We start from the raw sequence: 57,297 nt of genomic DNA on the forward strand, positions 1-57,297 counted from the left end.
CCGTCGAGGGCGGGTTCGGCGAGGTCTGACGCGCGTCCCGTGTGAGGGACGGCACAGAAAGGTGCGTTCACTGCAAAGTTGCAGTGCGTGTAAAGTTGCACCTCGTGCAGAACACTCCGGTCGACCAGCCCGAGGTCCTCGGCCTGCGTGAGCGCAAGAAGCGCGCGCGGCGCGAGGCGCTGATCGACGCGACCCACCGCCTGGTCGGCGAGCACGGCCTCGACGCGGTCACGGTCGACGCGATCTGCGAGGAGGCCGGGGTCTCCGTCCGCACCTTCTTCAACTACTTCGAGACCAAGGACGACGCGGCGCTCGGCCACGCCCCGTGGCAGCTCGAGACGCCCGCCGGCGAGGTCTTCGCGGCCGGCGGGCCCACGGGGCACCTGATGCTCGATCTCCAGGCGCTCGCGGTCTCGTTCCTCACCGACCCGCCGATCGGCCGCGAGCGGCTCGCCCGCGCCATGGAGCTCGCCGCGAAGGAGCCGAGGCTCGTCGCCCGGCACCTGGCCTGGTTCGAGCAGCACAAGGGCCAGCTGTTCGCGCTGGTGGAGCGCCGGCTCGGGCAGGACGGACCCCACACGCCCGAGATGGTCGGCTCGGTGCTGCTCTTCCTCACGCACGCGACGTTCCTGCGCTGGGACGCCGCCGGTGGCCACGGTGCCGCGGACGACCACCTGTCGGCCGTCGTCACCGAGCTCCGCTCGATCCTGTCCGACTGACTTCCGCCTCCCGACCACCCTTTCAGAACGAGGTTCCCCCGCATGGCCATCGCAGCCACCGAGGCACCAGCGGCCGACAAGCCGCTGATCCACCTGACCCCCAAGACCGTCTGGCTCATCTTCGGTGCGCTCATGGCGGGCATGTTCATGTCCTCGCTCGACCAGTCGATCGTCGGCACCGCGATGCCCACGATCGTCGGCGAGCTGAACGGCGTCGAGCACCAGGGCTGGGTGGTCACCGCCTACATCCTGGCGATCGCGATCGTCATGCCGCTCTACGGCAAGTTCGGTGACCTGTGGGGCCGCCGCTGGCCATTCCTCATCGCCATCGGCCTGTTCACCCTCGCCTCGGCAGGTGCCGGGTTCGCCCAGTCGTTCGGTGAGCTCGTGTTCTGGCGCGGTGTGCAAGGCCTCGGCGGCGGCGGGCTGATGATCCTGTCGCAGGCGATCATCGCGGACATCGTGCCCGCCAAGGACCGCGGCAAGTACATGGGCCCGATGGGTGCCCTGTTCGGCATCTCGGCCGTCATCGGCCCGCTCCTGGGTGGCCTGTTCACGCAGCACGCCGACTGGCGCTGGTGCTTCTGGATCAACATCCCGATCGGCCTCGCGGCGTTCGCCGTGGCCTGGTTCACCCTCAAGCTCCCGACGCACCGCTCCGGCAAGAAGATCGACGTCGCGGGCATCTTCTTCATGGTCGTCGCCACGTCCGGCCTCGTCCTGGCCACCAGCTGGGACAGCTGGACGGGCAACCGCGGCTACGACTGGTCCGACCCGGGCCTGCTCGCCCTCGTGATCGGCACGCTCGTCTCGATCGCCGCGTTCATCATGGTCGAGCTGCGCGCCGAGGAGCCCCTGCTGCCGCTGCGCCTCTTCAAGAACCCGACCTTCACCATCGCCACCGCGATCGGCCTCATCCTCGGCATGGGCATGTTCTCCGCCCTGGCGTTCCTGCCGACGTTCCTGCAGATGTCGACCGGCGCGGGCGTCACCGAGTCGGGCTTCCTGCTGCTGCCGATGATGGTCGGTGTCATGATCACCGCCATCGGCTCGGGTATCGCGATCACCAGGACCGGCCGGTACAAGATCTTCCCCGTGGTCGGCCTCGCCATCACCACGGGCGGCGTCGCGTGGCTCACGCAGATCACCGGGGACATGTCGATGTGGCTCTTCGGCGCCATGATCTTCGTGCTCGGTGCGGGCATGGGCCTGGTCATGCAGACGATCGTGCTGGCCGTGCAGAACTCGGTCGACCCGCACGAGATCGGTACCGCGACCAGCACGAACAACTTCTTCCGCGAGATCGGTGCGGCGGTCGGGACGGCGCTGTTCAGCACCATGTTCACCACGAAGCTGGCGGACAACCTGGCCGGGGTCTTCGCCGGGGCGCCCGCGGGTTCGGGCGGCGAGGCCTCCAGCCTCACGCCCGCCGCGGTCCAGGCCCTGCCCGAGCCGCTGAAGACCGGGGTCATCGACGCGTTCACCAACGCGCTCGCGCCCTCGTTCTGGTACCTCGTCCCCGTGATCGCCGTCGGCTTCGTCCTCGCCCTGTTCCTGCGTGAGGTCAAGCTGTCCGACGTGGCCGGCATGGTCGCCCGTGGCGAGGCCCTCGCGGCCGACGGCTCGGGCGTGGCCTCGGCCTCGGGCATCATCGACGAGCTCTCGGCCTCCCCGCACGACGAGCTCCCGACCCAGCGGGACACCGCCTCGGACGACGTCGAGACCTCCGCCCGCCGGTAACCTCGTCGCATGAGCTCCACCGTCCCGGACGGCCAGGCCGTGCGCCGCAAGCGTCCCGCGAAGCCCCAGTTCACCCAGACGATCCTCATCCTCGAGGCCGTCCTGGTGTTCTTCGCGACGCTCGTGGCGTACGGCCTGCGGCTCGCTCCCGCCTCCACCATCTGGTGGGTGGGCGGGAGCCTGTCCGTGGTGCTGGTCCTGCTGTCGGGCCTGGTGTCCCGGCCCGGCGGCTACCTCGCCGGCTCGATCGTCCAGGTGTTCGTCCTGGCGGGCGGGTTCGTGATCCCGATGATGTTCGCGGTGGGCGCGATCTTCGTCGTCCTGTGGGTCGTCGCGCTGCGCCTCGGGGGCAAGATCGACCGGGAGCGGGCGGAGTACGACGCGGCGAACCCGGGAGCGGTCGGTCCGTAGAGTCCGGTTAGGGTTCAGGCCATGACTGACGCACCCACCACGCAGCGCACCCTCGTCCTGGTCAAGCCGGACGGCGTCCGCCGCGGCCTGTCCGGGGAGATCGTCCGCCGCATCGAGGCCAAGGGCTACACCCTCGTCGCCGTCGAGCTCCGTGAGGCCTCCGAGGAGCTGCTGGCCGAGCACTACGCCGAGCACGCGGGCAAGCCCTTCCTCACGCCGCTGATCGAGTTCATGCGCTCCGGCCCGGTCCTCGCGGTCGTCGCCGAGGGCCACCGCGCGATCGAGGGCTTCCGTTCGCTCGCCGGCGCCACCGACCCGACGGTCGCCGCGCCCGGCACCATCCGGGGCGACCTGGGGCGCGACTGGGGCCTCAAGGTCATCCAGAACCTCGTGCACGGGTCGGACTCCGAGGAGTCGGCCGCGCGCGAGATCTCCCTCTGGTTCCCCGCGCTCTGACCTCAGCCTCCCCGGAGCTGAGGTGCGCGCACCTTAGGCTCTGTGCGTGCACCTCAAGACCCTCACCCTGCGGGGGTTCAAGTCGTTCGCCTCGGCGACGACCCTGAACTTCGAGCCGGGCGTCACCTGCGTGGTCGGGCCCAACGGCTCGGGCAAGTCCAACGTCGTCGACGCCTTGGCCTGGGTGATGGGGGAGCAGGGCGCCAAGTCGCTGCGCGGCGGCAAGATGGAGGACGTCATCTTCGCCGGCACCGCCGGGCGTCCGCCGCTGGGCCGCGCCGAGGTGGCGCTCACCATCGACAACGCCGACGGCGCCCTGCCCATCGAGTACTCCGAGGTCACCATCTCGCGGACTCTGTTCCGCAACGGCGGGTCCGAGTACGCGATCAACGGCCAGGGCTGCCGCCTGCTGGACATCCAGGACCTGCTGTCGGACTCCGGCCTGGGCCGGGAGATGCACGTCATCGTCGGCCAGGGCCAGCTCGACGCGGTGCTGCGCGCCACCCCCGAGGAGCGTCGGGGGTTCATCGAGGAGGCCGCGGGGGTCCTCAAGCACCGCAAGCGCAAGGAGAAGGCGCTCCGCAAGCTGGAGTCGATGCAGGCCAACCTCACGCGGCTCGGTGACCTGACCGGGGAGATCCGCCGCCAGCTCGGCCCGCTCGGCCGGCAGGCGGAGGTCGCCCGCAAGGCCGCGGTGGTCCAGGCGGACCTGCGCGACGCCCGCGCCCGGCTGCTCGCCGACGACCTCGCGCAGCTGACCTCCACGCTCGAGCAGGAGATCGCCGACGAGAGCGCCCTGCGCGCCCGCCGCGAGGAGGTCGAGGGTGCGCTCGCCACGACGCGAGCCCGCCTGGCCACCCTCGAGCGCGAGGCCGCCGAGGCCGCGCCCGCCCTGAGCGAGGCGAGCGAGGTCTGGTACCGGCTGTCGTCGCTGCGCGAGCGGCTGCGGGGTACGGCCTCGCTGGCTGCCGACCGCGTGCGCCTGCTCGGCAGCGCGGGGCCCGAGCGCGCCGGAGGGTCAGACCCGGACGACCTCGCCGCCCAGGCCGAGCGCGTCCGCGCGGCCGAGGCCGAGCTCGCGGCCGAGGTCGAGCTCGCCCGGGCCGCTCTCGAGGCTGCCGTCACGGCCCGCCAGGAGGCCGAGGCGGAGGCCACGGGGGCCGAGAAGGAGGTCGCCACCGCGCTGCGGGGCGCTGCCGACCGCCGCGAGGGCGTGGCGCGCCTGGCCGGCCAGGTCGCCGCACGCCGCAGCCGCGTCGAGGCGACGCAGGCCGAGCTCGGGCGCCTGCGCGAGTCCCTGGCGGCCGCCGAGCAGCGGGGGCAGGAGGCGACGACCGAGTTCGCCGTGCTCGAGTCCCAGGTGGCCGGGGTCGAGGAGGGCGAGGAGGGGCTCGACGCCGAGCACGAGGCGGCCGTCGAGGCCCTCGAGCAGGCGACCGAGCGGCTGAGCACGCTCCAGGACCGGCTGGGCGCCGCCGAGCGCGAGCGTGCCGCGCTGGAGTCCCGGGCCGAGACCCTCGAGCTCAGCCTGACGCGTAAGGACGGCGTCGGGGCGTTGCTCGCCGCGGACGGCCAGCCCGGTCTGGTCGGGTCCGTCGCGGCGCTGCTGGCGGTCGACCCGGAGAACGAGGAGGCGATCGTCGCCGCGCTCGGTGCGGTGGCCGACGCCGTCGCGGTCGACTCGGTCGACGCGGCCGTGGACGCCATCCGCTACCTGCGCACCGAGGACGCGGGCCGCGCGACGCTCCTGGTCAGCGGCGCCACGGCGGCCGCGACACCCGTGACCGACGTGCCGGCCGGCGCATCGCGTGCGGTCGACCTCGTGCGCGCCCCGGAGCACGTGCGGGCCGCGGTCGAGACGCTGCTCGCCGACGTGGTGGTCGTCGACGACCTCGCGGCTGCGCGGGCGATCGTCGCCGTCCGGCCCGACCTCGTCGTCGCCACCCGCACCGGCGACGTCCTGTCCCAGCACCGCGCGTCCGGCGGCTCGGCGACGGCCCCGAGCGCGCTGCACCTGCAGGCGGCACTCGACCAGGCACGCTCCGGCGCGTCCCGAGCCACCGCGGACGCCGAGCGCCTCCGGTTCGAGCTCTCCGGCGCCACCGAGGCCCTCTCGGCGGCCCGTGAGGCGCACGAGCGCACCCTCGACCGGCTCAACGAGTCCGACGCCGCGCTGGCCGCCGTCGCCGAGCAGCTGGGCCACCTCGGCTCGACGGCCCGTGCCGCGAACGCCGAGGCGGCGCGGCTGCAGCAGTCGCTCGAGGCGGCGTCGCAGACGCTCCAGGCCGACAGCGCTGAGCTGGCCGAGCTCACCGAGCGCCTCGCGGCGGCCGAGGTCGAGCCGGCCGAGAGCGAGGCGGCGATCGTCGAGGGCAGCGCCCGTCGCGACCGGCTGGCCGAGCTGGCGTCGGGTGCGCGCGCCCGGGAGACCGAGGCGCGGCTGACCCTGCGGACCGGCGAGGAGCGGGCACGGGCGCTCTCCGGCCGGGCCGAGTCCCTCGAGCGGGCCGCCCAGTCCGAGCGGGTGGCCCGCGAGCGCGCCGCCGAGCGCGAGCGCGCCCGGTCGCGCCAGGCGACCGTGGCCCAGTCGGTGCGCGACGGGGCAACGAAGGCGCTGGTGGTGCTGGACGAGTCCCTGCGGCGGGCGTCGGCGGAACGCGACGCGGCCGAGACTGCTCGTGGCGAGCGGGACCGCGAGGTCACCGCCGCGCGCGCCGAGGTCGACGTCCGCGCCGCCGAGCTGGCCCAGCTCACCGACGTCGCCCACCGCGACGAGGTGGCCCGCACCCAGCAGCGGCTGCGGATCGAGGCGCTGCAGGCGCGCGCGATCGACGACCTGGGCCTGGACCCGGCCGTCCTGCTCGACGAGTACGGGCCGCACCAGCCCGTCCCCGTGATCACCGTGCCGGGTGCGGAGGTGGACCCCGACGCACCGACCGAGGTCCCGTACGTGCGCGAGCAGCAGGAGAAGCGGCTGCGTGCCGCCGAGCGCGCGCTCTCGCTGCTCGGCCGCGTCAACCCGCTGGCGCTCGAGGAGTTCGCCGCGCTGGAGGAGCGCCACCAGTTCCTGGTGGAGCAGCTGGCGGACCTGAAGAAGTCCCGCACCGACCTGCTCGAGATCGTCCGCGAGATCGACGAGCGCGTCGAGCAGGTGTTCGCCGAGGCCTACCGCGACACCGCCGCGGCGTTCGACGTCGTCTTCCCGCGGCTGTTCCCGGGGGGCGAGGGCCGGCTCGTGCTCACCGACCCGGACAACATGCTGACCACCGGCATCGAGGTCGAGGCGCGCCCGGCCGGCAAGAAGGTCAAGCGGCTGTCGCTGCTCTCGGGCGGCGAGCGGTCGCTCACCGCGGTCGCCCTGCTCGTGGCCATCTTCAAGGCGCGGCCCAGCCCGTTCTACGTGATGGACGAGGTCGAGGCCGCCCTGGACGACGCCAACCTCGGCCGGTTGCTCGAGCTCTTCCGTGAGCTCCAGGAGGACTCGCAGCTCATCGTGGTCACGCACCAGAAGCGCACGATGGAGATCGCCGACGCCCTGTACGGCGTCACGATGCGCGGCGACGGCGTCACCACCGTCATCAGCCAGCGGATGCGCGAGGACGTCGCCGTCTGACCGGTGCGGGCTCACCCTGCAGCGTGTGGAGATTGTGTGCCGTTTGACGCTCCCTGAGCGTGGGGCGCAGACGGACCGACGATCGGCGCGGACACTGGGGGCATGGCCATCTTCGTCGCGATCTTTCTGGCCCTCCTCGTCGCCGCCGGGGTGCTGCTCGCTGCGAGCGTCGCCAGCTCGGCCAAGGACAAGGGTGAGTCCCCGTTCCGCACCTTCCGCACCGCGTGGTCGGGGCGGAAGAACCCCGACACCGACCAGCGTGCGGCGGCCGACGCCGCCGCGGTGGAGCCGGTCGACCTCTCGCTCGCCCAGTTCCTGCGAGAGACGGTCGACGAGGGTGAGGCGTACCTGCAGGTGGACGACCTCGCGGCAACCCTCCAGCGGGCCCGCGACAAGGCCGCGGGCGTGCTGCCCGGCAACCGCAACCGCTGAGGTCTGCCGTCTGACGCGCCGGTTCGCGTCCTGAGCCTGCCGCCCGACAGACTGTCCCGGTGACCAACGAGACGCTCGAGATCCTCCTGGCCGCCGGAATCCCGACGGTCATCGCCGTCGCGCTGGCGACCGTCTTCGTCCGCCGCCGTCGCGGCTCGACGACCGACGAGGCGCCCCCGACCGTCGACGTGCCGGCCCCGGCGCCGGCTCCGGAGGTCGACGCCCCCGCGGCCACGGCCCCTGCGCCACCCACCGAGGTGCTGCCCGAGGAGGCCGAGGCGCCCCCGGCCCTCGAGGTCCCGGCGCCGGTCGCCGGTCGGCTCTCCCGGCTGCGGGACCGGCTCGCCCGCTCCGGGTCGCCGCTGGGCACCCGCCTGCTCGCCGTCCTGTCCAAGGACCACCTCACCGAGGACGACTGGGACGAGCTCGAGGAGACCCTGCTCCTGGCCGACGTCGGTGCAGGCCCCTCCGCTGAGCTCATCGACGCCCTGCGCACGCGCGTCCGCGTCGAGGGCCTCAAAGACCCGGCGCACGTCCGCGCGCTCCTGCGTGAGCAGCTCCTCGCGCTCGTCGACCCGTCCCTCGACCGCAGCCTGAACACTGCGCACGGGGCGGCCGCCGACGGCTCGCAGGTCCCCGCGGTCGTCCTGGTCGTGGGCGTCAACGGCACCGGCAAGACCACGACGGTCGGCAAGCTCGCGCGCGTGCTCGTCGCCGAGGGGAAGACGGTCGTGCTCGGTGCGGCGGACACGTTCCGCGCGGCCGCCGCCGACCAGCTGCAGACGTGGGGCTCGCGCGTCGGCGTGCACACGGTCCGGTCGGACCGCGACGGCGCCGACCCCGCGGCCGTGGCGTTCGACGCCGTCCGCACGGGCCGCGCCGAGGGGATCGACGTGGTGCTCGTGGACACCGCCGGACGCCTGCAGAACAAGGCCGGGCTGATGGACGAGCTCGGCAAGATCACCCGCGTGATCACGCGCGAGGCGCCCCTGTCCGAGGTGCTCCTGGTGCTCGACGCGACCACCGGGCAGAACGGTCTGAACCAGGCGCGCGTGTTCAGCGAGGTCGCCGGCGTGACGGGCATCGTGCTCACCAAGCTCGACGGCACGGCCAAGGGCGGGATCGTCGTCGCCGTGCAGCGCGAGCTGGGCGTCCCGGTCAAGCTGGTCGGCCTCGGCGAGGGCCCGGACGACCTGGCGCCGTTCGACCCGGAGGCCTTCGTCGACGCCCTGCTCCAGGGCTGAGACGGGGGATCGAGGTCGGCGGCGACCCCGGCGTCTCGAGGGCCGATCAGCGCCGAGGCACAGTGATCGCCACGACGCCCCCTGCGACGACGGCGGCAGAGGCCAGGCCGCCGAGGACAGGTGCCGGGACGACCGTCATCGCGACGGCCACCCCCGTCCCGGTGAGGACCGCCAGCCACCCGACCCGAGGGCCCTGGGTTCCGGCCGACGCGACCGCGAGCGCTGCTGAGACTGCCGTCAGGCTCGCTACGACGGCGATCGGGAGGAGCGCGCCGACGACGAACACGTCCGCCCCGATCTCCTGGCCGGAGACGACGGCCCAGCCCTGGTTCGCGAGGACCGCGAGGGCGGAGACGGGCACCGCGCCGAGGGCGAGCCCGAGGCCGGTCGCGGAACGCGCCGAGCTGGAGCGCGAGACGACCCGCCGGCTGCTCAGGGCGAGCGTCAGCAGGATCGCAGGGCTGAACAGGACGATGCCCACGGGCACGGGGTGGTCCAGGGTGGTCGGCTCACCGGGGAGGGGCACGACGAGCTCGGTCCCCGGTCGGTAGGTGAACCCGATGCGCGTCCAGGTGCCGTCCTCGGCGCGGACCGCGACACCGTCGTCGCCGTTGGCGGCGTAGACACGGAACCCGTCCGCGGTCGGGAGGATCGTGACGCCCACGGTCCGCAGGAACAGGCCTGAAGCCTCGTAGCGCCGCTCCAGCTCGTCCAGGGCGCCGTCCGGAACCGCCCAGTCCTCCTGCCACGACCTCCCCCCGTCATCGCTGCGGTCGACGCCGAGCCCGTGGTCCGCGGCCCGGAAGCACGGGGTGTCGTCGGGCGCGACGCACGCGGACGCGACCGTGCCGCCCATGCGTTGCACGGTGGTCGCGACCAGCGTGGCCTCGTCCGTGTAGGCGTACACGGCCCGCCAGTCGCGCCCGTCCACCGCGAGGTACCAGGAGGCGCTCGCAGGGTCGCTGGAGTCGGAGTCGCCGACGACCACGACGTCCCCGACGACGACGACCTGCTGCGCTCCTACCCGGTGCGTCGCGCTCGTGGCGGCGGTCGCGAGCACCGTCGCGGGGAGAAGGACCATCACGAGGGCTGCGCGTGGGGCGACGCCCCGGCTCGTCCAGCTGACGCGGGCGCGCGCGTACGCGAACGTCAGGGCCACCGGCAGAACGACCAGGTCCCACCGGTCGGCCAGCACGACGCTCGGGCCGGCCAGCGAGCTGAGCACGGACGACGCCGCCTCGGCGGCCGCCGCGTTCGTCTTCACGACGACGAACGCAGCGCCGGTCACGGCGAGCGCGACACCGGAGCCGACACGCGCGGTGAGCCCGCGGTAGCCGGCCACGTGCGCGGCCCCGGCCAGGGCCGTCGCCACCAGCGGGGGCGCCACCACCAACCACGCGAGGTCCGAGAGCTTGCCGGTCCACCAGGTGCCGAACGCTGCTTTGGCCACGTGGTCGTTGACGACCAGCACGACGAGCGCCGCGCACGTGCTCCAGTGCGTCAGCCACGCCAGGGCGGCCGCAGTCGGGCGGGCTGCGGGTACGTCGGGGAGGGCCACCTCGCGAGCATCGACAGGCTCGGTGCGCGACTTGACCGGGGGGTCCCACGAGCGCTCAGCTTCTGGACGGCCGATCACCACGAAACCGAACGTTTACGTGCGGAAGCGGCTTGTCACACCGACGTAACGTCCCTCGCCTCTCACCGAAACTCGCTTCGTCGACTGTGATCCCCGGACCAGCCACCCCCGGCTGGCGAGTGGAGAGGCGATCTCGATGGAATTCGAGCTGGACAGCGGGAACACGGCGTTTATGCTCACCGCCGCGTCGCTCGTGCTGCTGATGACGCCGGGGCTGGCGTTCTTCTACGGCGGCATGGTGCGCGGCAAGAGCGTGCTGAACATGATGATGATGAGCTTCAGCGCCATCGGCGTGGCGGGTCTCATCTGGGTGCTCTACGGCTACTCCGGTGCGTTCGGCCCGGACCTCGGCGGCGGGTGGCTCGGCAACCCGTTCGAGTTCTTCGGCCTGCAGGGCGCCACGGACGACCAGAGCCTGATGGCCGCCTCCGGTGTGCCGTTCCTGGTGGCCGCGGGCTACCAGGCGACCTTCGCGATCATCACGGTCGCGCTCATCTCGGGTGCCGTGGCGGACCGCATCAAGTTCGGTGCGTGGCTCGTCTTCACGGCCGTCTGGGTGACCGTCGTCTACATGCCGCTCGCCCACTGGGTGTGGGGCGGTGGCCTCCTGAGCGCCACGGGCCTCACGGAGGGTCTCTCGACCCCGATCGACTTCGCCGGTGGAACGGTCGTCCACATCAACGCCGGTACCGCCGGCCTGGTGCTGGCGCTCGTGCTCGGCAAGCGCAAGGGCTTCGGCAAGGAGGCCATGCGGCCGCACAACCTGCCCTTCGTCATGCTCGGTGCCGCGCTCCTGTGGTTCGGCTGGTTCGGCTTCAACGCCGGCTCGGAGTTCGCCGCCGACGGCACGGCCGGTCGCGCCTGGCTCAACACCCTCCTGGCCACCGGCGTCGCGATGCTCGCCTGGCTCGCCACGGAGAAGCTGCGTGACGGTCACGCCACGTCGCTCGGTGCCGCGTCCGGCATCGTCGCGGGCCTGGTCGCCATCACGCCGGCCGCCGCGGCGGTCGACACGTGGGGTGCCATCGCCATCGGCATCGTCGCGGGTGTCCTCTGCGCCCTCGCTGTCGGCCTGAAGTTCCGGTTCGGCTACGACGACTCGCTCGACGTCGTCGGTGTCCACCTCGTCGGTGGTCTGGTGGGGACGATCCTCATCGGCCTCTTCGCCACGGACTCGAACAGCACCTGGTACCCGGACGGTGCACTGAACGGTCTGTTCTACGGTGGCGGCGTCACTCAGCTCGCCACCCAGACGATCGTCGCGCTCGCCGCGGTGCTGTTCAGCTTCACGGCGACGTACGTCATCGCACTCATCCTCAAGGCGACCATCGGTCTGCGGGTCTCCGACGAGGCCGAGGCCGGCGGGGTCGACCTGGCGCTGCACGCTGAGACCGCATACGAGACGCTGGGCGTCGGCGCCCGCGTCGTGACGGAGGTGAAGTGATGACGAAGCTCGTGACGGCGGTCATCCAGCCGCACCGGCTGGACGATGTGAAGTCGGCCCTCGAGGCCGCAGGCGTCCGTGGTCTCACCGTGAGCGAGGCCAGCGGCTACGGCCGCCAGCGCGGTCACACCGAGGTCTACCGCGGTGCCGAGTACACGGTCGACCTGGTTCCCAAGGTCAAGATCGACGTGCTCGTCAGCGACGCGGACGTGGTCAGCGTGACGGACGTCATCGTCCGTGCGGCGCAGACCGGCAAGATCGGCGACGGCAAGGTCTGGGTCGTGCCGGTCGAGGACGTGGCTCGCGTCCGCACCGGTGAGCACGGCGACGACGCCCTCTGATCAGGACGGCTGACTGCCACACATGACACAGGAACGGCCGCCCGCGGGGGGCGCGGCCGCGAACGGGTCGCCCGAGGTCCCGCACCCCGCGATCGGGGTGCGGGACCTCCGCACTGAGCGGCTCGAGCTCGCAGCCGGTCTGACCGGACCCGGTGCCGACGGCATCGCCCGTCGTGCCGCCATCGTCGAGCTCGTCGTCGGCCGGCTGCGCGAGCAGTGGGACATCGCCACCGAGGGTGTCGACGTGTCCGGCATCGCGCTGGGGGCGGTCGGCAGCGTCGGGCGCGGCGACGCCAGCCCGGTCTCCGACCTCGACCTGCTCCTCGTGCACGAGGGGCGCGGCCACTCGACCGAGGAGCTCTCGGCCCTCGCGCAGAAGCTCTGGTACCCCATCTGGGACGCCGGCCTCGACCTCGACCACTCCGTCCGCTCCCTCGCGCAGTGCCGCCAGGTCGCGTCGAAGGACCTGCCCGCCGCCGTCGGGCTGCTCGACCTCCAGCCGGTGTCCGGCGACGCGGTCGTCATCGCCCGCGCCAAGTCCGCCCTCCTGGAGGACTGGCGCTCGGCCGCCCGACGACGACTGCCCGAGCTCCTCGCCTCCACGCGCCAGCGCGCTGAGCGCCACGGCGAGCTCGCCTACCTCATCGAGCCGGAGCTCAAAGAGTCTCGCGGCGGCATCCGGGACGCCGTCGTGCTCAGCGCGCTCGCCGCCACGTGGCTCACCGACCGCCCGCACGGCGCGGTGGACATGGCCTACGCCCACCTGCTCGACGTCCGCGACACCGTCCAGGTGGTGACGCGTCGGCACACCAACCGGCTCCTGCTCGCGGACCAGGACGAGGTCGCGGCGCTCGTCGGCTTCGACGACCGCGACGACCTCCTGGCCAGCATCGCGGAGGCGGCTCGCGTGATCTCCTACGCGCTGGACACGACCGTGCGCAACGCCCGGCAGGCCCTCCAGCGGCCGGCGCGGACACCGATGCTGGTGCGCGGTCGGCGCACGGCCCCACGACTGCGCACCATCGCCGAGGACCTGGTCGAGCACGACGGAGAGATCGTGCTGGCCGTCGAGGCCCGGCCCGCGGACGACCCGCTGCTCTCGCTGCGCGCGGCCGCGACCGCCGCTCGGACGGGCCTGAGCCTGTCGCCCGTGACGGTCGCGAGCCTGACGGCCACCCCGCCGCTGCCCGTCCCGTGGCCGAAGGCGGCGCGCACCCACCTCCTGCAGCTGCTGGGCTCCGGCCCGGCGCAGGTGCCGATCTGGGAGGCGCTCGACCTGGCCGGCGTCGTCACGACGTGGATCCCCGAGTGGGCCGGCGTGCGCAACCGCCCCCAGCGGTCGGCGATCCACCGGCACACCGTCGACCGGCACCTGGTGGAGACCGTCGCGCGGGCGGGCCGCGACAAGCGCGTCGTCGAGCACGGGGAGACGCTGCTCCTCGCGGCGCTGCTGCACGACATCGGCAAGCGGGCCGGCGCAGGGGACCACTCCACCGAGGGCGCGCGGCTGGCGGGTCCGATCGTCACGCGCATGGGGTTCGACGAGCAGGTGGCCGCCGACGTCACGCGCCTCGTCCGCGAGCACCTGACCCTCGCCGAGCTGGCCACCACGGCGGACCCGGACGACCCCGCGACCCTGGCTCGGCTGCTCGACGCCGTCGACCACCGGCCGGACATGCTCGAGCTGCTGCGTGCGCTGACCGAGGCCGACGCCGGCGCCGCCGGTCCGCCGGCGTGGAGCACGTGGCGCGCGACCCTCGTCGACGACCTGACGGCACGGGCCACCCGGGAGCTGGCAGGTACGCTAGGTCGTCCCTGAACCCCCGAGCGTGAGGACCGCCAGGTGTTCGCCACCCTGTCCGACCGACTGACGTCGACCTTCAAGAACCTGCGCACCAAGGGCCGTCTGTCCGAGGCGGACATCGACGCCACCGTGCGCGAGATCCGCCGGGCGCTGCTCGACGCCGACGTCGCGGTCCCGGTCGTCCGTTCGTTCACCGGTGCCGTGCGCGAGCGCGCGCTGTCGGCCGAGGTGTCCGGCGCGCTCAACCCGGCCCAGCAGGTCGTCAAGATCGTCAACGAGGAGCTCGTCGCCATCCTCGGTGGCCAGACGCGCACGCTGAACCTCGCCAAGAACCCGCCGACCGTGATCCTCCTCGCCGGTCTGCAGGGTGCGGGCAAGACGACGCTCGCCGGCAAGCTGGCGCTGCACCTCAAGGCTCAGGGGCACACCCCGCTGCTCGTCGCGGCGGACCTCCAGCGCCCCAACGCCGTCACCCAGCTCCAGGTGGTGGGGGAGCGCGCCGGGGTGCCGGTGTTCGCCCCGCACCCGGGCAACCAGGGCAGCGACGACGTCATGCCGTTCGGCGCCGACCCGGTCGCGGTCGCGCGCGAGGGTCTGGCCACGGCGAAGGTCAAGCTGCACGACGTGCTCATCGTCGACACGGCCGGCCGCCTCGGTGTCGACGCCGAGCTCATGCAGCAGGCGTCCGACATCCGCGACGAGCTGGACCCGGACGAGATCCTCTTCGTCATCGACGCGATGATCGGCCAGGACGCGGTCACCACGGCCCAGGCGTTCCAGGACGGAGTCGGGTTCACCGGCGTCGTGCTGACCAAGCTCGACGGCGACGCGCGCGGTGGTGCCGCGCTCTCGGTGGCGAGCGTGACCGGCAAGCCGATCATGTACGCGTCCACCGGTGAGAAGCTCACCGAGTTCGAGGTGTTCCACCCGGACCGGATGGCGTCCCGCATCCTCGACATGGGCGACATCCTCACGCTCATCGAGCAGGCCGAGAAGGCGTTCGACGCGGGCCAGGCCGAGGAGATGGCCGACAAGCTGGCGTCCGGCCAGGACCTCACGCTCGAGGACTTCCTCACGCAGATGCAGCAGCTGCGCAACGCCGGCCCGCTGAAGAAGATGATGGGCATGCTGCCCGGCATGGGGCAGATGCGGGAGGCGCTGGACAACTTCGACGAGCGCGAGGTGGACCGGATCGAGGCGATCATCCGGTCGATGACCCCCGCGGAGCGCCGCACCCCGAAGATCATCAACGGCTCCCGCCGCTCGCGCATCGCCGCGGGATCGGGCACCAAGCCGAGCGACGTCAACCAGCTGCTGGAGCGCTTCGACGGCGCGCAGAAGATGATGAAGCAGATGGCCAAGGGCGGCGGCATGCCCGGCATGCCCCCGGGCATGGGGAACCTGCCCGGCATGGGCGGCAAGAAGTCGCGCGGACGCACGGCGCCGCCGGTGCGCAAGGTCAAGGGCAAGTCGGGCAACCCCGCCAAGCGCGCCGAGCAGGAGCGCGGCATCACGAGCAAGCCGGCCGCGCCGGCCGGGTCCGCGTTCGGGATCGCCCCGAAGGCGGAGCCGACGGCACCCGCCGAGATCGAGCTTCCCGCCGGTCTGGACCGCTTCCTCGGCGGACGCTGAGCCCTCGTGGTCCTGCACCTGCGCGGCACGGTCGTCCTCGACGACGAGCGCGAGGTCGGCGAGGCGTGGGTCGTCGATGGGCGGATCACGTTCGAGCGCCCGCCGTCGGCACCGGACGCCGTGCTCGAGGGCTGGATCCTGCCCGGCCTCGTCGACGTGCACTGCCACATCGGGCTCGCGTCGGACGGCCCGGTCGACGACGGCACCGCCGAGAAGCAGGCGCTGGAGGACCGTGACTCGGGCGTGCTGCTGGTCCGGGACGCCGGCTCGCCCGCGGACACCGGCTGGGTGCACGAGCGCGACGACCTCCCGCGGCTGATCCGGGCGGGTCGGCACCTGGCCCGGCCGAAGCGCTACCTGCGGCACTACGGACGCGAGCTCGAGTCGGTCGAGGACCTGCCCGACGCGGTGCGCGAGGAGGCCGCCCGCGGGGACGGCTGGGTCAAGCTCGTGGCCGACTGGATCGACCGCGACCTCGGTGCCGACGGCGACCTGCGCCCCCTGTGGCCGGCCGACGTGCTCGCCGACGCGGTCGCCGCGGCCCACGCAGCGGGGGCGCGGGTCACCGCGCACACGTTCGCCACCGAGTCGCTCGACGCGCTGCTCGACGCGGGCGTCGACTGCCTCGAGCACGCCACGGGTGCCACCCCCGACCAGATCGACCGCATCGCCGCGGCGGGGATCCCGGTCACCGCGACGCTGCTCCAGATCGCGCAGTTCGAGGCGATCGCCGCCCAGGGGTCCCGCTACCCCCTGTTCGCCGCACGGATGCGAGGCCTGCACGCCCACCGGTACGAGCTCGTGCGGGACCTGCACGACGCGGGCGTCCCCGTGCTCGTGGGCACCGACGCCGGCGGCACGATCGCGCACGGCCGGATCGCCGACGAGGCCGCGGAGCTGGTGCGCGCCGGGCTCCCCGCGCGCGACGTGGTGGGCGCGGCGAGCTGGCGGACGCGCGCGTGGCTGGGCGTCCCGGGGATCGCAGAGGGGGAGAGCGCGGACGTCGTCGTCTTCGGCGCCGATCCTCGCGCCGAGATCGGCGTGCTCGCGGCGCCGACGGCCGTGGTGCTCCGGGGAGCGGTCGTCGCCGGGCGGTGAGTGTCCGGACGTGTTGGGAGCGGTCGCCCGCGTCTGGCACAATGGTCGGCTGTACCCGGCGTCTGCAGCCCCTCTACCTGCGTTCGTCGTGTCCCCGACCTTCCCGGCGCGCCCACCCCACGGGCAATGCGCGGGCAGGTCACCCCAGCAGACATCAGGAGAAGACCACACCGTGGCCACCAAGATCCGCCTCAAGCGTCTCGGCAAGATCCGCGCTCCGTACTACCGCATCGTCGTCGCCGACTCGCGCACCAAGCGCGACGGCCGCGTGATCGAGGAGATCGGCAAGTACCACCCCACCGAGGAGCCCTCGTTCATCGAGGTCGACTCCGAGCGTGCGCAGTACTGGCTCGGCGTCGGCGCGCAGCCGACCGAGCAGGTCGCCGTGCTCCTCAAGATCACGGGTGACTGGCAGAAGTTCAAGAACCTCCCCGGCCAGGAGGGCACCCTGCGCACCAAGGCCGACAAGGTCGACCCGAAGGCCGCCATCGACGCCGTCGCTCTCGACGCCGAGAAGGCCAAGGCCAAGGCGTCCGAGAAGGCTGCCTCGCAGAAGGCCGCCGCTGCCGAGGCTCCGGCCGAGGACGAGCAGGCCTGATGCTCGCCGACGCTCTCGAGCACCTGGTGCGTGGCATCGTCGACCACCCGGACGACGTCCGCGTGAACGCGTCGACGCTGCGTCGTGGGGACCTGCTCGAGGTGCGCGTGCACCCCGACGACCTCGGCCGGGTCATCGGCCGCGGCGGTCGGACGGCGCGCGCTCTGCGTACGGTCGTCGGCGCGCTCTCGACGGACGGCTCGGTCCGTGTCGACGTCGTGGACGTCGACCGGCGCTGATCCATCGCGCAAGGCCCGGTCCCCTAACCTGGGGACCGGGCCTTCGCCATGACTGCCCACTTCGATCGTGAGGACCACCATGCAGCTGACCGTCGCGCGGATCGGCCGTGCCCACGGCCTGCGCGGAGAGGTCGCCCTCGACCTGCGGACCGACAACCCCGAGGACCGTTTCGGCGTCGGCGCGGTCCTGCTCACCGAGCCCGCCGCGCGCGGCCCGCTCACCGTCGTGAGCACACGCGCGCAGCAGGACCGGTGGTTCGTGACCTTCGCGGAGATCAGCGACCGGACCATGGCCGAGGCGATGCGGGGGACCGAGCTGGTGGTCGACGAGGACGCGTCCGACGAGGACGACGCCTGGTACCCGCACGAGCTCGCGGGCCTGCGCGCGGAGCACGTCGACGGTCGGGTGCTGGGCGAGATCATCGGCCTCGAGCACCTGCCGGCGCACGACATGCTCGTCCTGCGCGAGCCCGACGGCGCCCGGACGCTGATCCCGTTCGTCAAGGTCATCGTGCCGGTGGTCGACGTCCCCGGCGGCCGCGTGGTGATCGACCCGCCGGGCGGCCTGCTGGCGTCCGACGCCGCCAACCTGGTCGTGTCCGAGGAGACCGTGGGAGACGACGACTGACGTGCGCATCGACGTCGTCTCGATCTTCCCCGAGTACCTTGCCCCGCTCGACCTGTCGCTCGTCGGCAAGGCGCGCACGAGCGGTCTGCTGGACCTGCGGGTGCACGACCTGCGCGACTGGACCACGGACCGGCACCGGACGGTCGACGACACCCCGTTCGGCGGTGGCGCCGGCATGGTGATGCGCCCGGACGTGTGGGGGACGGCGCTGGACGAGCTGCTCGACGAGGACGCGCACCTGCTGGTGCCGACGCCGTCGGGAGAGCCGTTCACGCAGCGCACGGCCGAGGCGCTGGCCGGCGAGAGCCACCTGGTGCTGGCGTGCGGGCGGTACGAGGGGATCGACGCCCGGGTGGCCGAGCACTACCGGTCGCGCGGACGCGTCACCGAGTTCTCGCTGGGCGACTACGTGCTCAACGGGGGAGAGGTCGCCGCGCTGGTCGTCGTGGAGGCGGTCGCGCGGCTTCTGCCCGGCGTCGTCGGGAACCCCGAGTCGCTGGTCGAGGAGTCGCACGGGGCGGCCGGGCTGCTCGAGTACCCCGTGTACACCAAGCCACCCGCGTGGGCCGGGCTGGAGGTCCCCGAGGTGCTCCTGTCCGGGCACCACGCGCGGATCGCCCGGTGGCGCCGGGACACCGCGCTCGAGCGGACGGCGGCCCGTCGACCGGACCTGATCCAGACGCTGCCCGTCGACGGGCTGGACAAGCACGACCTCGCGCTCCTGGCGACGCTCGGCTGGCGACCGGTGGACGGACGTCTGGATTACGTCACCGACTAGTCGTTGTGGCACACTTGTCCGTTGGTGCGCGTAGGTTGCGTCTCTGCCACAGGGGAGACGACTCACGACCACCCGGGCTCTTCGACCCGGACGCACCGGACCATCAGACCAAGGACGCCGGTCCTGCCCTGCACAGGGCAGCCGTGACGCCCTCGACGACGTTCCTGACCTGTGGCAGGGCGGGGAAGTGACATCACATGCACACGCTCGACAGTGTCGATGCAGCATCGCTGCGCTCCGACATCCCGGAGTTCCGCGCCGGTGACACGCTGAAGGTCAACGTCAAGGTCGTCGAGGGCAACCGCTCTCGCATCCAGGCGTTCCAGGGTGTCGTCATCGGTCGCCAGGGTGACGGCGTCCGCGAGACGTTCACGGTCCGCAAGGTCAGCTTCCAGGTCGGCGTCGAGCGCACGTTCCCCGTGCACTCCCCGAGCCTGGAGTCGATCGAGGTCCTGACCCGCGGCGACGTGCGCCGCGCGAAGCTGTACTACCTGCGCAAGCTCCGCGGCAAGAAGGCCAAGATCAAGGAGAAGCGCGAGTTCGCTCCCGCCGCGAAGAAGGCCTGAGCCCCTTCGCACACGACGACCTGACGGGCGGCCACCGATCGGTGGACGGCCCCGGCGGCATGTCACGGCACCGGTGACTTGCGGCACAGGACGAGTCTCGCGGGGTGGTCGTGTGCGCGTCGGAGGCTCTCGCGTGCGAGAGTGTGCGGGTGATCGACGGACCTGCGCGCGACCTCGACGAGGACTCGTCGCCCACGTCGTGGCCGGGCATGGAGGCGCCGCGCGGTGCCCACGCCGGGGGTCAGCCGGAGCGGCCTCGGCTCCCGGACGTGACGTCGCCCGAGCCGTCGGGCCACGCTGCGCCCAGCCGCCGCCACGCCGCCGCCAAGCGGGCCAGCGGTGCCGGATCGCTGCTGCGGGAGACGGTGATCATCCTCGTCAGCGCGATCGTCCTGTCGCTGCTGGTCAAAACGTTCCTGGTGCAGGCGTTCTTCATCCCGAGCCAGTCGATGCACGACACTCTCATCGAGCACGACCGCATCCTGGTCAGCAAGCTCACCCCGGGGCCGTTCGACCTGCGACGCGGCGACATCATCGTGTTCAAGGATCCCGGCGGCTGGCTTCCCGCCGACGTCGCCCCGGAACCGGGCGCGCTGCAGGGGGCGGTGAACTCCGCCCTCACGTTCATCGGGCTCTACCCGGCCGACGCCAACGAGCACCTGGTCAAGCGCCTCATCGGTCTGCCGGGTGATCACGTCGCGGCCGAGCAGGGTGGACCGGTCACGGTCAACGGGGTGGCGCTAGACGAGCCGTACCTCGCGGCCGGCGTGGCGCCCAGCGACATCGCCTTCGACGTCACCGTCCCCGCGAACAGCGTGTGGGTGATGGGGGACAACCGGTCGCACTCGTCCGACTCGCGGTACAACCAGGGCAAGCCCGGCGGTGGGTCGGTCCCCATCGACAACGTGGTCGGCATGGCCTTCGTGACCGTGTGGCCGATCGAGCGCTTCGGGCTGCTGCGGAACCCGACCAGCACGTTCGCGGACGTGCCCGACCAGCCGTGACCCTGGTCACCGGGCGCCCCGCCCAGCCGCGCACCGCCCCGCACCTGCGCCACGAGCGGGTGCTGCTGCGCGACGGTGCACGGCTGCTCGCCGGGATGGACGAGGTCGGTCGCGGGTCCCTCGCGGGACCGGTGAGCGTCGGCGTGGTCGTCGTCGACGCGGGCACCCGGTCCGCGCCGAAGGGCGTCGCCGACTCCAAGCTCCTCGCGCCCGCGGCACGCACCCGTCTGCTGCCCGCGCTCAGCCGGTGGGGGCTGGCCCGCGCGGTCGGGCACGCGAGCGCCGCGGAGATCGACGAGATCGGCATCATCGCCGCGCTGCGGCTGGCAGGGACCAGGGCGCTCGCGACGATCACCCTGACGGTCGGGCCGGTGGACGTCGTCCTCCTCGACGGGTCGCACGACTGGTTGAGCCGTCCTGCGCAGCCCGATCTGTTCTCGCTCGACGACGAGCCGGAGGTGCCCGGTCCGCGCGTGCACATGCGGGTCAAGGCCGACCGCACGTGCGCGTCGGTCGCCGCGGCGAGCGTGCTGGCCAAGTGCGAGCGGGACGCGATGATGGTCGACCTGTCGGCGCAGCACCCCGCGTACCGCTGGCACGAGAACAAGGGCTACGCGTCGCCCGAGCACATGGCGGCGCTGCGCGAGCTGGGCCCGAGCGAGCTGCACCGCAGGTCGTGGCGGCTGCCGGTCGCCGGGGAGCCGCTCGTGGACGTGGAGTACGCCGACGAGTACGCCGACGAGGTCGTCTGAGCGCTCGCTGTCGTGGCGTCGCGCGGCTCCGGGCTCGGGCATGGGGGATGATGTCCCGGTGAGCGCGGAGGACCTGGAGAACTACGAGACCGACATGGAGCTCGCGCTGTACCGCGAGTACCGCGACGTCGTGGGGCTCTTCTCCTACGTCGTGGAGACCGAACGACGGTTCTACCTGGCCAACCAGGTCGACCTGCAGGTGCGGTCGGCCGCGGGGGAGGTCTACTTCGAGCTGACCCTCGCCGACGCCTGGGTGTGGGACGTGTACCGCTCCGCCCGGTTCGTGAAGTCGGTGCGCGTGGTCACGTTCAAGGACGTCAACGTCGAGGAGCTGGCCAAGGCCGAGCTCGACCTCGGGGGCAGCGCGGGCTTCGCCCGCTGACGCCCGCCAGGGTGTGCCGACGGCCGCTGAGTCGCGTGCGCGCCGGGGCCGACGACACAGGGCGCTGATCCGCCCACAGCCCCCGCAGGGACGACCCCGGGCCACGGCATCGCCGACGAGGCGGTCTCGGCCGACCGCGCCGCTGGCACTGTCCAGCCCGGAGGTGGTCCGGTGCGCGCGAAGGACGCAGTGGGGCGGTACGGCGAGGACGTCGCGGCAGCGCACGTCGTCGGCCGCGGGTGGGACGTGCTCGACCGGAACTGGCGGACGCGGGACGGTGAGCTCGACCTGGTCGCCCTCGACGGTGACGAGCTGGTGGTCATCGAGGTCAAGACGCGGCGGTCGATCGCCTTCGGGCACCCCGCGGAGGCGGTGACACCGCGCAAGCTGGCCCGGGTGCGCCGTCTGGGGGCGCAGTGGCTCGCGGCGCACGACGTGCACCCGAGGTCGGTGCGGGTCGACGTCATCGCCGTGCTGCTGCCCGCCCGTGGCGCGGCCGAGATCGACCACCTCGTCGGGGTGGTCTAGGTGGTTCTGGGCCGGACGCTGGGTGTGGCGCTCGTCGGGCTGACCGGGCACGTGGTCGAGGTGGAGGCGCACCTGGCGCCCTCGCTGCCTGCGTTCACGCTGGTCGGGCTGCCGGACGCGTCGCTGGCGGAGTCCCGCGACCGCGTGCGCGCCGCGGTCACCTCGTCGGGCCTGCCGTGGCCCAACCGGCGCATCACTGTGAACCTCTCGCCGGCCACCCTGCCCAAGTCCGGGTCCGGTTTCGACCTCGCGATCGCCGTGGCGACGCTGGCAGGAGCGGAGGCGATCGACCCGGCCGCGCCGCACGGCGTGGTCCACCTCGGGGAGCTGGGCCTCGACGGCCGGCTCCGCCCGGTCCGCGGGGTGCTGCCGGCGGTCGCCGCCGCGGTCGCTGCCGGCTGTCGTCGGGTCGTGGTGGCCGAGGCGAACGCCGCGGAGGCCCGGCTGGTGCCGGGCGCGCAGGTCGTCGGCGTCACGAGCCTCGCGCAGGTCGCCGCACGCTACGGCGCCGACGTCGAGGTGACCGAGGTCGCGCCCGTGGCCACAGAGCCCGTCGCGCGACCCTCGGGCACCTCCGCGCTGGACCTCGCCGACGTGGTCGGTCAGGACGAGGCGCGCAGCTGTCTCGAGGTCGCCGCCGCGGGCGGGCACCACCTGCTCATGGTGGGGCCGCCGGGCACGGGCAAGACCATGCTGGCGGCGCGCCTGCCGGGTCTGCTGCCCGACCTGTCGGAGGCGGACGCGGTGGAGGTGACCGCGGTGCACTCGGTCGCGGGCGCGTTCGACCCCGGCGACGGTCTGCTGCGCCGCCCGCCGTTCGAGGACCCGCACCACACCGCCACGCCCGCGAGCGTGGTGGGTGGGGGGTCCGGGATCCCTCGGCCCGGAGCGGCGTCTCGGGCGCACCGGGGCGTCCTGTTCCTGGACGAGGCACCGGAGTTCTCGACCGCGGTCCTGCAGACGCTGCGGCAGCCGCTCGAGCACGGGGAGCTCGTGCTCCACCGAGCCGCAGGCACCGCCCGGTACCCGGCCCGGTTCCAGCTGGTCCTGGCCGCCAACCCGTGCCCGTGCGGTCAGGCGGTGGGCAAGGGCCTCGCGTGCACCTGCCGCAGCGAGCAGCGCCGCCGCTACTTCGGCAAGCTCTCCGGGCCGTTGCTGGACCGCGTGGACCTGCAGGTCGAGCTCAGCCCGGCGCGTGCCGGGTCGGGACCGGGGGAGTCGTCGACGGTGGTCGCCGCGCGTGTGGCCGCCGCGCGGGCTGCGCAGGCCGAACGGCTCGGCGGGACGCCCTGGCGCACCAACGGCGACGTCCCCGGCAGCTGGCTCCGGGACCGGCTCGGAGCGGACCGGGCGCTCGTGGCGGACCTGGACCGTGCCCTGGACCGCGGCACGTTGAGCCTGCGCGGCGTCGACCGGGTCCTGCGGGTCGCGTGGACGCTGGCCGACCTTGCCGGTCGGTCGGCGCCCGACCGTGCGGACGTGGGGCATGCCCTGCTGCTGCGTACGCGGGGGAACGGCGCATGAGCGACCTCCTTGCGCGCGCGACGTGGAGTGGGCTGGTGGAGCCGGGAGACGCCGTGGCGGGGACGCTCGTCGGGCTCCTCGGTGCTCAGGGCGCCCTGGCCTGGGTCCGGCACGCGCTGCGGGGCGTACCCCAGCTCTCCCGCCTCGAGGCACTGCACGGCCCGCTCGCCGAGGCCGACCGGAGGCGTATTGAGCGTGCGCTGGCCCGGTGGGCCGTCCGGCTGCCCGACTGCGACCCGGTGCGCGATCTGGACCGCCTCGACCGGCTGGGCGGCGCCCTCCTGGTGCCGGGGGATCCCCGTTGGCCTGCCGCGATGGACGATCTCGGCGCCGAGGCGCCCTTCTGCCTGTGGGTCCGCGGCACCGCCGACCTGGGCGGGTCCTTGGTGCGGTCGGCCGCGGTCGTCGGATCGCGGGCCGCCACCTCCTACGGCGAACGGGTCGCGTTCGACCTGGCGGACGGGCTGGCGGGGGCCGGGGTCTGGGTGGTCTCCGGGGGCGCGTACGGCATCGACGCGGCCGCGCACCGCGGTGCCGTCGCGCGGGACGGCCGCACGCTCGTCCTGCTCGCCGGCGGGGTCGACCGGGCCTACCCGGCCGGCAACGCCCGCCTGCTCGAGGCCGTCGTGGGTGCCGGGGGCGCGCTGGCGTCCGAGGTGCCGCCCATCAGCCTGCCCACCAAGAGCCGGTTCCTGCAGCGCAACCGGTTGATCGCCGCGGCGGGCAGGGCGACGGTCGTGGTCGAGGCCGCGTGGCGTTCGGGGGCCATGAGCACCGCGCACCACGCCGCGCGGCTGCTGCGCCCCGTGGGTGCGGTGCCGGGGCCGGTGACGTCGATGGCCTCGGCGGGCTGCCACCGGCTCCTACGGGACGGCGTGGCCGTGTGCGTGACCGACGCGGCCGAGGTGCGCGAGCTGGCGGGCCTCATCGGCACGGAGCTGGCGTCCGGGTCCGATGCGGCAGCGGATGCGCGCGCTGCTCGGCCTCACGACGCGCTCGACCCGGTGACCCGCCGAGTGCTCGACGCGCTCCCGCGCCGGACGCCCGCCCCGCTCGACCGCGTGGCGAGCGTCGCGGGGGTGACCGTGGCGGAGGCGCGGGGCGCCGTCGGCCTGCTGGAGCTCGAGGGCTGGGCGGCGCGACGGGGAGACGGATGGATCACCGTGGTCCGGTCGACATCATGACGGCGGCGTCCTGTCCAGAAGGCGCGCCGAAAGCGCTGCCATGTGGATGAGGGTGAGCAGATCTGCGGGTGAAAAAAAGGCGCATCTGGACCATTGTTCATCAGGGAATCGGACATTCGGTCGGGATTCGCCCAGCATTAGGCCGTGCAGGTGAAAGTCGTCCTTGTTCGCGGCCGTGTTTCAGGTCACGGTACTCACATGGACATGGCCGAGATCACAGCAGGGGCGCCGGATCGCGCGCGCCTCCTGTCTGATTTCTCGGCCCACCTGGGTGCTCAGCGCGGATTGTCGGAGCACACGAACCGCGCTTACCTCGGTGATGTCGACCTCCTGCTGGGCTATGCGTCGCGGCACGGACGGACCACCCTCGACTCGATCGACCTCGGCACCCTCCGCGGCTGGCTGGCCTCCATGGCGACCACCCGCCACAGCCGCGCCACGCTGGCCCGGCGGGGTGCCGCCGTCCGCACGTTCTTCGCCTGGGCCACGCGCACCCACCGCGTCCCGGCGGACCCGGCGCTGCGCCTCGCGACCGCGCGGACCGGGTCGGCGCTGCCCACCGTGCTCCAGGTGGAGCCGGTGAACCAGCTGCTCGACCAGGCTCGCGAGCGTGCCCAGGACGGTGACGCGGTCGCGCTGCGTGACTGGGCGCTCCTGGAGCTGCTGTACGCGACCGGGGTGCGCGTCGGGGAGCTGTGCGGCGCCGACCTCGCCGCCGCGGACGTCCACGAGCGCACCCTGCGCGTGGTGGGCAAGGGCGACAAGGAGCGGGTCGTCCCGTTCGGTCTCCCCGCGCAGAAGGCGCTCGCCGCGTGGCTCGAGCGCGGGCGCCCGCAGCTCGTCGTCCCCACCTCGCCGTCGGCACTCTTCCTCGGCCTCCGTGGTGGACGCCTCGACCAGCGTCAGGCACGCTCGGTCGTCCACCAGGCCGCCTCGCTCGCCGGCATCGACGACGTCGCGCCGCACGCGTTGCGGCACACCGCAGCCACCCACCTCCTCGAGGGCGGGTCGGATCTGCGCAGCGTCCAGGAGCTGCTCGGTCACGCGAGCCTCGCCACGACGCAGCGCTACACCCACGTTTCCGCCGAACGACTCCGCTCGGCGTTCCAGCAAGCCCACCCCCGCGCATGACGTACACGATGGAGTCGACGATGACGACGCAGCTGGACGCCGCCTTCCCGGTGCACACCCGCCTGACGAGCACGGCACCCGAGGGCGTCATCCCGCAGCCCCGGACGTCGGACACCGACCTGCTCGAGGCGACGACCGTCCCGATCACGCGCGGAGTGCCCAGCCCGCGGACCCCGGTCGCGCCCAGCCGTTCCGCCGAGGAGGTCGACGCGCTCTGGGAGAGCTACAAGTCGACCCAGTCCCGCACCGCACGCGAGGGACTGATCCTGCACTTCGCGCCCCTGGTGTCGGCTGTCGCCGGCCGCGTCGGGATGCGCCTGCCCAGCACGGTCGAGCAGGCCGACCTCGTCTCGTACGGCATGTTCGGACTCATCGACGCCATCGAGAAGTACCAGACCGACCGCTCGGTGAAGTTCGAGTCGTACGCGTCGTCCCGCATCCGGGGCGCGATCATCGACGAGCTGCGCGCCATGGACTGGGTGCCGCGCTCGGTCCGGACCAAGGCCCGCTCCGTCGACCGCGCCTACGCCGAGCTCGAGGCGAAGCTGCACCGGACGCCGACCGAGGACGAGGTCGCTCAGCACCTCGAGATGCCGGTCGAGGACCTGCGCGCGATCTACTCCCAGCTCTCCACGGTCAACGTCGCCGCGCTCGACGAGCTGCTCGGTGGCGGCGACGACCGCCCGGGCGGCGTCTCCCTCGGCGACACCCTCGGCGACGAGCGCACGCTCGACCCCGCCAGCTCGATCGAGGCCGCCGAGACGAAGTTCCTGCTCGCCCGCGCCATCGAGTGTCTGGGCGAGCGCGAGCGCATCGTCGTCGTCCTCTACTACTACGAGGGCATGACCCTCGCCGAGATCGGCCGCGTGCTCGGCGTCACCGAGTCCCGCATCTCGCAGATGCACACCGCCGCGATGGTCCGGCTCCGCACCCGCCTCCTCGAGGCCGAGCGGGTCTGACCAGGCCGACCGCACGGTTCATCGCCCGCTCAGGGGGAGCAGGACCACCGGTCCGGCTCCGGGCAGCAGGCTGAGCGGGTCGACGTAGTCGGTCCCGACCCGCACGCCCCAGTGCAGGCAGACGCCGGGCGCACAGTGCGACCCCTCGGTCTCGAGCGAGCCGAGCCGGTCGCCGGGGGCGACGAGGTCGCCGACGCGGACGGACGGAGCCAGCGGTTCGACGCTCGAGCGACGACCGGCTGCGTCGGTCACGGTCACCACACGCCGGCCGCCGACCAGACCGCTGTACGTGACGACCCCGGCGACGGGGGACAGCACGTCGGCGCCGAACGGTGCGCGCAGGTCGACCCCGCGATGCCCGGCCGCCCACGGCTGCGGTGGCGGCTCGAACCCCCGGGCGACGTCCACGGCGGACCCCAGCGGCAGTCGGTAGGTCCCGGCCGACGGTGCAGGACCGGCGGACCCGGCCGAGGCGACGGTGGCGACCCCGAGGGCGGTGAGCAGCGCCATCGTGCCGAGGGCGACGGCCAGGCGTGCGGGCGGTGATGTCATGGCCGCGATGCTCCGGGAGGTCCGAGGCCGTCGGGCGAGCCGCAGCCGGACCTGTGGCGTCCGACGTCCGAGGGCGGGCTGTGGGCGGTTCGGGGTGTCACCGCGGCAGGCGTCGTCCCGACCTGGTCGGCGCATCCGCTAAACTTCTGGTGCGACCGGTCCGTACCGGTCGACTTCGCGCGTCATCCACCCGATCCGGGACACCGTCAGCCACACGGCCGACGAGGTCCGCACGACGGGGTCGATCACCGCAGCGGTCCGTGCACGTGCCTCGCGCAGCGCCCGGAGCGGCTGACGACATGACGCCAGGGGCGCCGACCAGCTGGTCGGAGCCGACAACCGAGATGCGGGCCCCGGAACGGGTCCGCCTTGACGCGTGCGCACCCTGCGGTGCGCGCCGGAAGGACGTGCCATGGCCGTCGTGACCATGCGCCAGCTGCTCGAGAGCGGTGTCCACTTCGGACACCAGACCCGCCGCTGGAACCCCAAGATGAAGCGCTTCATCTTCACCGAGCGCAACGGCATCTACATCGTCGACCTGCAGCAGTCGCTGTCGTACATCGACAACGCCTACGACTTCGTCAGCCAGACCGTCGCGCACGGCGGGACGATCCTGTTCGTCGGCACGAAGAAGCAGGCGCAGGAGCCGGTCGCCGACCAGGCCGCCCGCGTCGGCATGCCGTACGTCAACCAGCGCTGGCTCGGTGGGATGCTCACCAACTTCAGCACGGTGCACAAGCGTCTCCAGCGCCTCAAGGAGCTGGAGCAGATCGACTTCGACGACGTGGCGGGCTCGAACCTCACGAAGAAGGAGCTGCTCGTCCTGCGCCGCGAGAAGGACAAGCTCGCGAAGACGCTGGGCGGCATCCGCGACATGGCCAAGGTCCCCTCGGCCGTGTGGATCGTCGACACGAACAAGGAGCACCTCGCGGTCAACGAGGCGCGCAAGCTCGGCATCCCGGTCGTCGCGATCCTCGACACCAACTGCGACCCCGACGTCGTCGACTACCCGATCCCGGGCAACGACGACGCCATCCGCGCGGTCCAGCTGCTGACGCGCGTCATCGCCGACGCCGCGGCCGACGGTCTGCTCAAGCGTCACTCGGGTCGCACCGCGGCCGCCGAGGGCGCCGAGGCCGACGCCGAGCCGCTGGCCGAGTGGGAGCGCGAGCTGCTCGCCGGCGCCGAGGCCGACCTGGCCGGTGCTGCGGTTGCCACCGACGCGACCGAGGCCGTCGCCGAGGCGAAGACCGAGATCGCCGAGGAGGTCGTCTCCGAGGACGCCGTGGCCGAGCCCGTCGTCGAGGAGGCTGCGGCCGAGCCCGTCGCCGAGGAGGTCGTGGCCGAGGCCGTGGCCGACGAGGTCGTCGCCGAGGCTGCCGCCGAGGAGACCCCCGCCGCCGAGACCCCCGCCGCCGAGACCGCCGACGCCGAGGGCGACGCCGAGTCCAAGTGACCCTGCCGGTGCCGGCGGCCCTCGACGGGTCGCCGGCACCGCAGCACGTCACCGGCCTGCCCAGGCCCCGCACGAACATCACGACACACACGTAGAACGGACACGACTGATGGCGAACTACTCGCTCGCAGACATCAAGGCGCTGCGCGAGAAGACCGGTGCCGGAATGATGGACGTCAAGAAGGCGCTCGAGGAGGCCGACGGCGACTCCGACAAGGCGCTCGAGATCATCCGGGTGAAGGGCCTCAAGGGCGTCGGCAAGCGTGAGGGCCGCGCGGCCTCCGACGGCCTGGTCGTCGCACACGTGGGCCCGACGGCCGACGGTGAGGGCCAGACCGGCGTGCTCGTCGAGATCAACTCGGAGACCGACTTCGTCGCGAAGAGCCCGAACTTCGTGGCGCTCGCCGCCCGGGTGCTCGCGGCAGCCGTGGACTCCCCGGCCCGCGACGCCGACGCGCTGCTGGCCGCCGAGGTCGACGGCTCCAGCGTGCAGTCCATCGTCGACGAGACCGCCGCCACCCTCGGTGAGCGCGTCGTCGTGCGCCGCCTGGCCCGCGTGGCCGGCGAGCACGTCGAGGTCTACCTGCACAAGGTCAGCAAGGACCTGCCCCCGCAGGTCGGCGTGCTCGTCGCCACCGATGTGGCCGGCGCCGGCGTGGCCCGGGACATCGCGACGCACATCGCGGCGTTCTCGCCCACGTACCTCACGCGCGAGGAGGTCTCGGCCGACGTCGTCGCGAACGAGCGCCACATCGCCGAGGAGACCGCCCGCAACGAGGGCAAGCCCGAGGCTGCGCTGCCGAAGATCATCGAGGGCCGCCTGAACGGCTTCTTCAAGGAGAACGTCCTGCTCGAGCAGGCGTTCGCCAAGGACAACAAGAAGACGGTCGCGCAGGTCCTCGCCGAGGCCGGCGGCACGCTGACGGGCTTCGTCCGTTACCGCGTGGGAGCCTGACCCTCAGGAATCGACGGTGGCCCCGGCCCTGCGGGGTCGGGGCCACCGTCGCAACCAGCCCGACCCAACTCTCGTGGAGGCACCGTGACCCAGGACCCCGAGTCGACTCGCGGGGCCGTGCCTGACCGGCGCGTGCTGCTCAAGCTCTCCGGCGAGACGTTCGGTGGAGGTGACGTGGGCCTCGCGGCCGACGTCGTCCAGCGCGTCGCCGCCGAGATCGCCGTCGCGGTCCGGGAAGGTGTGCAGGTCGCCATCGTCGTCGGTGGGGGCAACTTCTTCCGTGGCGCCGAGCTCTCGCAGCGCGGCCTGGACCGTGCGCGGGCCGACTACATGGGCATGCTCGGCACGGTGATGAACTGCCTGGCCCTGCAGGACTTCCTCGAGCAGGCCGGCGTGAGCACGCGCGTGCAGACCGCGATCACGATGGGCCAGGTGGCCGAGCCGTACATCCCGCTGCGCGCCATCCGGCACCTGGAGAAGGGCCGCGTCGTCATCTTCGGCGCCGGCGCCGGGCTGCCGTACTTCTCGACGGACACGGTGAGCGTCCAGCGCGCGCTCGAGACGCACTGCCACGAGGTCCTCATGGGCAAGAACGGCGTCGACGGCGTGTACTCGGCGGACCCGCGGACCAACCCGGACGCGGTGAAGCTGGACCACCTGACCTACACCGACGCGCTGGTCAACGACCTGGGCGTGATGGACGGCTCGGCGCTCAGCCTGTGCCGCGACAACAACGTGCGCATGCGCGTGTTCGGCCTGGAAGAGGCCGGCAACGTCACGCGCGCGCTGCAGGGTGAGAAGATCGGCACGCTGATCACCGCCAGTTGATCGGCCCCGCACCACACGACATCACGAAGGAGCTCCGGTGATCGACGAGACCCTCTTCGAGGCTGAAGAGAAGATGGACAAGGCCGTCGAGGTCGCCAAGGAGGACTTCTCGACGATCCGTACCGGTCGGGCGAACGCGGCGATGTTCTCCAAGGTGTTCGTCGACTACTACGGCAGCCCGACGCCCCTCCAGCAGCTGGCGTCCTTCAACGTGACCGAGGCGCGCACCATCCTCGTGTCGCCGTTCGACAAGTCGTCGACCGCCGCGATCGAGAAGGCGCTGCGCGACTCGGACCTGGGCGTGAACCCGACGAACGACGGCAACGTCATCCGCATCGTGCTGCCCGCTCTCACGCAGGAGCGCCGCAAGGACTTCGTGAAGCTCGCCAAGTCCAAGGCGGAGGACGCCCGCGTCTCGGTGCGCAACGTGCGGCGCCGGGCCAAGGAGGAGCTGGACCGCATCGTCAAGGACGGCGAGGCCGGCGAGGACGAGGTCGGCCGTGCGGAGAAGGAGCTCGAGTCCCTGACGAAGAAGCACGTGGATCTCATCGACCACCTGCTCGCGTCCAAGGAGAACGAGCTCCTCGAGGTCTGATGAGCCAGACTGCCATCGCCGCCACCCGGACCCCCCGCCCCGGTCGTGACCTCCCGGTCGCGATCGTCGTCGGCGTCGCCATGCTCGTGGTGGTGGTCGCGTCGCTGTTCATCCGCAAGGAAGCATTCGCGGTCCTCGCCGTGGTGTGCGTGTGTGCCGGCCTCTGGGAGCTCGCGCAGGCGTTCACCCGCCGGAACATCCACCTCCCGCTGCTCCCGCTGCTGGTCGGCGCCATCGGCATCCTCGTCTCGGCGTTCACGGCCGGACCGGAGGCGCTGTTCGTCGCGTTCATGCTGACGGTCGGTGGCGTCGTCGTCTGGCGCGTGCTCGACGGGAGTGGTCAGCCCGCCCTGCGCGACGCCACGGCCGGCGCGTTCGCCGCCGCGTACCTGCCGTTCCTCGGCGGCTTCGTCATGCTGCTGCTGGCCGAGCCTGACGGCGCGAAGCGCGTGATGCTCTTCATCCTGCTCTGCGTGGCCAGCGACACGGGCGGCTACACCGTCGGCGTGCTGCTCGGCCGGCACCCGCTGGCCCCGTCGGTGAGCCCGAAGAAGACGTGGGAGGGCCTGGCCGGCTCCATCGTTCTCGCGTGCGTCGTGGGCGTGGTCGGCGTCCAGGTCGCGTTCGGCGGCGAGCCGCTGGTCGGGGTGTTCCTCGGCCTGGCCACCGTCGTGACCGCGACGCTCGGCGACCTCGCCGAGTCGATGCTCAAGCGCGACCTCGAGCTCAAGGACATGGGCCGGCTGGTGCCGGGCCACGGCGGTCTCCTGGACCGGCTCGACTCGCTCGTGCTCACCGCCCCCGCCGTGTACGTGGTCCTCACGGTCCTCCAGCCCGCCTGATCTCACTGAAGGGGGGTACCTGCAATGACCGGTACACCCGTGCGCCTCGACCTGTCCTCGCCCAGCCGGGGACCGCGGGGCAAGCCGCCCAAGCACTTCGTCGACCTCACGCCCGAGCAGCGGATCGACGCCGTCACCGAGCTCGGCGAGAAGCCGTTCCGCGCCAAGCAGCTGGCGACGCACTACTTCACCCACCTGACCAACGACCCCGCGCAGATGACCGACCTGCCGAAGGCCACGCGCGACAAGCTGGTCGAGGGGCTGTTCCCGCAGCTGCTCACGGCCCACCGCACGCAGACCGCGGACAAGGGCACCACCGTCAAGACGCTGTGGCACCTGTTCGACGGCGCCAAGGTGGAGTCGGTCCTCATGCGGTACGCCAACCGCACCACCCTGTGCGTGTCGAGCCAGGCGGGCTGCGGGCTCGCGTGCTCGTTCTGCGCGACCGGCCAGCTGGGTCTGACGCGGAACCTGTCGACGGCGGAGATCGTCGAGCAGGTGCGCGCCGCGGCGCGGTCGCTCGCCGACGGCGAGGTGCCGGGCGGTCCGACGCGGCTGTCCAACGTGGTGTTCATGGGCATGGGTGAGCCGCTGGCCAACTACAAGTCGGTCATGGAGACGGTCCGCCGCCTCGTCGCTCCGGCGCCGGACGGGCTGGGCATGTCCGCGCGCAACGTCACCGTGTCGACCGTGGGCATGGTGCCGGCGATGGACCGGCTGGCCAAGGAGGGCATCCCCGTGACGCTCGCCCTCTCCCTGCACGCGCCCGACGACGAGCTCCGCAGCGAGCTCGTGCCGGTGAACACGCGGTGGAGCGTCGACGAGGCGATCGACTCCGCGCACCGGTACTTCGAGGTCACCGGCCGCCGTGTGTCCATCGAGTACGCGCTGATCCGGGACATCAACGACCACGCCTGGCGGGCGGACCTGCTCGGCGAGAAGCTCAACGCCCGCGGTCGCGGCTGGGTGCACTGCAACCCCATCCCGCTGAACCCGACGCCGGGCTCGAAGTGGACGGCGAGCGATCCCCGGGTGGAGCAGGAGTTCGTGGCACGCTTGCGTGCGCACGGGATCCCGACCACCATCCGGGACACCCGCGGCAGTGAGATCGACGGCGCCTGCGGGCAGCTCGCAGCGGAGGAGGACGAGTGAGCGACGGGATGTTCCGGACCGTCTCGGGCATGAAGCAGGGATACGACCCGGACGAGGTCGACGACTTCTTCGCGCACGCCCGGGCGGTCTACGAGACCGGTCCGGCTGCCGCGCTGGCCAGCAAGGACGTGCGCGGCGTGGCGTTCGACATGGTGCGCGGCGGGTACGTCACGGCCGCGGTCGACGCGGCGCTCGACCGGCTCGAGGCTGCGTTCGTCGCCCGGTCCCGCGCGGAGTACATCACCACCCAGGGCCAGCAGGCGTGGATGAACCGCCTGAGCGAGCAGGCGCGCACCCTCTACGGCCGACTGGGTCGCCCCGACGGCGACCGGTTCGCCGCGCCGGACGGCCGGCAGCAGGGCTACGAGCCCGCCGACGTCGACGAGCTGTGCCAGCGCCTGGTCGCGTACTTCGACCGGGGCACGCCGCTGTCGGCCGCCGAGGTGCGGTCCGCGACCTTCCGTCGCCGCAAGGGTCGCAACGCGTACGCCGAGGGGCCGGTCGACGCCTTCCTGGCGCGCGCGGTCGAGGTGCTGCTCGGCGTCGAGTGAGGACGACCGGCGCGGTCCATGCACGAGGATGGACCGCGTGACACAGCGCAGCGTCGTCCTCCTCGGGTCCACGGGCTCGATCGGTACCCAGGCCGTCGACGTCATCACCCGGAACCCGGAGCGGTTCTCCGTCGTCGGTCTGTCCGCCGGCGGTGGTGATGTCGCGCTGCTGGCCCGCCAGGCCCGCGAGCTGGGTGTGTCGGCGGTGGCGGTCGCCGATCCCCGGGCCGAGGGGCCGCTGCGCGAGGCGCTCGACGACGGCGTCGAGGTGCTGGTCGGCCCGCAGGCGTCCACGGAGCTGGCCGGCCGCGGGGCCGACGTCGTGCTCAACGGAGTCACGGGCTCGGTCGGGCTCGGGCCGACGCTCGCCGCGCTGCGGGCGGGCAGCACGCTGGCGCTGGCCAACAAGGAGTCGCTGGTGGTGGGCGGGCGGCTGGTGCACGCCGCCCGGAAGCGCCCGGACCAGATCGTGCCGGTGGACTCCGAGCACTCGGCGATCGCGCAGGCGCTGCGCGGCGGCACCCACCCCGAGGTCCGGCGGCTGATCCTCACGGCCTCGGGCGGCCCGTTCCGCGGGTGGTCGCACGACGACGTCAAGGCGGTGACGCCGCAGCAGGCGCTCGCGCACCCGACCTGGTCGATGGGTCCGGTGGTGACCATCAACTCCTCGACCCTGATGAACAAGGGCCTGGAGCTCATCGAGGCGCACCTGCTGTTCGACGTGCCCGTCGCGGACATCACCGTCGTGGTGCACCCGCAGTCGGTGGTGCACTCCATGGTCGAGTTCGTGGACGGCTCGACGCTGGCGCAGGCGTCACCGCCGGACATGCGGCTCCCGATCGCGCTCGGGCTGTCCTGGCCGGACCGGGTGCCCGAGGTGGCGCCGCCGTGCGACTGGACGCAGGCCACCGCCTGGACGTTCGAGCCGCTCGACGAGGGCGTCTTCGGCGCGGTGCGCCTGGCGCGCGAGGCCGTCGCGGCGTCGGCCACCCACCCCGCGGTCTACAACGCGGCGAACGAGGAGTGCGTCGAGGCGTTCCTGACCGGCCGGATCGGGTTCCTGGACATCGTGACCACGGTCGAGCGCGTCCTGGGCGAGCACGACGGCACCGCCCCCGACGCGCTCACGCTGGACGCGGTGCTGGCGGCCGAGGTCTGGGCACGCGCCCGTGCTCAGGAGCTCCTGGCGCGCGCGTGAGTCAGTGCCCGAGCACGTGCTCGAGCAGGCCGCTCCACCGGCTCGCGTGCCCTGTGCGCGTCTCGGTCCGGTCCGCCCAGGTGGTCGCCTTGCGAGTGGCGGTGATGCCCGCCCACCGCAGGGGCTCCGGCTCCCACGCGGGGGAGCGGTGGCCCACCCACGGCAGCCGGGTCAGGTCGCTGTCCGACCCGGTGATGAGGTCCGCGAGCGTGCGGCCCGCCAGGTTGGTCATCGCGACGCCGTCGCCGACGTAGCCGCCGGCCCAGCCGATCCCGTCGTCGTCCAGGCCGACCGACGGGTGCCAGTCGCGGTGCACGCCCAGCGGGCCGCCCCAGTGGTGGGTGATCTCGGCCCGCTCGAGCACGGGAAACAGGTCCACGAGCTCGTGCGCGAGGTGGGCAGCGGTGGCGCGTGCCTGGTCGTACTCCGGGCGGATGCTGGAGCCGACGTGGTACGGCGCACCCCGGCCGCCGAACGCGATCCGGTCGTCCGTCGTGCGCTGGCCGTACACGACGAGGTTCCGCGCGTCGGTGAACGTCTGGGCACGGTCGAGCCCGATCTGCGCCCAGACCTCGGGCGGCAGCGGCTCGGTGGCGATCATGTGCGAGTACACGGGGGCCACCTCGCGGCCGGAGCCGGGCAGGTGCGCGCTCCAGGCCTCGGTCGCGCGGACCACGTAGCGCGCCCGCACGATGCCGTGGTCGGTGACGACCGCGCGCGGGGACAGCCGCAGCGCGCGCGTCCCCTCGGCCACCCGGGCGCCGCGGGAGAGGACCACGTCGAGCAGCCCACGGGCGAGTCGAAGCGGCTGGATGCGGGCCGCGTCCGGGGTGTACGAGCCGCCCACCACGCTCGTGGCGCGGACGTGCTCCTCGACCCCGTCGGCGCCGAGCAGGTGGGACTCGTCCCCCCAGCGCGCGTCGGTGGACACGGCCTCGGCGACGCGCTCCAGCTGCGGGCGGTTGCGGGCGAGCGTGACGGTGCCGCCGAACGCGAACCCGCACTCGATCTGCTCGGCCGCGGCCACGCCCCCGACCTCGACGACGGTGTCCCGCATGGCGGCGCGCATCGCCGCGGCGGCGTCGCGCCCGTGCAGCCGCGCCAGCTCGTCGCCGGAGACGGGCAGGAGGGCCGAGCACCAGCCGCCGTTGCGCCCGCTCGCGCCGAACCCCACCACCTCGGCCTCGATCACGAGCACGTCGAGCGACGGGTCGGCCTCGAGCAGGTAGTACGCGGTCCACAGCCCGGTCAGACCGCCACCGACCACGACGACGTCCGCCTGGGTGTCCCCGTCGAGCGGGTCGAGCGGGGCGAGGTCGGGCAGCTGGTCGAACCAGAGCGACACGCTCACAGGCGCGCCCAGGCCTCGGTCAGCACGCCGCGCAGGATGCCGGTGATCTCGTCGAACTCGGCCTGCCCGCAGGTCAGCGGCGGGGCGAGCTGGATGACGGGGTCCCCACGGTCGTCGGCGCGGCAGTACAGCCCGGCGTCGTACAGGGCGCCCGACAGGAACCCGCGCAGCAGGCGCTCGCTCTCGTCGTCGTCGAACGTCTCCCGCGTCGTCTTGTCCTTGACCAGCTCGATCCCGTAGAAGAAGCCCTCGCCGCGCACGTCGCCGACGATCGGCAGGTCGAGCAGCCCTTCGAGCGTGCGCCGGAACGCCGGCGCGGACTCCTTGACGTGCGCCGTGATGCCCTCGCGCTCGAACAGGTCGAGGTTCGCGTTGGCCACCGCGGCCGACACCGGGTGGCCGCCGAAGGTGTAGCCGTGCGCGAACGAGGCGTTGCCCTTCGCGAACGGTTCGTACAGCTTGTCCGAGGCGATGAGGGCGCCGATGGGGGAGTAGCCCGAGGTCATGCCCTTGGCGCAGGTGATCATGTCCGGCACGTAGCCGAAGTCGTCGCAGGCGAAGATCGACCCGATGCGCCCGAACGCGCAGATGACCTCGTCGGACACCAGCAGCACGTCGTACTGGTCGCAGATCTCGCGCACCCGCTCGAAGTACCCGGGAGGCGGCGGGAAGCACCCGCCCGCGTTCTGCACGGGCTCCAGGAACACCGCGGCCACGGAGTCCGGGCCCTCCATCTCGATGGCGTCGCCGATGCGGTCCGCGGCCCACCGGCCGAAGGCCTTCGGGTCGTCGCGCAGGTGCTCGGGCGCGCGGTACTCGTTGGTGTTCGGCACCTTGTGGGCGCCCGGCACGAGCGGCTCGAACTGCTGCTTGAGCGTCGGCAGACCCGTGATGGACAGGGCCCCGTGGGTGGTGCCGTGGTACGCGATGGACCGCGAGATCACCTTGTACTTGTTCGGTTTGCCGGTGAGCTTGAAGTAGTTCTTGGCCAGCTTCCACGCGGTCTCCACGGCCTCGCCGCCGCCCGTGGTGAAGAAGACGTGGTTGAGGTCGCCCGGCGCGTAGGCCGCCAGCCGCTCCGCGAGGTCGATCGCCTGCGGGTGCGCGTACGACCAGAGCGGGAAGAACGCCAGCTGCTCGGCCTGGACGCGCGCCGCCTCGGCCAGCTCGGTGCGACCGTGCCCGGCCTGCACGACGAAGAGTCCCGAGAGCCCGTCGATGTACTTGCGGCCCTGGTCGTCCCAGATGTGGTGCCCCTGGCCCCGAACGATCGTCGGGACGCCGCCGTCCCAGGCGCTCTGCCGCGTGAAGTGGCCCCAGAGGTGGGCCCTGGCCGCCTCGGAACGGTCGGTGCCACGAGGTGTCGTGCTCATCGGGTCCCCCAGTTGTAGAGCTGCTTGCGCAGCTTCAGGTACACGAACGTCTCGGTGGTCCGCACCCCGGGCAGCGAGCGGATCTTCTGGTTGAGCACCTCGAGGAGGTGGTCGTCGTCCTCGCACACCACCTCGCACAGCAGGTCGAAGCCGCCCGCGGTGATGACCACGTAGTCGACCTCGGGCAGCTCGGCGAGCGCGTCCGCGACGACGGACAGGTCGCCCTCGCACTTCAGCCCGATCATCGCCTGGCGCGTGAACCCGACCTGCAACGGGTCGGTCACCGCGACGATCTGCATGACCCCGGAGTCCGTGAGGCGCTGGACGCGCTGGCGCACGGCCGCCTCGGACAGCCCGATCGCCTTGCCGATCGCCGCGTAGGGTCGCCGGCCGTCCTCCTGGAGCTGCTCGACGATCGCCTTGGAGACGTCGTCGAGCGCGGGGTGCCCGGGTGCTGGTCTGCGTGTGCCCACCCGCCGATGGTGGTCGGGGGAGGGCCTCAATGCAAGGAATCCGTCGTGACATGCCGTGTGAACTTCTGATTTCGGCGTTCGGGGCCCCCTGATCGGCCGGATGCCCCGTCCTGGCCTCCCGAAAGCGCCCCGAGCGGCGTAGCGTGCGGCGCACCGACCGTGAGGAGAACCGCCGTGAGCCAGGCCACCGACCAGACCCTCGAGCTGCACAACGTGATCGGCGGCGCCCAGCGCCCCGCCGCGGACGGCCGCACGACGGCCGTGATCGACCCGTCGACCGGCGTCGAGTACGCCCGCGCGCCGCTGTCGGGTGCCGAGGACGTCGACGCGGCCTACCGCGCTGCCTCCGACGCGTTCACCACCTGGGGCCGCACCACGCCGGCCGAGCGCCAGCTCGCGCTCCTGCGCCTGGCCGACGCCATCGAGCAGCGGGCCGACGAGTTCGTCGCGGTCGAGTCGCGGAACACCGGCAAGCCCCTGCACCTGACCGCCACCGACGAGGTGCCGCCGTGCGTGGACCAGCTGCGATTCTTCGCCGGTGCCGCCCGCGTGCTCGACGGGCTGAGCGCGGGGGAGTACATGGCGGGGCACACGTCCTGGGTCCGCCGGGAGCCGGTCGGGGTGGTCGGCCAGGTGACGCCCTGGAACTACCCGCTGATGATGGCCATCTGGAAGATCGCGCCCGCGCTCGCGGCCGGGAACACGATCGTCCTCAAGCCGTCGGACACCACGCCGGCCTCCACGCTCCTGCTCGGGCAGGTGGCCAACGAGGTGCTGCCCCCGGGGGTGCTCAACGTCGTGTGCGGGGACCGCGACACCGGCCGCGCCCTGGTCTCCCACCAGCGCCCCGACATGGTCGCCATCACCGGCTCGGTGCGCGCCGGTTCGCAGGTGGCGGAGGCGGCCGCCGCCAACGTCAAGCGCGTGCACCTCGAGCTCGGCGGCAAGGCGCCGGTCATCGTGTTCGCCGACGCGGACCTCGCGGCGGCCGCTGAGGGCATCGCCGGCGCCGGGTACTACAACGCCGGGCAGGACTGCACGGCCGCCACCCGCGTGCTCGTGCACGCGTCCGTGCACGACGACTTCGTCGCCGCGCTCGCGGAGGCGGCGAAGGGCCAGCGCACCGGCGTGCCGAGCGACCCCGACGTGGCGTTCGGACCGGTCAACAACGCGCTGCAGCTGGACCGCGTCACCGGGTTCCTCGAGCGGCTGCCCGACCACGCGTCGATCGTGACCGGTGGGCACCGCGTCGGCGACGTCGGCTACTTCGTCGAGGCCACCGTGGTCTCCGGCCTGAAGCAGGACGACGAGGCCGTGCAGGACGAGATCTTCGGCCCGGTCATCACGGTCCAGACGTTCACCGACGAGGACGAGGCCATCACGCTGGCCAACGGCGTGCGCTACGGCCTGTCCAGCTCGGTGTGGACGCAGAACCACGGCCGGGCGCTGCGCGTGTCCCGGGCGCTGGACTTCGGGGTGGTGTGGATCAACACCCACATCCCGTTCGTCGCCGAGATGCCGCACGGCGGGTTCAAGCACTCCGGGTACGGCAAGGACCTGTCGATGTACGGGTTCGAGGACTACACGCGCATCAAGCACGTGATGTCCGCTTTCGACGCCTGAGCCGACGGATCCAGGGGCCGAATGTTCCGTCCGTGCAACATTTTCGTTGCGAGCGGGTGCTTGCGCGACGGATTCCTTGCTGGACGGCCGTCTGTTTGCGAAGATCCGACGACCCGTCGTGCTCGGCGACACCCTCCGGCACCCTAGGAGCCTCATGAGCCCCCACCGCCGCCCTGCCCCCGCCGACCCGCGCGTCCGCGCGCTCGTCGCGCAGGCCTCGAACCGCGGCCGCTCGGCGAACCTGTCGCGCCGCTCGTTCCTGGTCGCGGCACTCGGCACAGCCGGAGCGGCGGCCGTGCTGGCCGCGTGCGGGACGGGCTCGCCGTCGGCGACCGCCTCGAGCGCCGAGGACCTGTCCGACAGCGACAAGCTGGTCCGCTGGGCCAACTGGACGCAGTACCTCGACCAGGACGACGACGGGACCAGCTACCCGTCGCTGCTCGCGTTCGAGGAGCTGTCGGGCCTCACCGTCGAGTACGCCGAGGACATCGACGACAACGACGCCTTCTACGGCAAGGTCTCCGGCCAGCTGAAGAACGGCCAGGACATCGGCTACGACATCGTCACGCTGACCGACTGGATGGCCGCGCGGCTGATCCGGCTCGGCTACACCCAGACGCTGGACAAGGAGCGGATGCCCAACGCGTCCAACATCCTGTCCAGCCTCGCGAACGTCGACTTCGACCCGGGCCGCTCGCAGTCGCTGACGTGGCAGTCGGGGTTCGCCGGGCTGGCGTGGGACAAGGAGAAGGTTCCCGGCGGGCTGCACACCCTCTCGGACCTGTGGGCCCCCGAGCTGGCCGGCCGGGTCGAGGTGCTGAGCGAGATGCGCGACACGGTGGGCCTGATCATGCTCGACCAGGGGGTCGACCCGGCGGGGGACTGGAGCGACAACGACTTCTACTCGGCGCTCGAGGTGCTCAAGGAGAAGATCGACTCGGGCCACATCCGGCAGGTCCGCGGCAACGCGTACACGCAGGACCTGGCCTCCGGCGACGCGATCGCGGTCATCGGGTGGTCGGGCGACATCACGTCGCTGAACTACGAGGCGGACGGCCGGTTCGAGTTCGCCATCCCCGAGTCCGGCGGCACGCTCTGGAGCGACAACATGCTGGTGCCCATCGGCTCCCCGCACCTGGGCAACGCCGAGGACCTCATGAACTACTACTACGACCCCGAGGTCGCGGCGCAGGTGGCGGCCTGGGTCAACTACATCACCCCGGTGCAGGGCGCCCAGGAGGCCATGGTCGCCATCGACCCGGAGCTGGCCGAGGACCCGATGATCTTCCCGACCGACGAGATCCTGGCGAAGGTCAGCGTGTTCCGGACGCTCAGCCCCGACGAGGAGGAGCGCTACAACGGCGAGTTCCTCACCGTGATCGGCGCATGACGACGACCGCCTCCGCCCTCGAGGCGGACGCGACCGGCTCGGGGGGCGCGGCGCTCGAGATCGAGCGCGTGACCAAGGCGTTCGGCGCGTTCGTCGCGGTCGACGACCTCACGCTCACCATCCCGTCCGGGTCGTTCTTCGCCCTCCTCGGACCGTCGGGGTGCGGCAAGACCACGACCCTGCGGATGGTCGCCGGCCTGGAGCAGCCGAGCGCCGGGACGATCTCGATCGGCGGCCGGGACGTGACCGGCACGCGGGCGCACCAGCGGCCGGTGAACACCGTGTTCCAGAGCTACGCCCTGTTCCCGCACCTGACCGTGCGGGAGAACGTGGCGTTCGGGCTCAAGCGCTCGCGGGCGAGCAACATCCCCGGGCGCGTGGCCGACGGGCTCGACCTGGTGGAGCTCGGGCACCTGGCCGACCGCAAGCCCGCCCAGCTCTCCGGCGGTCAGCAGCAGCGGGTCGCGCTCGCCCGCGCGCTGGTGAACCGCCCGGCGCTCCTGCTCCTCGATGAGCCGCTGGGTGCGCTCGACCTCAAGCTCCGGCGCCAGATGCAGCTCGAGCTCAAGCGCATCCAGACCGAGGTCGGCCTCACCTTCGTGCACGTCACCCACGACCAGGAGGAGGCCATGACCATGGCCGACACCGTGGCCGTGATGAACCACGGGCGGATCGAGCAGCTGGGCGCGCCCGCGGACCTGTACGAGCTGCCGCGGACCGTGTTCGTCGCCAACTTCCTGGGCCAGTCCAACCTCGTCGCCGGCACGGTGACCGAGCGGCTGACCAAGCGCGGGCTGCTCGGGGTGGACGTCCGGGGCACACGGGTGCTGGTCCCGCTGGCGCGTGCCGTGCGGACCGACGGCGCCGTGCTCGTCGGGGCCCGGCCCGAGAAGATGCGGCTGCTCGTCGGCGACCAGGCTCCCACTCGCGGCGAGAACGTCCTCGGACCGGGGGTCGTCACCGACGTCTCGTTCATGGGCGTGAGCACGCAGTACCAGGTGGAGGTACCCGGCCTCGGCACGTTCGGCGTCTTCGCGCAGAACCTGCTCGGCGGCGCCACCGTCACGGTGGGTTCCGCGGTCCGGCTGGCCTGGGCGGTCGACTTCACGTTCGGGCTCGACGGTGCGCAGGCTCGCGACGAGGGCACGGTCGACCTGGACGACGAGCCGTGAGGGTCCTGTGAGCATCACAGCTGCTCTCGGGGAGAGCGTCTCCGGCGACTCGGCCCCGCCGCCGCGACGGACCGCCCAGCGTGCCCACCTCGTCCTGCTCGGGCCGGGCCTGATCTACCTGGTGCTCTTCTTCGTGGTGCCCGTCGCGGCGCTGCTGGCCACGTCGCTGTACGTCCCGGTGCCGGGCGGCGACGTGGGGGAGTACCAGCCCGCGCTGCACTGGCAGAACTACACGGACGCGATCGCCCAGTTCTGGCCGGCCATCCTGCGCTCGTTCTGGTTCGCGTTCCTGGCCACCGTCGCCGCGCTGGTGATCGGCTACCCGATGGCCTACGCCATCGCGGTGCGCGCCCGGGGTCGCAAGCTCCTGCAGGGGCTGCTGCTCGTGCTCGTCGTCGCGCCGTTCTTCACCAGCTTCATCCTGCGCACGATCGCGTGGAAGCAGATCCTGGCCGACGACGCGCTCGTGGTGACCCTCCTGCACTGGCTGCACCTGCTGCCCGCGGACGAGCGCCTGACCGCCACCCCGTTCGCCGTGGTCAGCGGCCTGACCTACAACTTCCTGCCGTTCATGGTGCTGCCGATCTTCGCCGCGCTGGAGCGCCTGGACTCGCGGCTGCTCGAGGCCGGTGCCGACCTGTACGCCTCGCCCACCACGACGTTCCGCACGGTCACGTGGCCGCTGTCGATGCCCGGCGTGGTGGCGGGCACCCTGCTCGTGTTCATCCCCGCCGCGGGCGACTACGTCAACGCGTCGCTGCTGGGCAACAACACGAACACCGCGATGATCGGCCAGGTCATCGACGCCCGGTTCTTCAAGGTGCTCGACTACCCGACGGCCGCGTCCCTGTCCGTGGTGCTCATGGTCGCGATCCTGCTGCTCGTCGGGGCGTACATCCGCAGGTCCGGGACCGAGGACCTGCTGTGACCGCGGTGCTCGATCGCGTCGAGGCGACCAGCACGACGACACCCGCCCGCCGGCCACGCCGCCGCCTGGGCGACCTGATCGTCCCGGTGTTCGCCGCCCTGGCGTTCGTGTACCTCATGGTGCCGGTCGCCTACACGGTCGTGTTCTCGTTCAACGACGCCGGCAAGACGAACCTCGTGTGGCAGGGCTTCACGCTGGAGAACTGGCAGAACCCGTGCGCCGCGCCGCAGGTGTGCGAGGCGTTCGCCAACTCGTTGCAGGTCGGGGTCATCTCGACCCTGATCGCGACCGCCCTCGGCACGCTCGTGGCCATCGCCCTGGTCCGGTTCCGGTTCCGCGGTCGCGCGCTGACCAACCTGCTGATCTTCCTGCCGATGTCCACGCCCGAGGTCGTGCTCGGTGCCGCGCTGCTCGCGCAGTTCCTCACGCTGCGCGTCCCGCTCGGGTTCGGCACGGTCGTCGCGGCGCACGTGCTCTTCTGCATCAGCTTCGTCGTCGTGACGGTCAAGGCCCGCGTGTCGAGCCTGGACCCCGCGCTCGAGGAGGCTGCGGCCGATCTGTACGCGTCGCCGTGGCAGGCGTTCTGGCGCGTGACGTTCCCGCTCCTGATCCCCGGGATCGCCGCCGCGGCGCTGCTGGCGTTCAGCCTGAGCTTCGACGACTTCATCGTCACCAACTTCACGTCGGGCTCGTACACGACGTTCCCCAAGTTCGTGTACGTGTCGGCCACCCGCGGGATCCCCCCGCAGGCCAACGTCATCAGCTCGTTCATGTTCGTCCTGGCCCTGGCTATCGTCGTGCTGGTCCAGGTGCTCGGCTACGCCCGGAGCAAGCGGCTGCGGGCACGGTGAAGTCGGAGGCGACACTCGTGCGGATCCTGGTGGTCGGCAGCGGCGGGGTGGGCGACGCGGTCGCCCGGATCGCGGCTCGCCGGCGGTTCTTCGAGCGGCTGGTGGTGGCCGACGTCGACCTCGGACGTGCGCAGCGGACCGTCGAGGCGGCGAGCGCGCACGACGTGGTGGGCGGCCGGTTCGCGTCGGCGGTGGTCGACGCCTCCAGCGCGGCGGCGGTCGAGGCGCTGGTCCGCGAGCACGGCGCGACCCACGTGCTCAACGCGGTGGACCCGCGGTTCGTGCTGCCGATCTTCGAGGGCGTGCACGCGGCCGGCGCGCACTACCTGGACATGGCGATGTCCCTGTCGCACGCGCACCCGGACCGGCCCTACGAGCTCCCCGGCGTGAAGCTGGGCGACGAGCAGTTCGCGCAGGCGGCGCAGTGGGAGGCCGACGGGCAGCTGGCGCTGGTCGGCATCGGCGTCGAGCCCGGACTCTCGGACGTCTTCGCCCGCTACGCCGCCGACCACCTGTTCTCCGCGATCGACGAGCTCGGCGTGCGCGACGGCGCCAACCTCGAGGTGCTCGGCGACGACGGCGAACCGATCTTCGCGCCCTCGTTCTCCATCTGGACCACCATCGAGGAGTGCCTGAACCCGCCGGTCATCTGGTCGGCGGACCGCGCCGAGGCCGGGTCGGGTCTCGAGGACGGCTGGTTCACCGTGGCGCCGTTCCACGAGCCGGAGGTGTTCCGGTTCCCGGACCCGATCGGTGACGTCGAGTGCGTGCACGTCGAGCACGAGGAGGTGCTCCTCATGCCCCGCTGGGTGGACGCCCGGAAGGTCACGTTCAAGTACGGGCTGGGCGAGGAGTTCATCGGGGTGCTGCAGACCCTGCACCGGCTGGGCCTGGACAGGACCGAGCCGGTCACGGTCCGCGGCGTGCAGGTCAGCCCCCGTGACGTCGTCGCGGCCAGCCTCCCCGACCCCGCGACGATCGGTCCGCGGATGACCGGGTCGACCTGCGCGGGTCTGCTGGTCACGGGCACCGGCACGGACGGCAACCCGAGAGAGGTGTACCTGTACCACCTGGTCGACAACGCCTGGTCGATGGCGGAGTACGGCGCGCAGTGCGTCGTGTGGCAGACCGCCGTGAACCCCGTGGTCGCGCTGGAGCTGCTGGCGGCGGGCACGTGGACCGGGACGGGTGTGCTCGGCCCGGAGGCGTTCGACGCGGTGCCGTTCCTCGAGCTGCTCGCCGCGCCGACGCCGGAGGGCTACGGCTCGCCGTGGGGCCTCGAGGAGCGCACTCCCGCGGTCTAGAGGGCCCGGATCGCGTCCTCGAGCACCGTCAGCGCCTCGTCCAGCAGGTCGTGGCCGATGACCAGCGGCGGGAGCAGACGCAGGACGTTCCCCCAGGTGCCGCACGTGAGCACCAGCACGCCCTGGGCAGCGCACGACGCAGCGACCCGCTGGGCGGCGGCCTTGTCGGGCTCGAGCGTGCCCGGCCGGACCAGCTCGAGGGCGAGCATGGCGCCGCGGCCGCGCACGTCGGCCACCGAGGGGACGTCGTCGCGCAGCGCGGTGAGCCGGGGGAGGACGGCCGCCTCGATCGCGCGCGCGGCGCCGGGCAGGTCGTCGCGCTCGTAGATCTCCAGCGACGCCAGCGCGGCCGCGCACGCCAGCGGGTTGCCGCCGAACGTGCCGCCAAGCCCGCCCGCGTGCACGGCGTCGAGTAGCTCCGCGCGGCCGGTGACGGCACCCAGCGGCAGACCGCCGGCGATCCCCTTGGCCAGGGCGACGAGGTCGGGCACGACCCCCTCGTGCTCCATCGCGAACATGGCGCCGGTCCGCGCGAACCCGGTCTGCACCTCGTCGGCCACCAGCACGATCCCGCGGTCGGCCGCCCACGCGGCGAGCGTCGGGAGGAACCCGGGCGCGGGCACGACGAACCCGCCCTCACCGAGGATCGGCTCGACCACCAGCGCGGCCACCTGGTCGGCACCCACCTGCCGCTCGGCGACGTCGATCGCGCGCAGCGCCGCCTGCTCGCCGGTCATGCCTGCGGGGTCCCGCAGCGGGTAGGACGCGGGGATCCGGTACACCTCGCCCGCGAACGGCCCGAACCCCGTCTTGTAGGGCATGGCACGCGCGGTCATCGCCATCGTCAGGTTGGTGCGCCCGTGGTACGCGTGGTCGAGCACGAGGACCGCGGGGCGGCCGGTGGCGCGGCGCGCGATCTTCACCGCGTTCTCGACGGCCTCGGCGCCGGAGTTCACCAGCACGGACCGCTTGTCGTGGCTTCCCGGCGTCACGCGCGCGAGCCCCTCGCACACGGCCACGTACTCCTCGTACGGGCTGATCATGAAGCAGGTGTGCGTGAAGTCGGCCGCCTGCGCAGCCACTGCCGCGGTCACCTCCGGCGCGCTGGCCCCGACCGACGTCACCGCGATACCGGACCCCAGGTCGATCAGCACGTTGCCGTCGACGTCCTCGATGACCGCCCCCGAGGCACGCGCCACGTAGACGGGCAAGGTCGACGAGACGCCGGCCGCGACGGTGGCCGCACGGCGAGCACCGAGGGCGACCGAACGCGGTCCGGGGATCGGCGTGCGCAGGACGCGGCGCTGCTCGAGCGAGGGCACAGGGGTGGAAACGGTGGCCATGAGGGGACGCTAGTGCCGATCTCGTGCTCGGGAAAGCATGGCGCGACGAAATCCGCCGATGCTCGGCGCGCTGTCAGCGGCTTCCCAGGGACGCGGGGGAAGATGGGCCTGCGGGTGCCGACTGCGACCCCGCCCTGCCGCGTGCGCGCAGGTTCGTGACGGAGGGGTCGATGGAGTACCTGGTCGCTGTACTCATCGTGGTCGTCGTGCTGCTGGCGTCCATCGGGCTGCACGAGGTCGGGCACATGGTGCCCGCCAAGCGCTTCGGCGTGCGCGTGAGCCACTACATGGTCGGCTTCGGCCCCACGCTCTGGTCGCGCACCAAGGGCGAGACCGAGTACGGGCTCAAGGCGATCCCGCTGGGTGGCTACGTGCGCCTGGTGGGCATGTACCCGCCCGACGCCGCGGTGGGCAACCCGCCGGCGCGCACCTGGCTCGGCCGGCTCGCGCGCGACGCGCGGCAGGCCAGCGCGGAGGAGATCCTCCCCGGCCAGGACGGCCGCGCGTTCTACCACCTGTCGACGCCCAAGAAGCTGGTGGTCATGCTCGGCGGCCCGGTGATGAACCTCGTCATCGCGTTCGTCCTCATGGCCATCGTGCTCGTCGGGTTCGGCATGCCGCAGACCACGACGACCCTCACCAGCGTGTCCCAGTGCGTCATCCCCGCCGACGCCGACCAGGCGCGCGACTGCCTCCCGTCGGACGTCGCCGCGCCGGCCGCCGCGGCGGGCATCGAGCCGGGCGACACCGTCGTGTCCTACGACGGGACGCAGATCACGTCCTGGGACCAGCTCTCCGGTCTCATCCGCAGCACCGGCGAGGAGGCCGTCCCGCTCGTCGTCGAGCGCGACGGAGCGCTCGTCGACCTCACCATCACCCCGATCGTCGCCGAGCGGCCGGTGTACGACGAGAACGACGAGCTGGTCCTCGACGCCGCCGGAGACCCGGTCACCGAGCCGGTCGGGTTCCTCGGCATCACCCCCTCGCGCGAGATGGTCCGGCAGTCCCTGCTGTCCGTGCCCGGCGTGGTGGCGGACACCACCTGGCAGACCGTCACGGTCGTCGCCACGCTGCCCGCCCGCGTCGTCGACCTGGTCGAGTCGCAGGTGAACGACACGCCTCGCGACGTGAACAGCATCGTCGGCGTGGTGGGCATCGGCCGGTTCGCCGGGGAGATCGCCTCGACCGACGGCATCGACTGGCAGATCAAGGCGGCCTCCCTGCTGCAGATGCTCGCGGCCCTGAACATCGCGCTGTTCGTCTTCAACCTCATCCCGCTCCCGCCGCTCGACGGCGGGCACGTCGTGGCCGCCCTGTGGGAGGGCGCGCGCCGGCAGGTGGCGCGCGTGCGCGGACTGCCGAGGCCGGGGCCGTTCGACTCCGCCAAGCTGGTGCCGCTCGCGTACTCGGTCTTCATCGTGCTCGGCGCCGTCGGCCTGCTGCTGATCTACGCGGACATCGTCAACCCGGTGCAGATCTGACCTGTGGGCGCGCTGGGGTGATCTCGTGCACACCGGCCCCTGCGGGCGGGCGCGCCACCCACCGGGTGCGATGATGGCGTGGTGAGCATCCCGATCAGCCTCGGCATGCCGGAGGCGCCCCCCCTGGTCCTGGCACCCCGGCGCAAGACCCGCAAGATCAAGGTCGGCAAGATCGAGGTCGGCGGCGACGCCCCGGTCAGCGTCCAGTCCATGTGCACCACGCAGACCACCGACATCAACTCGACGCTCCAGCAGATCGCCGAGCTGACCGCGGCCGGCTGCGACATCGTGCGCGTGGCCGTGCCGACGCAGGACGACGCGGACGCGCTCCCCGCCATCGCGCACAAGTCGCAGATCCCCGTGATCGCGGACATCCACTTCCAGCCGAAGTACGTGTTCGCCGCGATCGACGCCGGCTGCGCCGCTGTCCGCGTGAACCCCGGCAACATCCGCAAGTTCGACGACCAGGTCAAGGAGATCGCCCGCGCGGCGACCGACGCCGGCACGTCGATCCGGATCGGCGTCAACGCCGGCTCGCTGGACCCGCGACTGCTCGCCAAGTACGGCAAGGCCACCCCGGAGGCGCTCGTCGAGTCCGCCGTCTGGGAGGCGTCGCTGTTCGAGGAGCACGGCTTCCGCGACTTCAAGATCTCCGTCAAGCACAACGACCCCGTGATCATGGTCCGGGCGTACGAGCTGCTCTCCGAGCGCGGCGACTGGCCCCTGCACCTCGGCGTGACCGAAGCCGGCCCGGCGTTCCAGGGCACGATCAAGTCCGCGACCGCGTTCGGCGCGCTGCTGAGCAAGGGCATCGGCGACACCATCCGCGTGTCCCTGTCCGCGCCGCCGGTCGAGGAGGTCAAGGTCGGCATCCAGATCCTGCAGTCGCTCAACCTGCGCCCGCGCAAGCTGGAGATCGTGTCCTGCCCCTCGTGCGGCCGCGCGCAGGTCGACGTGTACTCGCTGGCCGAGCGCGTCACCGCGGGCCTCGAGGGCATGGAGGTGCCGCTGCGCGTCGCCGTCATGGGTTGCGTCGTCAACGGACCCGGCGAGGCGCGCGAGGCGGACCTCGGGGTGGCGTCCGGCAACGGCAAGGGCCAGATCTTCGTCAAGGGTCAGGTCATCAAGACCGTGCCCGAGGCGCTCATCGTGGAGACCCTCATCGAGGAGGCCATGCGCCTCGCCGAGAGCATGGACCCGGTCGAGTCCGGCGACGGCGCCCCGGTCGTCACCGTCGGCTGAGGTTGCAGCACCCCGGTTCACTCGATCGGCGTGTCGGACATCGGGTGAACCGGACGCCCGTGGTGCAGGATCTACCCATGGTGCAACGCCGCGCGGCTCTGCTCGACGGTCGGGCCGGAGGTCGTGTCCTCGGAGACGTCGACCTCACCGCTGCCCTGGCCGTGTGCGCGCGTGACGCGGTCGGTTCCGTGCTCGCGACGGCGCGGCTCGAGCAGGCTGTCGGACGGACGCTGCGCGCCGCCGGCGGCACGTTGTGGGGCTACGAGGAGGATGGCGAGCTCCTCGCGGTCTGCTTCGCGGGAGCGAACATGGTCCCCGTCGTCCCGGGGGACGACCCGCAGGTGCTGAGCCGGGCGCTGGACGCCTTCGCGTGCCTCGCGCGCGGGCAGGGCAGACGGTGCTCCTCGATCGTCGGCCCGGCCGACGCCGTGCTCGGCCTGTGGGGACGGCTGCGCTACTCCTGGCCCGCGGCCCGCGAGGTCCGCGACGACCAGCCGTCGATGGTGATCGAGCACGCGCCGCTGGTCACGGCGGATCCGCGGGTGCGCCGCTCGAGGCCGGAGGAGTTCGACGTCGTGCTCCCCGCCTGCGTCCGCATGTTCACCGAGGAGGTCGGCTACTCGCCGGTCAGCGGCCCCGGCGGACCCTACGAGACACGGGTGCACGGCCTGATCGCGCAGGGTCGGTCGTTCGTGCGCATCGACCCGGCGCAGGGGAGCCACGGCCACCGGCCCTCCGGGGACGTGGTGTTCAAGGCCGAGCTCGGGGCCGTCGCCGGGGGAGTGGCGCAGGTGCAGGGCGTGTGGGTGGCACCCGACCGGCGCGGCGAACGGCTCTCGGAGTCGGGGATGGCCGCGGTGGTGCAGATCGCCCGCGGGGAGGTGGCACCGCTGGTGTCCCTCTACGTGAACAGCTACAACGAGCGGGCCCTCGCGGCCTACCGCGCGGTGGGCTTCCGGCAGGTCGGAACGTACGCGACGGTCCTCTTCTAGCGCAGCAGCCGCGACATCCGCCGGTCGGCCAGCGGCTTGCCGCCCGTCTGGCACGTGGGGCAGTACTGCAGGGACGAGTCCGCGAACGAGACCTCGTGCACCGTGTCGCCGCACGGCACGTCGTTCCAGCCCGGGCACGGCTGGCCCGTGCGACCGTGCACCTTCATCCCTCGGCGCTTGGCGTCCTTGAGCTCGGCGGCGGGCTTCCCCGAGGCCGACCGGACGGCACCGGTGAGCACCTCCCGGATCGCCTCCCAGAGCGTGCGGGTGCGGTCGGCGTCGAACGACCTCGTCATCGCGAACGGGCTCATCCGGGCGGCGAGCAGGATCTCGTCGGAGTAGGCGTTGCCGATCCCCGCGATCGTGCCCTGGTCGCGCAGCAGGCCCTTGACCTGCTGGTTGCGCGCCGCGAGCAGCTCCGCCAGCCGGTCCTCGGTGAACTCGTCGGACAGCGGCTCGACACCGAGGGTGGCGATCTGCGGGACGTCTCCGGGGGACTCGACCACGTGCACCGCCAGGCGCTTGCGGGTGCCCGCCTCGGTCAGATCGAAGCCGGAGCCGTCGTCGATGCGCACCCGCAGCGCCAGCGGCGACTTGCCGGGCCGCACCGGGTTCGTGGACAGCTGCTCCGACCAGCGCACCCAGCCGGAGCGGGAGAGGTGCCAGATCAGGTGCAGGGGTTCACCGGTGGGCGTCGCCACCATCACGTCCAGCCACTTGCCGTGCCGCTGCACGTCGACCACGGCGCCGCCGACGAGGGCGTCGGGCGCCGGGCGGAACGTCTTGAGCGCGCTGATGGCGCCGATCGAGACCTCGGTCACGGTGTGGTCGACCATCCGCCCGCGCAGGAACTGCGCGAGCGCCTCGACCTCGGGCAGCTCCGGCACGTGCACCATCGTGGCGCACGGCCGAATGTCGTGCGAGCCACTCGGCGCGGGCAACTAGGCTCCGTCCATGCTCATCCGCCTGTCGCAGCTCTTCTTCCGCACCCTGCGTGAGGACCCGGTCGACGCCGAGGTCGCCAGCCACCGGCTGCTCGTGCGCGCGGGCTACATCCGCCGCGCCGCCCCCGGCATCTACTCGTGGCTGCCGCTCGGCCTGCGGGTGCTGGCCAAGGTGGAGCAGGTGGTCCGCGAGGAGATGGCCGCCGCCGGCGCGCAGGAGGTGCACTTCCCGGCGCTGCTGCCGAGGGAGCCCTACGAGGCGACCGGCCGCTGGACCGAGTACGGACCGAACATCTTCCGGCTGAAGGACCGCAAGGGCGGCGACTACCTGCTCGCGCCCACGCACGAGGAGATGTTCACGCTGCTGGTCAAGGACCTGTACTCGTCGTACAAGGACCTGCCGCTGGCGCTGTACCAGATCCAGACGAAGTACCGCGACGAGGCGCGTCCGCGCGCCGGGCTCATCCGCGGCCGCGAGTTCATCATGAAGGACGCCTACTCGTTCGACGTCGACGACGCCGGGCTGGCGGTGTCCTACCAGTCGCAGCGGGACGCCTACGAGCGGATCTTCAGCCGGCTCGGCCTCGAGTACGTCATCGTCGCCGCCACCTCGGGTGCCATGGGTGGCTCGCGGTCCGAGGAGTTCCTCACGCCCACCGCGATCGGCGAGGACACGTTCGTCCGCTCGCCGGGCGGCTACGCGGCGAACGTCGAGGCGGTGACCACCGTCGTGCCCGACGCCGTCCCGTTCGACGACGCCCCCGCGGCGCACGTCGAGGACACCCCGGACACCCCGACCATCGACACGCTGGTCGCGGTCGCCAACGCGCGGTTCGCGCGGCCCGACCGCCCCTGGGCGGCCGCTGACACGCTCAAGAACGTCGTCCTCGCGCTGGTCCACCCGACCGGCGAGCGCGAGCTGCTCGTCGTCGGCCTGCCCGGCGACCGCGAGGTGGACCTCAAGCGCCTGGAGGCGTCCGTCGCCCCCGCCGAGGTCGAGGCCGCCGGCGACGCCGACTTCGCCGCGCACCCGGAGCTGGTCCGCGGTTACCTCGGCCCGGGCGTCCTGGGTCCGAACGTGCCGGTCGCCGAGGGCGCAGGGGACACGGCGCGGACCTCCGTGCGTTACCTGCTCGACCCGCGCGTCGTGGTCGGCACCCGCTGGATCACCGGCGCCAACGAGCACGGCAAGCACGTGTTCGACCTGGTGGCCGGTCGCGACTTCACGGCTGACGGCACCGTCGAGGCCGCCGAGGTGCGCGCCGGCGACCCTGCGCCGGACGGCTCCGGCCCGCTCGAGCTGGCGCGCGGCATCGAGATCGGCCACATCTTCGCCCTCGGCCGCAAGTACGCCCAGGCGCTCGGCCTCACCGTGCTGGACCAGAACGGCAAGGCGCAGGTGGTGACCATGGGCTCCTACGGCGTCGGTGTCACCCGCGTGCTCGCCGCGCTCGCGGAGGCCAACAACGACGAGCGTGGGTTGGCCTGGCCGGCGCACGTCGCGCCCGCGCACGTGCACGTGGTCGCCACCGGCAAGGACCCGGCGGTGTTCGAGGCCGCCGACGCGCTCGCCACCGAGCTCTCGTCCCGCGGGGTCGAGGTGCTCTACGACGACCGCCCGGGCAAGGTCTCGCCCGGAGTGAAGTTCGCCGACGCGGAGCTGCTGGGTGTGCCGCTGGTGGTCGTCGTCGGTCGAGGGCTGGCCGAGGGGGTCGTCGAGGTGCGTCCGCGCGTGGGCGGCACCACCGAGCAGGTGCCGGTCGCCGAGGCGGCCGACCGCGTCAGCGCCCTGGTCGACGCCCTGCTGGCCGTCTGACGGGTCAGCCGGTGGGCTGCTGCGCCCGTTCCGGCAGGCCCGGGAACGGGACGTGCGTCGCGCCCCAGGCGGCCGCGTCGGCCGTCGCGCGGCGCAGGCCCGCGATCAGTGCCGACCGGCTGCCCGGTTCGGCCTGGGCCACGGCGTCGGCGTACGCGTCGGCGACGGCGGTCTCGAGCGAGCGCGCGAGGGCGGAGGAGACGGCCGGGTCGTCGAGACCGGCGGGCAGCGCGTAGGACGCGCGGCGGGGGTCCTGCGCGGAGCCGTCGATCCCGGCCGCGGCGGCCCAGTCCTCGCTCGTGGCGCGGTGTGCGGCGGCGGTGGCGCGGGCGGCGGAGCGCTGGTCGCCCGAGAGCTTGGCGGCGATCACCTCGAACCCGTAGCCGGCCTCGTCGTGCACGAGCGCCAGCACGCCGACCTCGCCGGTGGTGAGACCGTCGACACCGGACGTCGTCGCGGTGTCGGACGGGCTCGGCGTCGGGTCGGTCGGGGCGGGCGCGTCGTCGGGCTCGAGCGACGGCGTCTCCGCCCCGGTGGCGGCGGCCAGACGCTGGGTGAGCTCCCCGCGGGAGGTCGCGATCGACGCGATCAGCCGTGCGAGCGGTCCGTCGTCCACCGCGTCCGCGTCGGCGAGGGCCGTCCGGGTCGCGGCGGCCAGCTCCTCGAGCACCTCGGCGACGGACTGCGTGGTCGGGGGGCTCGTCGTGGGGGAGTCCGTGGGAGCGGGCAGGCCGGAGACGTACACCCCGCCGAGCTGGTCCGCGTGCTGGTCGGAGTACCCCGCGACGTCGGCGAGGACGGGGGAGACAGGCTCGACCGCGCCGTCGGGCAGCGCAGCGGCGGCTGTCGCGGCGGCCGAGAGGGCGAGCGAGTCGGCGACGGTCCGGGCGCGGACCTGCTCGACCGCGTCCGGGCTGGGCTCGACCGGAGGCGGGGTCTCGGCCCGCAGACCGCAGGCCGCGAGCGTGAGAACCATCACGGCCGCAGCGACCAGCCGGGTCAGTGGGCGCACGAGATCGTGCCGCGCCGCGAGGTCCTGGTCCGTGCTCATCGCCGGTGATCCTGCCACGCCGCGCGGGCGCGGCCGTCGGGCACGCCCGGACTCGTTACTGTGGACCCACAACATCACAGGGTCGCAACGTCGCTCGCCGACGACCCGCTGGACCGACAGGAGGCTGACATGGTCGCGCCAGCACACGCAGAACGGGTCCGGCACGTCGTGGAGCCCGCCGTCGTCGCCGGGGGTCTCGTGCTCGAGGACGTCACGGTGCGCAAGGCGGGGGCGCGATCGGTGGTCGAGGTCGTCGTGGACGTGACGGAGGACGACGAGGGTGGCCTCGACCTGGAGCGCGTGGCCGAGGCGACCCGTGCGGTCTCCGACGCCCTCGACGCGGCTGACGTCATCGTCGGTGAGTACACGCTCGACGTGATGAGCCCCGGGGTGTACCGCCCGCTCACCGAGCGACGCCACTTCACGCGCGCCGTCGGGCGCATGCTCACCGTGACCCTGACCGACGGCACCAAGCTGGCGGGCCGACTGACCGAGGTCGACCGGTCGCAGGCCGGCGACGCCGTCGTCGTGGTGCCCGTGACGCCCGGCCGCAAGGGCCGCAAGCCGGTGGTGGGCGAGCCGGTCCGTGTACTTCTGACCGACGTGCGCGAGGCGCACGTCGAGGTGGACCTGTCGGGGCTGGGCCCTGTGGACGACGACGAGGCCGCGCGCGACGACGCCGGCGAGGAGAGCTGAGATGGACATCGACATGCAGGCGTTGCGGCTGCTCGAGCGCGAACGGGAGATCAGCCTCGACGTGCTGGTCTCCGCGATCGAGCAGGCGCTGCTGTCCGCCTACCACCGCACACCGGGCGCGCAGGCGAAGGCGCGGGTCGAGGTGGACCGCAAGACCGGTCACGTGACCGTCTGGGCCCGCGAGGCCGCGCCGCTGGGTGAGCCCGACGACGAGGGCATCATGCCGCCGCCGGGCCCCGACGGCCCCGAGTACGACGACACCCCCGACGGCTTCGGCCGCATCGCCACGGCGACCGCACGCCAGGTCATCGTGCAGCGCCTGCGGGACGCCGAGGACGACCAGGTGCTCGGGGCGTTCCGCGGCAAGGAGGGCGAGGTCCTCGGCGGCGTCATCCAGCAGGGCCGCGACCCCCGCACGGTGCTCATCGACGTCGGCGGAACCGAGGCCGTCCTGCCCGCGCACGAGCAGGTCCCCGGCGAGGAGTACGTGCACGGCGACCGCATCCGCGGCTACGTGCTCGAGGTCGCCCGGGGCCAGCGCGGACCCCAGGTGACCCTGTCCCGCACCCACCCGAACCTGGTGCGCAAGCTGTTCGAGCTCGAGGTGCCCGAGGTCGCCGACGGCACCGTCGAGATCACCGCGATGGCGCGCGAGGCGGGCCACCGCACCAAGATGTCCGTCCGCGCGACGGTGGCGGGCGTCAACGCCAAGGGCGCGTGCATCGGACCGATGGGCGGCCGCGTGCGCGCCGTCATGGCGGAGCTGCACGGCGAGAAGATCGACATCGTCGACCACGCGGACGACCCCGCCGAGATGATCGCCCACGCGCTCTCGCCGGCCCGGGTGCTGTCCGTCACGGTGGTGGACCCCGTGGCACGCGCGGCTCGCGTCGTCGTGCCGGACTACCAGCTGTCGCTCGCCATCGGCAAGGAGGGCCAGAACGCCCGGCTCGCCGCCAAGCTGACCGGCTGGCGCATCGACATCCGGTCCGACGCCGAGGTCCCGGGGGAGAGCGTGTCGCAAGGCGCACACGGTGCCCACGATGGTGCGGACGGCAGTGAGTGACCTCACGAGTGACGCCGCCGGAGCCGCGGCGCGGTAGACTTGCTGCGGCTGGGCCGGATGTCCGGCTCCTCCCGTCGAGCCGGCGGACCCCACTGACACCGAAAGATGTCTCTGGCATGGGTCCGGTGCGCACGTGCGTGGGGTGCCGAGCCACCGGCCCGAGGTCAGCCCTGCTGAGGGTGGTCGTCAGTTCTGAGAGTGCAGGCCAGGATTCTGCTGTGCTTCTTCTGGACGTGGGCCGCCGGATGCCGGGCAGGGGGGCATGGCTGCACCCCGATCCTGGATGTCTCGAGAAGGCCGAACGCCGGCGTGCGTTCGGGCGCGCCCTGCGAGTTGCGGGGCAGCCCGACGTGAGCGCGGTCCACCGCCACCTCGAGGAGCACCAGGAGCAGGACGTCGTCGGGTAGTTCCCGGCGGCGAGGCCGATCGTCGATACGGAAAGCGGGTTGGAAGCCGATGGCTGCCCGATGAGCACGCACCGATGAGTACCCAGCGATGAGTACCCAGCACTAACGACGGTCCGACCCTGTCCGGGCGGACCGAGACAGGAGAGATGTGGCCAAGGTCCGCGTCTACGAGCTCGCCAAAGAGCTCGGGGTCGACAGCAAGACCATCATGACCAAGCTGAACGAGTTCGGTGAATTCGTCCGCTCGGCATCCTCGACCATCGAACCGCCGGTCGTCCGCAAGCTGCGGGACACCTACCCGGTCGGTGGCGGAGGTTCCGCCCCCGCAGCAGCACCCGCCCCGAAGGCCCCGGCACGCCCGGCGCCCGCCCCGGCCGCCGCTGCGCCCACAGCACCCGCACCCGCTGCACCGGTCGAGGCCCCGCGCCCCGCCGCAGCGGCCCCCGCCGCCCCCCCGGCGGCACCCGCTCCGGCTCCGGCGACCCCGGCACCGGCTGCCCCTGCTCCCGCGCGTCCGGCTCCGGCCGCTGCGCAGGCTCCCGCCGCGTCGGCTCCGGCCAGCCCGGCAGTGCGTCCCGGACCGCGTCAGGCCCCGCCTGCCGCACGCCCGGGCAACAACCCCTTCGCGCCGTCCCAGGGCATGCCCCGTCAGGGCGAGCGCCCCGGTGGTGGCGGCCCGCGTCCGCCGCGTCCGGGCAACAACCCGTTCGCGCCCTCGCAGGGCATGCCGCGTCCGGGCGACCGTGACCGGCGTCCCGCCGCCGAGGGTGCTCCGGCCGCCTCGGCCGGCGAGCGTCCGGGCGGTCCCCGTCCCGGCGGTCC

56 protein-coding genes (2 of these 56 only partly in view) are annotated in these 57,297 nt (G+C 72.7%); 48 read left to right on the forward strand and 8 right to left on the reverse strand.

Going from position 1 to position 57,297, the window contains the following annotated elements:
* From dhaM to ftsY, 8 genes are all read left to right on the forward strand, one after another.
* Positions 1-29, forward strand: partial view of a dihydroxyacetone kinase phosphoryl donor subunit DhaM gene (dhaM, locus tag ASD18_RS14025; RefSeq protein ID WP_056093048.1) — the final stretch only. The gene continues 691 nt to the left of window position 1, outside the view; 29 of the gene's 720 nt are visible here — the last part of the coding sequence; its start codon lies beyond the left edge, outside the window; its stop codon occupies positions 27-29.
* Between the two features lie 75 nt (positions 30-104).
* A complete protein-coding gene (locus ASD18_RS14030) occupies positions 105-719 on the forward strand; it encodes a TetR/AcrR family transcriptional regulator (protein WP_056093684.1) in 615 nt (204 codons plus the stop codon).
* 42 nt (positions 720-761) lie between these two features.
* Positions 762-2,459, forward strand: a complete 1,698-nt coding sequence (locus ASD18_RS14035; protein ID WP_056093052.1) for an MDR family MFS transporter — start codon at positions 762-764, stop codon at positions 2,457-2,459.
* Positions 2,460-2,468: 9 nt separating this feature from the next.
* Positions 2,469-2,870, forward strand: coding sequence for a DUF4233 domain-containing protein (locus tag ASD18_RS14040; protein ID WP_056093056.1), 402 nt, complete (start codon positions 2,469-2,471; stop codon positions 2,868-2,870).
* 21 nt (positions 2,871-2,891) lie between these two features.
* On the forward strand, positions 2,892-3,326 hold the full coding sequence (ndk, locus tag ASD18_RS14045; protein ID WP_056093059.1) for a nucleoside-diphosphate kinase: 435 nt from the start codon (positions 2,892-2,894) through the stop codon (positions 3,324-3,326).
* Between the two features lie 46 nt (positions 3,327-3,372).
* Entirely contained in the window at positions 3,373-6,939 is a 3,567-nt protein-coding gene (gene smc / locus ASD18_RS14050) for a chromosome segregation protein SMC (RefSeq protein WP_056093062.1), read from the forward strand.
* A 102-nt stretch (positions 6,940-7,041) separates the two neighbouring features.
* On the forward strand, positions 7,042-7,371 hold the full coding sequence (locus ASD18_RS14055; RefSeq protein ID WP_056093065.1) for a hypothetical protein: 330 nt from the start codon (positions 7,042-7,044) through the stop codon (positions 7,369-7,371).
* 59 nt (positions 7,372-7,430) lie between these two features.
* On the forward strand, positions 7,431-8,615 hold the full coding sequence (gene ftsY / locus ASD18_RS14060; protein ID WP_056093068.1) for a signal recognition particle-docking protein FtsY: 1,185 nt from the start codon (positions 7,431-7,433) through the stop codon (positions 8,613-8,615).
* 46 nt (positions 8,616-8,661) lie between these two features.
* Here the strand turns inward: ftsY and ASD18_RS14065 are convergent, their stop codons facing one another.
* Positions 8,662-10,173, reverse strand: coding sequence for a hypothetical protein (locus tag ASD18_RS14065; protein ID WP_056093072.1), 1,512 nt, complete (start codon positions 10,171-10,173; stop codon positions 8,662-8,664).
* Positions 10,174-10,387: 214 nt separating this feature from the next.
* Here ASD18_RS14065 and ASD18_RS14070 point away from each other — a divergent pair, with 214 nt between their 5' ends.
* From ASD18_RS14070 to whiG, 18 genes are all read left to right on the forward strand, one after another.
* Positions 10,388-11,695 (forward strand): ammonium transporter, encoded by a 1,308-nt coding sequence (locus tag ASD18_RS14070; protein ID WP_056093075.1) that lies wholly within the window; start codon positions 10,388-10,390, stop codon positions 11,693-11,695.
* Positions 11,695-12,036 (forward strand): P-II family nitrogen regulator, encoded by a 342-nt coding sequence (locus tag ASD18_RS14075; RefSeq protein ID WP_056093079.1) that lies wholly within the window; start codon positions 11,695-11,697, stop codon positions 12,034-12,036. The genes ASD18_RS14070 and ASD18_RS14075 overlap by 1 nt, the downstream gene beginning before the upstream one ends.
* 22 nt (positions 12,037-12,058) lie before the next feature.
* On the forward strand, positions 12,059-13,855 hold the full coding sequence (locus tag ASD18_RS14080) for a [protein-PII] uridylyltransferase (protein WP_056093082.1): 1,797 nt from the start codon (positions 12,059-12,061) through the stop codon (positions 13,853-13,855).
* A gap of 24 nt (positions 13,856-13,879) precedes the next feature.
* Positions 13,880-15,472 (forward strand): signal recognition particle protein, encoded by a 1,593-nt coding sequence (gene ffh / locus ASD18_RS14085; RefSeq protein WP_056093086.1) that lies wholly within the window; start codon positions 13,880-13,882, stop codon positions 15,470-15,472.
* Between the two features lie 6 nt (positions 15,473-15,478).
* Positions 15,479-16,570, forward strand: a complete 1,092-nt coding sequence (locus ASD18_RS14090; RefSeq protein WP_056093089.1) for an amidohydrolase family protein — start codon at positions 15,479-15,481, stop codon at positions 16,568-16,570.
* Positions 16,571-16,742: 172 nt separating this feature from the next.
* Positions 16,743-17,168, forward strand: a complete 426-nt coding sequence (gene rpsP / locus ASD18_RS14095; RefSeq protein ID WP_056093095.1) for a 30S ribosomal protein S16 — start codon at positions 16,743-16,745, stop codon at positions 17,166-17,168.
* On the forward strand, positions 17,168-17,407 hold the full coding sequence (locus ASD18_RS14100; RefSeq protein ID WP_056093100.1) for an RNA-binding protein: 240 nt from the start codon (positions 17,168-17,170) through the stop codon (positions 17,405-17,407). Before rpsP ends, ASD18_RS14100 begins: the two co-directional genes overlap by 1 nt.
* Before the next feature lie 79 nt (positions 17,408-17,486).
* Positions 17,487-18,035, forward strand: coding sequence for a ribosome maturation factor RimM (rimM, locus tag ASD18_RS14105; RefSeq protein WP_056093103.1), 549 nt, complete (start codon positions 17,487-17,489; stop codon positions 18,033-18,035).
* A gap of 1 nt (position 18,036) precedes the next feature.
* The gene (trmD, locus tag ASD18_RS14110) at positions 18,037-18,813 is read left to right on the forward strand and encodes a tRNA (guanosine(37)-N1)-methyltransferase TrmD (protein WP_056093106.1); all 777 of its coding nucleotides are present in this window, start codon (positions 18,037-18,039) and stop codon (positions 18,811-18,813) included.
* Between the two features lie 197 nt (positions 18,814-19,010).
* Positions 19,011-19,379, forward strand: coding sequence for a 50S ribosomal protein L19 (gene rplS / locus ASD18_RS14115; RefSeq protein ID WP_056093107.1), 369 nt, complete (start codon positions 19,011-19,013; stop codon positions 19,377-19,379).
* A gap of 149 nt (positions 19,380-19,528) precedes the next feature.
* Complete coding sequence (lepB, locus tag ASD18_RS14120; RefSeq protein ID WP_235522401.1) at positions 19,529-20,383, forward strand: signal peptidase I; 855 nt, start codon at positions 19,529-19,531, stop codon at positions 20,381-20,383.
* Positions 20,380-21,135 carry a ribonuclease HII gene (locus tag ASD18_RS14125; protein ID WP_056093110.1) on the forward strand — a complete coding sequence of 252 codons (756 nt, stop codon included), beginning with the start codon at positions 20,380-20,382 and terminating at the stop codon, positions 21,133-21,135. Before lepB ends, ASD18_RS14125 begins: the two co-directional genes overlap by 4 nt.
* Before the next feature lie 58 nt (positions 21,136-21,193).
* A complete protein-coding gene (locus tag ASD18_RS14130) occupies positions 21,194-21,517 on the forward strand; it encodes a DUF2469 domain-containing protein (protein ID WP_055922267.1) in 324 nt (107 codons plus the stop codon).
* A 171-nt stretch (positions 21,518-21,688) separates the two neighbouring features.
* Complete coding sequence (locus tag ASD18_RS14135; protein WP_056093113.1) at positions 21,689-22,045, forward strand: YraN family protein; 357 nt, start codon at positions 21,689-21,691, stop codon at positions 22,043-22,045.
* Positions 22,046-23,569 carry a YifB family Mg chelatase-like AAA ATPase gene (locus ASD18_RS14140; RefSeq protein WP_056093118.1) on the forward strand — a complete coding sequence of 508 codons (1,524 nt, stop codon included), beginning with the start codon at positions 22,046-22,048 and terminating at the stop codon, positions 23,567-23,569.
* Positions 23,566-24,753, forward strand: coding sequence for a DNA-processing protein DprA (gene dprA / locus ASD18_RS14145; protein ID WP_056093122.1), 1,188 nt, complete (start codon positions 23,566-23,568; stop codon positions 24,751-24,753). Before ASD18_RS14140 ends, dprA begins: the two co-directional genes overlap by 4 nt.
* 204 nt (positions 24,754-24,957) lie before the next feature.
* Positions 24,958-25,884 (forward strand): tyrosine recombinase XerC, encoded by a 927-nt coding sequence (locus ASD18_RS14150; RefSeq protein WP_056093692.1) that lies wholly within the window; start codon positions 24,958-24,960, stop codon positions 25,882-25,884.
* 89 nt (positions 25,885-25,973) lie between these two features.
* Positions 25,974-26,843, forward strand: a complete 870-nt coding sequence (gene whiG, locus ASD18_RS14155) for an RNA polymerase sigma factor WhiG (protein ID WP_369817301.1) — start codon at positions 25,974-25,976, stop codon at positions 26,841-26,843.
* Between the two features lie 18 nt (positions 26,844-26,861).
* Here the strand turns inward: whiG and ASD18_RS14160 are convergent, their stop codons facing one another.
* Complete coding sequence (locus ASD18_RS14160; RefSeq protein ID WP_056093124.1) at positions 26,862-27,395, reverse strand: M23 family metallopeptidase; 534 nt, start codon at positions 27,393-27,395, stop codon at positions 26,862-26,864.
* Positions 27,396-27,807: 412 nt separating this feature from the next.
* On the opposite strand from ASD18_RS14160, the gene rpsB reads away from it, so the two are divergent.
* The 8 genes from rpsB (at position 27,808) to dxr (ending at position 34,972) form a co-directional block, all read left to right on the forward strand.
* Positions 27,808-28,851: a 30S ribosomal protein S2 gene (gene rpsB / locus ASD18_RS14165; RefSeq protein WP_056093127.1), complete on the forward strand. Its 1,044-nt coding sequence runs from the start codon at positions 27,808-27,810 to the stop codon at positions 28,849-28,851.
* A 109-nt stretch (positions 28,852-28,960) separates the two neighbouring features.
* Positions 28,961-29,806 carry a translation elongation factor Ts gene (tsf, locus tag ASD18_RS14170; RefSeq protein ID WP_056093131.1) on the forward strand — a complete coding sequence of 282 codons (846 nt, stop codon included), beginning with the start codon at positions 28,961-28,963 and terminating at the stop codon, positions 29,804-29,806.
* 84 nt (positions 29,807-29,890) lie between these two features.
* Entirely contained in the window at positions 29,891-30,634 is a 744-nt protein-coding gene (pyrH, locus tag ASD18_RS14175) for a UMP kinase (RefSeq protein WP_056093135.1), read from the forward strand.
* Between the two features lie 37 nt (positions 30,635-30,671).
* Positions 30,672-31,229, forward strand: a complete 558-nt coding sequence (gene frr, locus ASD18_RS14180; RefSeq protein WP_056093138.1) for a ribosome recycling factor — start codon at positions 30,672-30,674, stop codon at positions 31,227-31,229.
* Positions 31,229-32,071 (forward strand): phosphatidate cytidylyltransferase, encoded by an 843-nt coding sequence (locus ASD18_RS14185; protein ID WP_056093141.1) that lies wholly within the window; start codon positions 31,229-31,231, stop codon positions 32,069-32,071. The genes frr and ASD18_RS14185 overlap by 1 nt, the downstream gene beginning before the upstream one ends.
* Positions 32,072-32,095: 24 nt before the next feature.
* Entirely contained in the window at positions 32,096-33,223 is a 1,128-nt protein-coding gene (gene rlmN / locus ASD18_RS14190) for a 23S rRNA (adenine(2503)-C(2))-methyltransferase RlmN (RefSeq protein ID WP_056093144.1), read from the forward strand.
* Entirely contained in the window at positions 33,220-33,774 is a 555-nt protein-coding gene (locus tag ASD18_RS14195) for a DivIVA domain-containing protein (protein ID WP_056093147.1), read from the forward strand. Before rlmN ends, ASD18_RS14195 begins: the two co-directional genes overlap by 4 nt.
* Positions 33,775-33,811: 37 nt before the next feature.
* On the forward strand, positions 33,812-34,972 hold the full coding sequence (gene dxr / locus ASD18_RS14200) for a 1-deoxy-D-xylulose-5-phosphate reductoisomerase (RefSeq protein ID WP_200938618.1): 1,161 nt from the start codon (positions 33,812-33,814) through the stop codon (positions 34,970-34,972).
* Position 34,973: 1 nt separating this feature from the next.
* Here the strand turns inward: dxr and ASD18_RS14205 are convergent, their stop codons facing one another.
* From ASD18_RS14205 to ASD18_RS14215, 3 genes are read right to left on the reverse strand one after another with little or no spacing between them, the layout of a single operon-like run.
* Positions 34,974-36,317, reverse strand: coding sequence for an FAD-binding oxidoreductase (locus ASD18_RS14205; protein WP_235522402.1), 1,344 nt, complete (start codon positions 36,315-36,317; stop codon positions 34,974-34,976).
* Between the two features lie 2 nt (positions 36,318-36,319).
* Positions 36,320-37,696, reverse strand: coding sequence for an aspartate aminotransferase family protein (locus ASD18_RS14210; RefSeq protein ID WP_056093151.1), 1,377 nt, complete (start codon positions 37,694-37,696; stop codon positions 36,320-36,322).
* Complete coding sequence (locus ASD18_RS14215) at positions 37,693-38,169, reverse strand: Lrp/AsnC family transcriptional regulator (RefSeq protein WP_056093154.1); 477 nt, start codon at positions 38,167-38,169, stop codon at positions 37,693-37,695. The genes ASD18_RS14210 and ASD18_RS14215 overlap by 4 nt, the downstream gene beginning before the upstream one ends.
* Before the next feature lie 174 nt (positions 38,170-38,343).
* Between ASD18_RS14215 and ASD18_RS14220 the strand changes: the two genes are divergently transcribed.
* The 6 genes from ASD18_RS14220 to ASD18_RS14245 all read left to right on the forward strand — a co-directional run bounded on the left by ASD18_RS14220 (position 38,344) and on the right by ASD18_RS14245 (position 45,437).
* Complete coding sequence (locus ASD18_RS14220) at positions 38,344-39,792, forward strand: gamma-aminobutyraldehyde dehydrogenase (RefSeq protein ID WP_056093156.1); 1,449 nt, start codon at positions 38,344-38,346, stop codon at positions 39,790-39,792.
* Positions 39,793-39,946: 154 nt separating this feature from the next.
* Positions 39,947-41,182 (forward strand): PotD/PotF family extracellular solute-binding protein, encoded by a 1,236-nt coding sequence (locus ASD18_RS14225; protein ID WP_056093160.1) that lies wholly within the window; start codon positions 39,947-39,949, stop codon positions 41,180-41,182.
* Entirely contained in the window at positions 41,179-42,354 is a 1,176-nt protein-coding gene (locus tag ASD18_RS14230; RefSeq protein ID WP_056093163.1) for an ABC transporter ATP-binding protein, read from the forward strand. Before ASD18_RS14225 ends, ASD18_RS14230 begins: the two co-directional genes overlap by 4 nt.
* Positions 42,355-42,361: 7 nt before the next feature.
* On the forward strand, positions 42,362-43,282 hold the full coding sequence (locus ASD18_RS14235) for an ABC transporter permease (protein ID WP_056093165.1): 921 nt from the start codon (positions 42,362-42,364) through the stop codon (positions 43,280-43,282).
* A 116-nt stretch (positions 43,283-43,398) separates the two neighbouring features.
* Positions 43,399-44,133 (forward strand): ABC transporter permease, encoded by a 735-nt coding sequence (locus tag ASD18_RS14240; RefSeq protein ID WP_082574104.1) that lies wholly within the window; start codon positions 43,399-43,401, stop codon positions 44,131-44,133.
* A gap of 17 nt (positions 44,134-44,150) precedes the next feature.
* Positions 44,151-45,437 (forward strand): saccharopine dehydrogenase family protein, encoded by a 1,287-nt coding sequence (locus tag ASD18_RS14245; RefSeq protein WP_056093706.1) that lies wholly within the window; start codon positions 44,151-44,153, stop codon positions 45,435-45,437.
* Here ASD18_RS14245 and gabT read toward each other — a convergent pair.
* Positions 45,434-46,780, reverse strand: a complete 1,347-nt coding sequence (gabT, locus tag ASD18_RS14250) for a 4-aminobutyrate--2-oxoglutarate transaminase (protein WP_056093168.1) — start codon at positions 46,778-46,780, stop codon at positions 45,434-45,436. The genes ASD18_RS14245 and gabT overlap by 4 nt on opposite strands.
* A 170-nt stretch (positions 46,781-46,950) precedes the next feature.
* On the opposite strand from gabT, the gene ASD18_RS14255 reads away from it, so the two are divergent.
* The 3 genes from ASD18_RS14255 (at position 46,951) to ASD18_RS14265 (ending at position 50,495) form a co-directional block, all read left to right on the forward strand.
* Positions 46,951-48,261 carry an RIP metalloprotease gene (locus tag ASD18_RS14255; RefSeq protein ID WP_056093171.1) on the forward strand — a complete coding sequence of 437 codons (1,311 nt, stop codon included), beginning with the start codon at positions 46,951-46,953 and terminating at the stop codon, positions 48,259-48,261.
* An 81-nt stretch (positions 48,262-48,342) separates the two neighbouring features.
* Entirely contained in the window at positions 48,343-49,503 is a 1,161-nt protein-coding gene (ispG, locus tag ASD18_RS14260; RefSeq protein WP_056093709.1) for a flavodoxin-dependent (E)-4-hydroxy-3-methylbut-2-enyl-diphosphate synthase, read from the forward strand.
* A 77-nt stretch (positions 49,504-49,580) separates the two neighbouring features.
* The gene (locus tag ASD18_RS14265; protein ID WP_056093174.1) at positions 49,581-50,495 is read left to right on the forward strand and encodes a DUF4081 domain-containing GNAT family N-acetyltransferase; all 915 of its coding nucleotides are present in this window, start codon (positions 49,581-49,583) and stop codon (positions 50,493-50,495) included.
* Here ASD18_RS14265 and ASD18_RS14270 read toward each other — a convergent pair.
* Positions 50,492-51,382, reverse strand: a complete 891-nt coding sequence (locus tag ASD18_RS14270) for an Fpg/Nei family DNA glycosylase (RefSeq protein WP_056093712.1) — start codon at positions 51,380-51,382, stop codon at positions 50,492-50,494. The two genes, ASD18_RS14265 and ASD18_RS14270, sit on opposite strands and share 4 nt — an antisense overlap.
* A 67-nt stretch (positions 51,383-51,449) precedes the next feature.
* Between ASD18_RS14270 and ASD18_RS14275 the strand changes: the two genes are divergently transcribed.
* Complete coding sequence (locus ASD18_RS14275) at positions 51,450-53,255, forward strand: proline--tRNA ligase (RefSeq protein WP_056093177.1); 1,806 nt, start codon at positions 51,450-51,452, stop codon at positions 53,253-53,255.
* Between the two features lie 4 nt (positions 53,256-53,259).
* Here the strand turns inward: ASD18_RS14275 and ASD18_RS14280 are convergent, their stop codons facing one another.
* Positions 53,260-54,306, reverse strand: a complete 1,047-nt coding sequence (locus ASD18_RS14280; RefSeq protein ID WP_056093180.1) for a DUF4439 domain-containing protein — start codon at positions 54,304-54,306, stop codon at positions 53,260-53,262.
* 129 nt (positions 54,307-54,435) lie between these two features.
* On the opposite strand from ASD18_RS14280, the gene rimP reads away from it, so the two are divergent.
* The 4 genes from rimP to infB all read left to right on the forward strand — a co-directional run.
* Positions 54,436-55,002, forward strand: coding sequence for a ribosome maturation factor RimP (gene rimP, locus ASD18_RS14285; protein ID WP_056093182.1), 567 nt, complete (start codon positions 54,436-54,438; stop codon positions 55,000-55,002).
* Position 55,003: 1 nt separating this feature from the next.
* On the forward strand, positions 55,004-56,068 hold the full coding sequence (gene nusA / locus ASD18_RS14290; protein ID WP_056093185.1) for a transcription termination factor NusA: 1,065 nt from the start codon (positions 55,004-55,006) through the stop codon (positions 56,066-56,068).
* 116 nt (positions 56,069-56,184) lie between these two features.
* Positions 56,185-56,475, forward strand: a complete 291-nt coding sequence (locus ASD18_RS14295; RefSeq protein ID WP_056093188.1) for a YlxR family protein — start codon at positions 56,185-56,187, stop codon at positions 56,473-56,475.
* 148 nt (positions 56,476-56,623) lie between these two features.
* Positions 56,624-57,297, forward strand: the start of a protein-coding gene (gene infB / locus ASD18_RS14300; RefSeq protein WP_056093191.1) for a translation initiation factor IF-2. 2,194 nt of this gene lie beyond the right edge of the window; only the first 674 of its 2,868 coding nucleotides appear in the window; its start codon is at positions 56,624-56,626; its stop codon lies beyond the right edge, outside the window.

The organism is Cellulomonas sp. Root137 (genome assembly GCF_001426725.1).
In the GTDB taxonomy this organism is placed as follows: domain Bacteria; phylum Actinomycetota; class Actinomycetes; order Actinomycetales; family Cellulomonadaceae; genus Cellulomonas.

Coding starts and splice junctions, on each gene's coding strand:
- ASD18_RS14210 (WP_056093151.1), bottom strand. CDS start 37,696: ATGAGCACGACACCTCGTGGCACCGACCGTTCCGAGGCGGCCAGGGCC.
- ASD18_RS14280 (WP_056093180.1), bottom strand. CDS start 54,306: ATGAGCACGGACCAGGACCTCGCGGCGCGGCACGATCTCGTGCGCCCA.
- rimM (WP_056093103.1), top strand. CDS start 17,487: ATGCAGCTGACCGTCGCGCGGATCGGCCGTGCCCACGGCCTGCGCGGA.
- ASD18_RS14275 (WP_056093177.1), top strand. CDS start 51,450: ATGCTCATCCGCCTGTCGCAGCTCTTCTTCCGCACCCTGCGTGAGGAC.
- nusA (WP_056093185.1), top strand. CDS start 55,004: ATGGACATCGACATGCAGGCGTTGCGGCTGCTCGAGCGCGAACGGGAG.
- tsf (WP_056093131.1), top strand. CDS start 28,961: ATGGCGAACTACTCGCTCGCAGACATCAAGGCGCTGCGCGAGAAGACC.
- ASD18_RS14295 (WP_056093188.1), top strand. CDS start 56,185: ATGGGTCCGGTGCGCACGTGCGTGGGGTGCCGAGCCACCGGCCCGAGG.
- ASD18_RS14055 (WP_056093065.1), top strand. CDS start 7,042: ATGGCCATCTTCGTCGCGATCTTTCTGGCCCTCCTCGTCGCCGCCGGG.
- ASD18_RS14255 (WP_056093171.1), top strand. CDS start 46,951: ATGGAGTACCTGGTCGCTGTACTCATCGTGGTCGTCGTGCTGCTGGCG.
- ASD18_RS14075 (WP_056093079.1), top strand. CDS start 11,695: ATGACGAAGCTCGTGACGGCGGTCATCCAGCCGCACCGGCTGGACGAT.
- gabT (WP_056093168.1), bottom strand. CDS start 46,780: ATGGCCACCGTTTCCACCCCTGTGCCCTCGCTCGAGCAGCGCCGCGTC.
- ASD18_RS14100 (WP_056093100.1), top strand. CDS start 17,168: ATGCTCGCCGACGCTCTCGAGCACCTGGTGCGTGGCATCGTCGACCAC.
- ASD18_RS14070 (WP_056093075.1), top strand. CDS start 10,388: ATGGAATTCGAGCTGGACAGCGGGAACACGGCGTTTATGCTCACCGCC.
- ASD18_RS14080 (WP_056093082.1), top strand. CDS start 12,059: ATGACACAGGAACGGCCGCCCGCGGGGGGCGCGGCCGCGAACGGGTCG.
- rlmN (WP_056093144.1), top strand. CDS start 32,096: ATGACCGGTACACCCGTGCGCCTCGACCTGTCCTCGCCCAGCCGGGGA.
- rpsB (WP_056093127.1), top strand. CDS start 27,808: ATGGCCGTCGTGACCATGCGCCAGCTGCTCGAGAGCGGTGTCCACTTC.
- ASD18_RS14230 (WP_056093163.1), top strand. CDS start 41,179: ATGACGACGACCGCCTCCGCCCTCGAGGCGGACGCGACCGGCTCGGGG.
- ASD18_RS14160 (WP_056093124.1), bottom strand. CDS start 27,395: ATGACATCACCGCCCGCACGCCTGGCCGTCGCCCTCGGCACGATGGCG.
- dprA (WP_056093122.1), top strand. CDS start 23,566: ATGAGCGACCTCCTTGCGCGCGCGACGTGGAGTGGGCTGGTGGAGCCG.
- rimP (WP_056093182.1), top strand. CDS start 54,436: ATGGTCGCGCCAGCACACGCAGAACGGGTCCGGCACGTCGTGGAGCCC.
- ASD18_RS14185 (WP_056093141.1), top strand. CDS start 31,229: ATGAGCCAGACTGCCATCGCCGCCACCCGGACCCCCCGCCCCGGTCGT.
- ASD18_RS14225 (WP_056093160.1), top strand. CDS start 39,947: ATGAGCCCCCACCGCCGCCCTGCCCCCGCCGACCCGCGCGTCCGCGCG.
- ndk (WP_056093059.1), top strand. CDS start 2,892: ATGACTGACGCACCCACCACGCAGCGCACCCTCGTCCTGGTCAAGCCG.
- ASD18_RS14265 (WP_056093174.1), top strand. CDS start 49,581: ATGGTGCAACGCCGCGCGGCTCTGCTCGACGGTCGGGCCGGAGGTCGT.
- ASD18_RS14240 (WP_082574104.1), top strand. CDS start 43,399: ATGGTGCCGGTCGCCTACACGGTCGTGTTCTCGTTCAACGACGCCGGC.
- ASD18_RS14040 (WP_056093056.1), top strand. CDS start 2,469: ATGAGCTCCACCGTCCCGGACGGCCAGGCCGTGCGCCGCAAGCGTCCC.
- ASD18_RS14150 (WP_056093692.1), top strand. CDS start 24,958: ATGGCCGAGATCACAGCAGGGGCGCCGGATCGCGCGCGCCTCCTGTCT.
- ASD18_RS14035 (WP_056093052.1), top strand. CDS start 762: ATGGCCATCGCAGCCACCGAGGCACCAGCGGCCGACAAGCCGCTGATC.
- rplS (WP_056093107.1), top strand. CDS start 19,011: ATGCACACGCTCGACAGTGTCGATGCAGCATCGCTGCGCTCCGACATC.